Consider the following 56,471-nt stretch of genomic DNA (forward strand, 5'->3'; position numbering starts at 1 on the left):
GGAACATAAAGTGAACGGAATGACCACCACCGCCGTATGTTCCCCTCACCCTAACCCTCTCCCCAAAGGGGCGAGGGGACTGTTCAGTGCGGTAGCGCCACCGGGCTTTTTTCAGAAGCTGTAGCTCGCCCCGACCTGGAAGGTGCGGTCGCGGCCTATCCAGCAGTTGGTCGCGTCATAGCAGGTGAGCGTCTCTTTGTTGGTGACGTTCTGCGCGCTCGCTTTCAGCGCCAGCCCCTCCAGCGATGGCGCCAGTTCGCCCATGCGGTAAGATGCCGCCAGATCGTACTGCGTCGTACCGCCCAGCTTGCCTGCATCATTGGCTGGCGAGATCTCCATCGGCCCGGTGTAGCGTGCACCAGCCCCCAGCGTTAACCCTCTCAGCGGCGTGCTGTCAAAGGTGTAATCTCCCCACAGATTAAAGGCGTTCTCAGGGACCTGCGTCGGTCGTTTGCCCTGGTACTTGTCATCTTCGGTATTGATGGCGTGGGTGTAGGCATAATTGGCAATCAGCGTCAGGTTATCCGTTGGACGACTAATAGCGGAAAGCTCCGCGCCTTTCGATTCCACTTCCCCGGTCTGGCGGTAGTTGAGGAAGCCCGGATCGCTGGTCACCACATTTTTCTGACGAATGTTAAACACCGAGGCGGTGAAGGTAGTTGCATATTCCGCCAGCAGATATTTCACCCCACCCTCCACCTGCTTACTGGTGGTGGGCTTAACGTCTTTCGCGGTCAGCGTACCCTGCGGCGATACCGGTGCGAAACCTTCCGAATAGCTGATAAACGGCGAGAGACCATTTTCGAAGGCATAAAGCGCCCCCAGTCGTTTGGTGAGGCGATCCTGCGATACCCAGGCTTTGTCACCGTTTTGCAGATAGTTGGTGGTGACGGAACGGTAGTCGTCAAAGCGCAGGCTGGCCAGCACGTTAAGCCCGCCAAACGCAATCTGATCCTGAAGGTAATAGCCATTCTGCTGATAGCCGAGACGGTTTTTCTGCGCTGTTTCAAGCCCCAGCGCATCGTTATCGATCTGCGAGTGATCCGGATTGCGCATATCGATACCCGGTGTGGACGAGGCGTAACGATAATGGAAGTGAGAGTTCAGCTTCTGGTAGTCAAAGCCCGCCAGCAGATGATGTTGCCAGTCCCCCAGCGCGACGGTTCGGGTAACCTGGTTATCAATGTTGAAGCTCTGCAAATCTTCATCCGTGGTATAGGCGAAGCGGTTAAGCTGGAAGACCTCGCTGCCCGTCCCGGTGGAATAGGCGCTGCGCTGGTGGGTATCCACGTCAAAGTAGCGCGCTTTCTGGTTAAAGCCCCAGCCACTGTCAAACTCATGCTCAAAGCTGTAGCCCAGCATCCACTGGCGCTGTTTGAAGCCGCTCCACTCATCCCCGGCATAGTCACGACGATCGGCGTATTTAGACCGCAGATAGCTTAGCGGCATCGGATCAGACGGCGTCAGGCTCGGCGTATTTTGCGCCAGCGCGTCAATGGTCAGGCGCGTTTTGTCATCCGGCTGCCAGGTCACGGAGGGGGCCACCAGATAGTTTTCATAGCGCGTGGTGTGCGCCTGTTCGTCACTTTCCGTCGCTTTGCCCAGCAGACGATAGTTCCAGTCGCTGTTCGCGATCTGCCCCGTGGAATCCAGGTACCCCTCTTTCAGATTGCGGTTTCCGGTATTAAAGCCCAGTTCCGTTTTCGCCTCTTTCTGCGGCTTTTTACTCTGAATATTGACCAGCCCGCCCGGGGAGCCGCCGCCATACAGCACGGATGACGGCCCCTTCAGGATATCGACGCTCTCAATCAGCAGCGGATCGATTCGCGCTTTGGTGTTCCCGGTGACGTTATAGGGAAGTTGCAGGCCGTTGTAGAACTCCTGATCGACGTTGAACCCGCGGATTTTGTACTCGCTCATGTAAGAGGTGCTCCCGCGCACCTCCGTGGAAACGCCCGGCGCATAGCGCAGGATCTCGTTTACCGAACTGGCGTGCCGCTGCTCAATCTCTTTAGCGGCGATGGTGTTGATCACCTGCGGCGTTTTACTTTCCGCGACGGCTGATTTCGTGGCGCTATTGGTCCAGGCAGGGAGCGCGCTGCCCTGCTCTGTACCGGTTACCACGATGGTGGGTTCTTCTGCGAAAGCCTGTGTCTGCAATGCCAGCGTGACGGCGCCTGCCAACGCGCATAACGCAAAACGTGAGGTGCTCATAGTGTCGTCTTATTATTAGATGATATTGGGAACGACAATTATTATCATTTTTATTACCGAATCAATATCAGCGGAGAAAAACAGATCGTTTGTATTAAGTTTCATGCCAGCGTGCCGATAACCCAGAGACAGTCTGTCATCTATCGAGGAGCCATCTGGCGTGAGTAGCTACAGTGAGCAGTTCCTGAAACAAAATCCGCTGGCTGTATTAGGGGTGTTACGCGACCTGAAAAAGGGCGAGGTGCCGCTGCGCATCAACTGGTCAACCAGCCAGTTTATCAGCAAGATCCTGGACGTGACGGCAGAACACCTGATCGTGGATCTGGGTAGCCAGAGCGATGAAAACCGTGCCGCGCTACAGGCAGAAAACCTCTCGGTGATGGCCGAAACGCAGGGGGCTAAAGTCGAGTTTATACTGCCTCGCCTGACCACGATCGTGTACCAGGGTTTGCCTGCGTTTATCACCCCCCTGCCCGCTAATCTCTGGTTCGTGCAGCGCCGCGAGTATTTTCGCATCAGCGCCCCGCTTCACCCGGCCTACTTCTGTAAGGCGAAAATGCCGGACAAAAAAGAGATCCGCTTTCGTCTCTTCGACCTGTCGCTGGGCGGCATGGGAGCGTTGATGGATATGCCGAAGCCGGAAGGGCTGGTGGAAGGTATGCGTTTTAGTCAGATCGAGCTGGATATGGGCGGATGGGGACGCTTCTGGTTTGACGCCCAGCTGATTGCCATCAGCGAGCGCAAGGTGGTGGACGGCAAAAACGAAACCATTACCACGCCGCGACTGAGTTTTCGCTTTCTGAATGTCGGGCCAGGCGCCGAGCGCGAACTACAGCGCATCATTTTTTCACTGGAGCGTGAAGCGCGGGAACGCGCGAATAAAGTGCGCTGAAAGGCGTCGGGCAGCGTGCTGCCGCCCGACAAAGACGTTACATGGCGTCCATTGCTTTCTGTACTTTCCAGATATAACGTGGAGCCTGTGCTGACGGATGATTCTTCACAACGTGTTCGAAGAATTCATCTTTATCCATATCGTTAATTTCTTCTATCGCCTCTTTGCGATCGGATGAGAAGGTTCGGAGCAGCGCGCCAGCTCCGTTAACGTACGACACCACCAGCGCATATTGCATCACTTCCGGATCGTCAATCCCCTTCAGAATGCCATGCTCCAGAATGCTCAGGTAAGCGGTTCCCATAGAGATATTACGTTCCGGGTTTTTCAGCTCGCTGGTGGATGGCTGTCCCTTCCAGCCCATGTAGCGATAGACCTCTCTTCCCGCCGTAGAGGCTTTTAACTGCATCAGCCCCACCGCATTCGATTTACTCACCAGCGTCGGGTTCCCGCCGGACTCCACGGCGATGATCGCGGTGATCAGGCGCGGACTCACGCCCCAGGCCTTCCCGGCTTGTTCGCTGATCGGCATCCACTGCATGGCCCGCTTTACCGGGACTTCAGGATTCCAGGGGGGATTTTTATAATCATGTTTTGAACTACAGCCAGCGAGCAACACAATCAAAAAAGCAAACCATCTCAATTTCACGTCATCTATCCTTATAGCCGGTCATCGCGGTACGTCGCCCCTTGAAGCAGGCGGCGTATAAGCGGCATGATATAGACAATTAGATTCTCATTCAGCAAGGAATTGCCATGCCTCAGTTTCATCTCATCGCACCGTCGGGCTACTGCATCAACCAGGAGGCGGCACAGCGGGGCGTTCAGCGCCTGCTGGAAATGGGCCATCAGGTAGAAAATCAGACAATTATCCCCCGCCGCATGCAGCGTTTTGCCGGTACGGAGGCGCAGAGACTGAACGATATCAACAGCCTGGCGACGCTGGAAGGTGAAAACACTATTGTGCTGGCCGTGCGCGGCGGCTATGGCGCAAGCCGGCTGCTGGAGAGCATCGACTGGGCCGGGCTGGCCGCACGCCAGCAGCAGGATCCGCTGTTAATCTGCGGACACAGCGATTTCACGGCGATCCAGCTCGGCCTGCTGGCGTTGCATAACGTCATTACCTTTAGCGGTCCGATGCTGGCCGGCAACTTTGGTGCGCCGGAGCTGGATGCGTTTACGCAGGACCATTTCTGGCGCGCCCTGCAAAACCCGACGTTCACCGTCGAGTGGCAAGGCAACGGACCGCACTGGGAATGTGAAGGGCAGCTGTGGGGCGGAAACCTCGCGATGCTGGTATCGCTGATTGGGACACCGTGGCTGCCGCAGATCGAGGACGGCATTCTGGTGCTGGAAGATATCAACGAACACCCGTTCCGCGTCGAACGCATGCTGTTACAGCTTTATCACGCCGGGATCCTGGATCGGCAGTCGGCCATTGTGCTGGGCAGTTTCAGCGGGTCAGCCCCCAACGATTACGACGCGGGCTACACGCTGGAGACGATGGTCGATTTCATTCGTTCCCGGCTGGATATTCCGGTGATTGCCGGTCTGAATTTCGGCCATGAGCAGCAAACCGTTACCTTGCCACTGGGTGCCCGGGCGCACCTTGTACACGGTAATTCAGGCAGTCGGTTAACAATCAGCGATCATCCGGTCTTAAAGGCATAAAAAAGCCGTTATTCCCCCTCAATAAAACGCAGATACAGTTGTTAATATGTTAGGGTTTTAATAACAGCGTTCACATTGAGGTGGGAGTAAGACGACATTGAGTGCCACAGCGATAATCAGTCTTTTCATTCTGGGTTCCATCCTGGTAACCTTCAGCATTTTATTAAGTTCATTTTCATCGCGCCTTGGCATACCTATTCTTGTCATTTTCCTGGCTATCGGCATGCTGGCGGGGGTTGACGGAATCGGCGGTATCCCCTTCGATAATTACCCTTTCGCCTATATGGTAAGTAACCTCGCGCTGGCGGTGATCTTGCTGGACGGCGGCATGCGCACCCAGGCAAGTTCGTTTCGCGTTGCCTTAGGCCCGGCGCTGTCTCTGGCTACCGTCGGCGTGCTAATCACCTCCGGCCTGACCGGTATGATGGCAGCCTGGCTGTTTAACCTCGATATGATGGAAGGCCTGCTTATTGGCGCGATTGTCGGCTCTACCGATGCGGCGGCGGTGTTCTCGCTGCTCGGCGGCAAGGGGCTGAACGAGCGCGTTGGCTCCACGCTTGAGATTGAATCCGGCAGCAACGATCCGATGGCGGTGTTCCTGACCATCACCCTGATTGAGATGATCCAGCAGCACGAAACTGGCCTGAGCTGGATGTTCGCCTGGCACATCCTCCAGCAGTTTGGCCTCGGGATTATCATTGGTCTCGGCGGCGGTTACCTGTTACAGCAGACAATCAACCGTATTACGCTGCCTTCCGGCCTTTACCCGCTGCTGGCCCTGAGCGGCGGGATCCTGATCTTTGCCGTCACCACCGCGCTGGACGGCAGCGGTATTCTGGCGGTTTACCTCTGTGGATTCCTGCTGGGCAACCGACCGATTCGTAACCGTTATGCGATACTGCAAAACTTTGACGGGCTGGCCTGGCTGGCACAGATCGCCATGTTCCTGGTGCTGGGCCTGCTGGTGACGCCTTCCGACCTGCTGCCTATCGTCGTGCCAGCGCTGCTTTTGTCGGCCTGGATGATCTTCATCGCCCGTCCGCTGTCGGTGTTTGCCGGGCTGCTGCCGTTCCGCGGGTTTAACCTGCGTGAGCGGATATTTATCAGTTGGGTGGGGCTGCGCGGCGCGGTGCCGATTATCCTGGCGGTTTTCCCGATGATGGCCGGGCTGGACAACGCTCGTCTGTTCTTCAACGTCGCCTTCTTTGTGGTGCTGGTATCGCTGCTGTTCCAGGGGACGTCGCTGGGCTGGGCGGCGAAAAAAGCCAAAGTGGTGGTACCGCCCGTTGGCTGGCCGGTCTCCCGCGTGGGGCTGGATATTCACCCAGACAACCCGTGGGAACAGTTTGTCTATCAGCTAAGCGCCGATAAGTGGTGCGTGGGTGCTTCGCTACGCGATCTGCATATGCCCGCTGAAACGCGTATTGCCGCCCTGTTCCGGGATAACGCCCTGCTTCACCCGACCGGCAGCACGCGGCTGCGAGAGAACGATATCCTCTGCGTGATTGGCCGCGAGCGCGACCTGCCTGCCCTTGGCAAGCTGTTCAGCCAGTCGCCCCCGGTGGCGCTGGATCAGCGTTTCTTCGGCGATTTTATCCTCGAAGCCAGCGCCCGCTTTGCGGATGTGGCGCTGATTTATGGGCTGGAGGGAGGAATGGAGAATCGCGATAACCAGCAAACACTGGGCGAGATTATTCAGCAATTATTAGGGGCTGCACCGGTCGTCGGTGACCAGGTGGAGTTTGCCGGGATGGTCTGGACGGTGGCCGAGAAAGAGGATAACGCGGTGCGCAAAGTCGGCGTAAGGCCGATGGAGGAGGAGGCGGAGTAGCTGCTTTCTTGCCGGGTGGCGCTAACGCTTACCCGGCCTACGTTCGGGCTTTTGTAGGCCGGGTAAGGCGAAGCCGCCACCCGGCACACACACATGTTACACCGTCACAACCGGCACTCTTGACGCCAGCGCGCACATCAGTTCATACCCGACAGTGCCCGCCGCAGCGGCCACATCATCAATTTTAACCTCGTTGCCCCACAGCTCAACCGGTGAGCCGATCCCCGCCTGAGGACATGGCGTCAAATCAATAGCCAACATGTCCATTGAGACGGTGCCTACCGTGCCCGTACGCACGCCATCGACCCACACCGGCGTGCCGCTCGGGGCGATGCGCGGATAACCGTCTGCATAGCCCCCCGCCACGATACCGATACGCTGTTCGCCCGCTGCCCGATAGCGGCTGCCATAGCCCACCGTATCGCCCGCTTTCAGGGTTTGCACGCCGATAATTTCGCTTCGTAACGTCATCACCGGCTTCAGGCCGCTGTTGGCGATATCCTGCCACTGACCTGAGGGTGACGCGCCGTACAGAACGATCCCCGGGCGCACCCAGTTGTAATGCGCCTCGGGATGCCAGAGCGTTGCCGCTGAGTTCGACAGCGAGCGCGGACAGTCCAGCCCTTCTGCCGCCTGCTCAATGCGGACCATAGCATCGGCAATGCCGTCCGGCTTTTCCGCATCGGCAAAATGCGCCATCAGCGTCATCTCACCGACGTTTTTCAGCGCACGAAGCTGCTGCCAGACCGTGTGCACACGTTCAGGCTGGAAGCCCAGACGATTCATACCGCTGTTCACTTTGAGATAGATATCCAGCGGGGCATGCAGCTTCGCGTCCTGAATGGCCTTGATTTGCCAGTTACTGTGAACGCTGGTCGTCAGGCGGTACTTATCCAGCAGAGGCAGATCTTGCGCATGGAAGAATCCTTCCAGCAGCAGGATCGGTCCTTTCCAGCCGCGCTCACGCAGCAGGATGGCCTCTTCCAGATTCAGCAAGGCAAAACCGTCTGTGGCGCCGAGCGCACTCCAGATACGGTCGATACCATGACCGTAGGCGTTGGCTTTCACCACCGACCAGACACGAGAACCCGGCGCAGCACGACGAACAATTTGCAGGTTATCCTTCAGCGCCTGCAAATCCAGCTGGGCCAGAATGGGACGGGACATGACGACTCCTTAATTATGCGCGCCGTGCAGGTGTTGTGGACGCGAGGGGGTAAACCCTGATTGATAGCGTGCGGCGCTCAAATCGTCAAACGGAATTGCCGGCGTCCGCCCGGAAATCAGGTCGCTAAGCAGCTGGCCCGAACCGCAGGCCATGGTCCAGCCAAGCGTACCGTGGCCGGTATTTGTCCACAGATTTTTGTAAGGCGTACGGCCCACAATCGGCGTGCCGTCCGGGGTCATTGGACGCAGGCCGGTCCAGAACGTCGCCTGCTCAATGAAACCGCCGCGCGGGAAGAGATCGCCGACGACCATCTCCAGCGTTTCACGACGTGGTTTGAGCAGTTCGGTATTGAAGCCCACGATTTCCGCCATGCCGCCGACGCGGATCCGGTTATCGAAACGGGTGATGGCGATTTTGTAAGTTTCATCAAGAATGGTTGATACTGGCGCGCCGCTGTCCTCTTTCACGGGAATGGTCAGGGAGTAGCCTTTCAGCGGATAGACCGGGATATCCAGGATCCCTTTCAGCATCGCGGTAGAATAGGATCCGAACGCCATCACGTAAGCATCGGCTTTGATCACCTCTTCTCCACACTTCACGCCGTAAATCTTCTCCCCTTCCGACAGCAGCTTGTCGACAGAGGTGTTGAAGCGGAATTTCACCCCGGCCTGCTCACACATGCGCGCCAGACGCTGGGTGAAAAGCTGGCAGTCGCCGGTTTCATCGTTCGGTAAACGCAGGCCGCCCGTCAGCTTGTGCGCGACCTCGGCAAGTGCTGGCTCCACCTGGGCAAGTTGGCTGGCTTCCAGCAGCTGATAGGGTACGCCCGCATCTTCAAGCACGGCGATATCGCGGGTCGCGTTTTCGTACTGTTGCGCGGTACGGAACAGCTGAAGTGTGCCGCCCTGGCGCCCTTCATATTCGATCCCCGTTGAGGAACGCAGCGCTTTCAGGCAATCGCGGCTGTATTCTGCGAGGCGCACCATGCGCCCTTTGTTTTCCATGTAGTGGCGGGTGTCGCAGTTGCGCAGCATCTGCCACATCCACTTAAGCTGGAACTGTGTGCCGTCAAGGCTTATCGCCAGCGGCGCATGTCGCTGAAACATCCATTTGATCGCCTTCAGCGGAACGCCCGGGGCCGCCCACGGCGCAGCGTAGCCCGGGGAGATCTGCCCCGCATTCGCCGCACTGGTTTCCAGCGCCGGACCGGATTCGCGATCGATAACGGTAACCTCATGTCCCGCCTGACTTAAATACCAGGCGCTGGTTACGCCAACGACACCACTTCCCAGTATGACAACACGCATAGCCACTCCATTATGAGCAAAAGAACAATCATCTAATTACAGATTGATAACCTAGCTGAAAATATTATTCAACATATGACTTTTTTATGGTGACTCAACTCACATATCCCGCTGTATCAGGGGATGGCGCTTATTTGGGATCTCCTGCTGCGCGTTATTTTTAACCAGTAGAAAATTCTGCTAGCACCGCTTTTTTTGCCGTATCGAAAACGGGAAATCGCAAAGAAAAAATTTCTGCGCCCCGCGTATTTGAATGGGGTGATCTATGCTTGAAAGGAGGCTCTCCAGTCAGAGAGAGCGACCAACAACGAGGGCGCGCTAATGGCTACACTAGATTCCATGTCAAGGGACAGCACCCGTCTGAGCGATGGACCCGACTGGACCTTCGAGTTGCTGGATGTCTACCTGGCGGAGATCGACCGGGTGGCCAAACTCTATCGTCTGGACACCTATCCCCATCAGATTGAAGTCATCACCTCGGAACAGATGATGGACGCTTACTCCAGCGTCGGGATGCCGATTAACTATCCGCACTGGTCGTTTGGTAAAAAATTCATTGAAACGGAGCGACTGTATAAGCACGGACAGCAGGGGCTGGCGTATGAAATCGTTATTAACTCTAACCCGTGTATTGCCTATCTGATGGAGGAGAACACCATTACCATGCAGGCGCTGGTGATGGCGCACGCCTGCTATGGACATAACTCGTTCTTCAAAAATAACTATCTGTTCCGCAGCTGGACGGACGCCAGCTCCATCGTCGATTACCTTATCTTCGCCCGCAAATACATTACCGACTGCGAAGAGCGCTACGGCGTGGACGAGGTAGAGAAGCTGCTGGACTCCTGCCACGCGCTGATGAATTACGGCGTTGACCGCTATAAGCGTCCGCAGAAGATCTCATTGCAGGAAGAGAAAGCCCGGCAGAAGAGCCGCGAGGAGTATCTGCAAAGCCAGGTGAATATGCTGTGGCGCACCCTGCCGAAACGTGAGGAGGAGAAAACCGTCGCCGAGGCGCGTCGTTACCCTTCCGAGCCGCAGGAAAACCTGCTCTACTTTATGGAGAAGAACGCCCCACTGCTGGAGCCGTGGCAGCGTGAGATCTTGCGCATCGTGCGCAAGGTGAGCCAGTATTTCTATCCTCAGAAGCAGACCCAGGTGATGAACGAAGGCTGGGCGACCTTCTGGCACTACACCATTCTTAACCACCTGTATGACGAAGGAAAAGTCACCGAGCGGTTTATGATGGAGTTTCTGCACAGCCACACCAACGTGGTATTCCAGCCAGCGTATAACAGCCCGTGGTACAGCGGCATTAACCCGTACGCACTCGGCTTTGCCATGTTCCAGGATATCAAGCGTATCTGCCAGTCGCCCACCGAAGAGGACAAATACTGGTTCCCGGATATTGCCGGTTCTGACTGGCTGGAAACGCTGCACTTCGCGATGCGTGATTTTAAGGATGAGAGCTTTATCAGCCAGTTCATGTCGCCGAAAATCATGCGTGATTTCCGCTTCTTCACCGTACTGGATGATGACCGCAACAACTACCTGGAGATCTCTGCGATCCACAACGAAGAGGGCTATCGTGAGATCCGCTCGCGCCTGTCGTCTCAGTACAACCTGAGCAATCTTGAACCGAACATTCAGGTCTGGAATGTGGATCTGCGCGGTGACCGCTCTTTGACGCTGCGCTATATCCCTCACAACCGCGCGCCGCTGGATAAGGGGCGTAAGGAAGTGCTGAAGCATGTGCATCGCCTGTGGGGATTTGACGTGTCGCTGGAGCAGCAGAATGAAGATGGCAGCGTGGAGCTGCTGGAGCGGTGTCCGGCGCGGTTGAATACGTTGTAGTGAGTTTTAGCCGGGTGGCGGCTACGCCTTACCCGGCCTACGGGTTTTGTAGGCCCGGTAAGCGAAGCGCCACCGGGCGAAAAAAACCTCTCAATCGAGAGGTTTTTTATTTCAGCGACTCTGAATCGCTAAATCACCCGGCAGGGTTTTCTGCATTCGGTGCCAGATTTCACCGGAGTCGTGGCCATAACGACGCACCGTTTCATAGACCTGATCGTGCAGCCCTTCGGTGCAGAGCTTGCTCAGTTTATGGTAGAAGCCGAGCGCCAGGCTGCGGGCTTCAGGGTTGGCAAAGTAGTGACGACCAATGCGTGTATATAACCCTTTCATTCCATTCAGGATCAGACCGTAAACCGGATTGCCGGAAGCAAACGCCAGACCGCGGAACACGTTGTAGTCGAGGGTCGCAAAGGCGTCCGCGTGGTCTTCCACCTCATTGGCGGTGGCAAGCACCTTCAGCGCATCTTCAGGATGCTGACGAAACGCGGTGCGGATGAAAATGGTAGCGATGTTGGTGCGCACCGAAAGCAGATTGTCAATCAGCTGCGGTACGCTTTCGTGATCGAGACGCGCCAGCGTTTCCAGAATATTCAGCCCGGACGTTTCCCAGAAGTTATTCACCTTAGTGGGTTTGCCATGCTGTATCGTCAACCAGCCATCGCGCGCCAGACGCTGGAGCACTTCTCGCAGCGTGGTACGGGTGACGCCAATCAGTTCAGAGAGTTCGCGTTCAGCAGGTAGAATTGATCCCGCAGGGAAACGATTATTCCAGATGCTTTCAATGATGTACTCTTCCGCGAAACCCGCCGGGCTCTGCGCCTTAATGACCATAGTGAGATTTCCATTACACAGCTTTAGCAAATTGCACTCATCATACCAGAGGCGCGCAGAGGCAGATAGCGCAGCAGAGACAGAAAAGAGGGATCGCCGTTTCATTTTTATGAAATTTACAAAATGGCTTTATCCCCCTCTCCGCCGCCGTTTTTGCGTATACTGATGTCTTGTCTTATTTGACGGGGAAAGGACGTCTGTCGTGGAAATTTCATTTGGGCGCGCGCTGTGGCGCAACTTTTTAGGTCAGTCACCTGACTGGTACAAACTCACTCTACTGGTATTCCTGGTCGTTAATCCCGTTATCTTTTTGCTGGATCCCTTCGTTGCCGGGTGGATGTTGGTCGCCGAGTTTATCTTTACCCTGGCGATGGCATTGAAGTGCTATCCGCTGCTGCCCGGCGGGCTGCTGGCGCTGGAAGCCGTGGTCATTGGAATGACCAGCGCGGAGCATGTTAAAAACGAGATTGCGTCGAATCTTGAAGTCCTGCTACTGCTGATCTTCATGGTGGCGGGGATCTACTTTATGAAGCAGCTTCTGCTGTTTATCTTCACCCGTCTGCTGCTGAGCATTCCGTCGAAAACGCTGCTCTCGCTGGCGTTTTGCCTCGCCGCGGCTTTCCTCTCTGCCTTCCTGGATGCGCTGACGGTTGTGGCGGTGGTGATCAGCGTCGCCGTCGGCTTTTACGGTATTTACCACCGGGTCGCCTCGTCTCGTCCTGGCGATAACTTGCAGGACGACAGCCACGTTGAGGCGCACAACCGCGATGTGCTCGAGCAGTTCCGCGCGTTTCTGCGCAGCCTGATGATGCATGCGGGCGTGGGGACGGCGCTGGGCGGCGTGATGACAATGGTTGGAGAGCCGCAAAACCTGATTATCGCCAAAGCGGCTGAGTGGCATTTTGGCGAATTTTTCCTGCGCATGGCGCCGGTCAGCGTGCCCGTTTTGATCTGCGGCTTAGCGACCTGCGTGCTGGTCGAAAAATTCAACCTTTTTGGGTATGGCGCGAAGTTGCCCGATCAGGTCCGTCAGGAGCTGCATAAGTTTGACGAGCAGAGCCGCAAACAACGCACGCGCCAGGAGACGCTGCGCCTGATTGCACAGGGCATCATCGGCGTGTGGCTTATCGCTGCGCTGGCCTTCCACCTTGCCGAGGTGGGGCTGATTGGTCTGTCGGTAATTATTCTGGCAACCAGCCTGAGCGGCGTCACGGACGAACATGCTATCGGAAAAGCCTTTACCGAAGCGCTGCCGTTTACCGCCCTGCTGGCGGTGTTTTTCGCCGTCGTGGCGGTGATTATTGACCAACATCTGTTCGCGCCAATCATCGCGTTTGTGCTTCAGGCCACGCCAGATTCGCAGCTAACGCTGTTCTATTTGTTTAACGGTCTGTTGTCTTCTATATCCGATAACGTCTTTGTCGGGACGGTATACATCAATGAGGCCAAAGCCGCGATGGAGCAAGGGATTGTCAGCAGTGAACAGTTCGAGCTGCTGGCGGTGGCGATCAACACTGGAACCAACCTCCCCTCCGTGGCAACCCCGAACGGTCAGGCGGCCTTCCTCTTCCTGCTGACCTCGGCGCTGGCGCCACTCATACGACTTTCTTATGGAAGAATGGTCTGGATGGCGCTGCCGTACACGCTGGTGCTTACCCTTGTTGGTTTGCTGTGCATCAAAATTACTCTCGTTCCCTGTACGCAATGGTTGTTGCAAGCAGGTATACTTGCGGCGCATTAAAATTCGTTTACACTGCGCTGTCTAAGCATGTTCCAGGGAAATGATTATGTTGCGATTTTTGAACCAGTGCTCACGCGGTCGCGGAGCGTGGTTGTTGATGGCCCTGACCGCCTTTGCGCTGGAAATGGTCGCGCTGTGGTTTCAGCATGTGATGGGGCTGAAACCTTGCGTCCTGTGTATTTATGAGCGTTGTGCGCTGTTCGGCATTATGGGCGCAGGTCTGGTAGGTGCGATTGCACCTAAAACACCGTTACGCTATGCCGCAATTGCCATCTGGCTGTACAGCGCCGGGAAAGGGATTGCGCTTGCCTGGGAGCACACCCAGATGCAGCTTCACCCGTCGCCGTTTATGACCTGCGACTTTGCCGCCCGCTTCCCGAGCTGGCTGCCGCTGGATAAATGGCTGCCGCAGGTGTTTGTGGCCTCCGGTGACTGCTCTGTACGCCAGTGGGAGTTTCTGACGCTGGAGATGCCGCAGTGGCTGGTGGGCATTTTTGTCGCCTACTTCGTGGTAGCGCTGCTGGTGCTGATTGCCCAGCCGTTCAAGCCAAAGAAACGCGATCTTTTTGGAAGGTAAAAGCAAAACGGCAACGTCAGTTTTGTAGGTCGGGTAAGCGCAGCGCCACCCGACAAAATTGCGCACAATAAAAAACCCGCCTCGGCGGGTTTTTTATTATCACCGATTAGGGTGATTCATAATGTGGTCTTCCCAGTCCTGCACCTCGGACTCTTTCACCGCAATGTGGCGCACGGAAATACGCTCGCCGTGCATCGCCGCTTTCGACCCCGTCAACAGCGGATGCCATGTGGGCAGATCTTTACCTTCCGCCAGCAGGCGATACGCGCAGGTATGCGGCAGCCACTCAAAGGTCGGCAGATTTTCACGGGTTAACTTGATGCAGTCCGGCTCATAGTCGAAACGGCGCTCGTAGTTGCGGCACTGGCAGGTTTTGATGTTTAACTGCTTGCAGGCTACGTTGGTGAAATAGATCTCATCCGAATCTTCATCCATCAGCTTATGCAGGCAGCACTGCCCACAGCCGTCACACAACGATTCCCACTCCGCGTCGGTCATGTCGTCGAGAGTTTTGCTTTGCCAGAAAGGAATGTCGTTCATCGGGATGTCCACACGTCAAAATAGAGCGCACCTTATAACGAGTCTGGCACGTTGATGCAAGTTTTGCCGCCCTTTTCAGGCGGCAAGGTGCTTTTACAGCACGCGGGTTTTCAGCGACAGGCCGTTAAAACTGACGTCCAGCTCGTCGCCACTGTGCAGCGGCCCCACACCTTCCGGAGTGCCGGTAAGGATCACGTCGCCGGGTTTCAGGGTGAAGAAGCGGCTCATGTAGGCAATCAGCGGAACGATCTTATGGATCATGTCAGCGGTCGTCCCCTGCTGGCGGATCTCGCCGTTGACCTTCAGGCTGAGGGGCGTATTCTGCGGGTCGTCGGTAAATTCACTCACCGGAACGAAACCGGAAATCGGGCATGAATTGTCAAAGCCCTTGGCTTTTTCCCACGGCTGCCCCGCTTTCTTCATTTTGCTCTGGACGTCGCGCAGGGTCAGGTCGAGCGCGACAGCGTAACCCGCAATCGCTTTCTCTACATGCTCTTCGGTCGCCTGGCGCAGCGTCGCGCCGATCAGCACCGCCAGCTCCACTTCATGATGCACCGAGCCCAGCCCCTGCGGCAGAACCAGCGGCTGGCGAATATCGCACAGTGCGGTTTCTGGCTTAATAAACAGAACCGGCTCATCCGGCACGGCGCTGCCCATCTCCTGAATATGTTTTGCATAGTTGCTGCCCACGCAGATCACTTTGCTGACGGGATAATCCAGTAATGCACCTTGCCAGTTATGATGTTGATACATGGTCGACCCCTAATCGGTTGATGAGTTGTTCCCGGAGTGACCCGGGCTTATTTCTTTCCGCTCACCTCAAGATGCTGTTTTAATAAATTCTCCGGTGGCGGCGGAAGCTGTAAATAATAGCCCTGCTCGGTTAACGCCTTTTTGACTTTCTCCAGATCGGCGTTCACCAACTTCTTACGGCCGTCCAGCGGCAGCAGCATCGCCAGTTGCGGTCGGCCAAAGCTTTTCATTAATTCCTCAGGCACGCGGGAAAAATCGTCTTTCTTTTCGACATAAAGGTAGGTCTGGTCGCGGCTGGTACTTCTGTAGATCACACAAAACATGTTTTTACTCTGAATTAATGGGTGGTTGCTTGCCTCAATATACTCCTGACTATAACATGCCTGATACTCTTCGGAATATCGCGGCGATGTGTTGCGGTTAATAGCAAATTGAGTAAGGCCAGGATGTCAAATACGCCCATCGAGCTTAAAGGCAGTAGCTTCACCTTATCAGTGGTTCATTTGCATGATGCAAAACCCGAGGTTATTCGTCAGGCGTTAGAAGACAAAATCGCGCAGGCTCCCGCTTTTCTTAAGCATGCTCCTGTTGTCGTTAATGTAAGCGACCTTGAGGGGCCGGTTAACTGGAAGCGACTCCAGCAGGCCGTCGTCTCCACGGGGTTGCGCATCGTGGGTATTAGCGGCTGCAAAGACGCAGAGTTAAAAGCCGAAATTGAACGCGCGGGTTTGCCCTTGTTGAACGAGGGCAAAGAAAAAGCCCCGCGTGCAACGCCTGCAACCGTTCCCGCTCCCCCGCCTCCGGCGCAAAATGTAGCCCCAGTCACAAAAACGCGATTGATTGATCTGCCGGTTCGTTCCGGTCAGCGCATTTATGCGCCAAACTGTGATCTGATTGTTACAAGCCACGTCAGTGCGGGCGCAGAACTGATTGCAGACGGCAATATTCACGTTTACGGTATGATGCGTGGGCGTGCGCTTGCGGGCGCCAGCGGCGATCGAGAAGCACAAATTTTTTGTACTCACCTGACGGCAGAACTGGTGTCTATCGCAGGTGAATATTGGCTGAGCGATAAAATCCCAGCCGAATTTTATGGCAAAGCGGCTCGTCTGCAGCTGGCAGATAACGCTTTGACCGTTCAACCGTTAAATTGATCCCTTTTAACAAGGAATTTCTATGGCACGCATTATTGTTGTGACTTCGGGTAAAGGAGGCGTTGGCAAGACCACCTCCAGCGCGGCCATCGCTACTGGTTTGGCCCAGAAGGGAAAGAAAACCGTCGTAATCGACTTCGATATCGGTCTGCGTAACCTGGACCTGATCATGGGTTGCGAGCGTCGCGTGGTGTATGACTTCGTGAACGTCATTCAGGGCGATGCCACGCTTAACCAGGCGCTAATTAAAGATAAGCGTACCGAGAACCTCTACATTCTCCCGGCGTCCCAGACCCGTGATAAAGACGCGCTGACCCGTGAAGGCGTGGAAAAGGTGCTCGACGATCTGAAAAAGATGGAGTTCGACTTCGTGGTCTGCGACTCCCCGGCCGGCATCGAAACCGGCGCGCTGATGGCGCTCTACTTCGCGGATGAAGCCATCATCACTACTAACCCGGAAGTCTCGTCAGTACGTGACTCCGACCGTATTCTCGGCATTCTGGCCTCGAAATCTCGTCGCGCGGAAAATGGCCAGGAGCCGATCAAAGAGCACCTTCTGCTGACCCGCTACAACCCGGGTCGGGTGAACAAAGGTGACATGCTGAGCATGGAAGACGTGCTGGAGATCCTGCGCATCAAACTGGTTGGCGTGATCCCGGAAGATCAGTCCGTATTGCGCGCCTCTAACCAGGGCGAGCCCGTGATCCTGGATACACAGGCAGACGCGGGTAAAGCGTATGCGGATACCGTTGACCGTCTGCTGGGAGAAGAACGTCCTTTCCGCTTCATTGAAGAAGAGAAGAAAGGTTTCCTCAAACGCCTGTTCGGAGGATAAGTTATGGCATTACTGGACTTTTTTCTCTCGCGGAAAAAAAGCACCGCCAACATCGCAAAAGAACGTCTGCAAATCATTGTGGCGGAACGTCGTCGTAGCGACGCCGAACCGCACTACCTGCCGCAGCTGCGCAAAGACATTCTGGAAGTGATCTGCAAATACGTGCAGATTGACCCGGAAATGGTCACCGTTCAGTTGGAGCAAAAAGACGGGGATATTTCGATTCTGGAGCTGAACGTGACGCTTCCGGAAGCGGAAGAGTCACGTTAATCCGTTTGTGGTTTTGTAGGCCGGGCAAGCATCGTACCGCCCGGCAATTTCCCCGGTGGCGCGGCGCTTACCGGGGCTACAATTCTTTAGCGCGGATACCCTTCCAGCAGGGTGTTCAGGCGTTCAGCCATCAGTTCCCCCCGCCATCCGGCGACCAGTTCCGGTAAGCCATTTTGCGGTTTCAACTTCCAGTGCCAGTTCAGCAGCTGGTTAATCTGACGACGTGAAGCCAGCAGCTCGGCGCTCAGTTTGCTTTCCCCCGCCACCGTCTGCACCAGCGCTTTGATATCTTTGAACGCCTTGCGGTAGCCCGGCATATCCATCAGGTTAAGCAGTGGTTCTGGCAGTGCGTCCTCCGGCAGCTGCTGAGCTTTCTCTACCAGCGCGAGCAGCGTTTTACCGTGGAAACGGATCTCACTCCCGGAAAGGCCAATGCTGTCCAGTTCGCCAAGGCTACCCGGCATATAGCGCGCTACCGCCCACAGGTGTTCTTCACGCACCACGAAGTTAACCGCCAGATCGCGCTCACGTGCTTTACGCAGCCGCCAGTCAGCCAGCAGTTGCAGACAGGCCAGTTGACGGGTGCGCAGCTGCCAGGCGTTAGTGATGTCACGCCAGGCCTCTTTCGGATCAACCACTTCCTGACGACGCTGCTGCGTCATGCGGCACTCGTCCAGGGCGGCAGACAGCCAACCGGACGCCTCAGCCTCTTTCATAAGCTGGCCAGCAATCGGCAGCAGGTAGAATACATCTGCCGCGGCGTATTCAAGCTGACGCGCCGTCAGCGGGCGCGCGAGCCAGTCGGTACGCGATTCGCTCTTATCCAGCGTCAGACCGGTGTACTCTTCCACCATCGCCGCGAAGCCCCAGGAGAGCGGACGACCGCTGAACGCCGCGAGGATCTGGGTATCAATCAGCGGCTGCGGCATGATGCCAAAGGTGTTGAGAAAGACTTCCAGATCTTCACTGCCGGCGTGCAGATATTTGGTCACGGCGGTATCAAGCAACAGCTCGCGCATTGGCGCCCAGTCGGTAATGCCGAGGGGGTCAATCAACGACACGTGTTTGCCGTCATACATCTGGATCAGGCCCAGTTGCGGGTAGTACGTGCGGGTACGGACAAATTCCGTATCCAGGGCGATAGCGGGGAAATCACGCGTCACCTCGCACAGCGAAGCCAGCTCGTCGTTGGTAGTGATCATCTGGTAATTCAAATCGGACTCTCTTTTGTTTGCGCCCATAAAAAACGCCGGCTTAACCGGCGTCTGGGCGATTAACGTGAAGCTCAGGCCTTATTGTCCACTTTGGCACGGGCTTCGTCACGTAATTCTCGTCGTAATATCTTCCCGACGTTGGATTTCGGCAGCTCATCGCGGAATTCCACCAGCTTCGGCACTTTATAGCCCGTCAGCTGCCGGCGACAAAACGTTATCAGCGCTTCCTCGGTAAGAGAAGGATCTTTCTTGACCACAAATATCTTCACCGCTTCACCACTGCTGCCGGAAGGAACCCCCACCGCTGCCACCTCCAGCACGCCGCTGTGCTGCATCACCACGTCTTCGATTTCGTTCGGATAGACGTTGAAACCGGAAACGAGGATCATGTCTTTCTTGCGATCGACGATACGCAGAAAACCTTCGTCATCCATCACCGCGATGTCGCCGGTGTACAGCCAGCCGTCTTTGATGATCTCATCCGTGGCATCTGGGCGCTGCCAGTAGCCCAGCATCACCTGCGGCCCTCTGACGCACAGCTCGCCCGGTTCGCCGTGAGGCACTTCGTTACCCTCATCGTCCACCAGTTTAGCTTCCGTCGACGGGACCGGCAGACCGATACTGCCGCTGTGGTAGTCGATGTCATGCGGGTTGACGCTGACCAGCGGGGCGCACTCCGTCAGACCATAGCCTTCCAGCAGATACTGTCCGGTGAGTTTTACCCAGCGCTCGGCAACCGCCTGCTGAACCGGCATCCCGCCGCCCGCAGAAAGATGCAGCGTGGAGAAATCGAGCTGCTGGAACTCTTTATTGTTAAGCAGCGCGTTAAACAGGGTGTTCACGCCGGTCATGGCGGTGAACGGGTATTTCGCCAGCTCTTTAACCAGCCCCGGAATGTCGCGCGGGTTGGTGATCAATACGTTTTGACCGCCAAGCTCGATAAACAGCAGGCAGTTCATGGTCAGCGCAAAAATGTGATACAGCGGAAGCGCGGTGATCACAAGCTCCTTGCCCGGGTGCAGCAGTGGCCCGTAGGTGGCGTTCACCTGTTCAAGGTTCGCCAGCATATTACGATGGGTCAGCATCGCCCCTTTAGCCACGCCGGTGGTACCGCCGGTGTATTGCAGGAACGCCAGATCTTCTGACACGATCTCCGGCTTAACGTACTGCATCCGGTAGCCCGCATGCAGCGCGCGGCGGAAGGAGATGGCATCCGGCAGGTGGTATTTCGGCACCAGCCGCTTAACGTATTTCACGACAAAGTTGACCAGCGTACCTTTCGCGGTAGAGAGCTGGTCGCCCATGCGCGTCAGGATGACGTGCTTAACCTGGGTTCTTTCAGCGACTTTTTCCAGCGTGTGGGCAAAGTTGGAGACAATCACAATCGCCGCCGCACCGCTGTCATTCAACTGATGTTCCAGCTCGCGCGGGGTATAGAGCGGGTTAACGTTAACCACGATCATCCCCGCCCTGAGGATCCCGAACAGCGCCACCGGGTATTGCAGCAGGTTTGGCATCATCAGCGCGACGCGATCCCCTTTCTGCAAGCCCAACCCTTCCTGTAAATAGGCCGCAAACGCCCGGCTGCGCTCTTCCAGCTTACGGAAAGTCATCACTTCGCCCATATTCACAAATGCGGGCTGGTCAGCGTAGCGCCGTACCGAGTGTTCAAATAATTCAATCAGGGATTGATAACGGTCAGGATTGATCTCCGCAGGGACATCCGCGGGATAACGGTTAAGCCAAACCTTTTTCAATGCATCACCTCTGAAATGAGTGTTCGTCGTCATCACAGCCCCGATAATAAACAGTTTGTTAACATTATATTAACTCAGCGTACCAGTTTATTAATTGTTCAGATTGCAGGTTGCGAAGCGCGTCACTCTTTTTTTTCGTTTTATCCGTAAAAAAACAGAGACAGCGGCTGAGCCGCTGTCTCTTTCCTAACAATAACAGTAACTTACTCAGTTACAATTGTTTGAACCTGTGCAGGGCCTGGATTGTACCAACCCCAGCCACCGTAGCCGTAACGATACGGATGCGGACCCCACATCCACGGATCGATTGGCTGTGGCGGCATCACCACCTGCTGGGCGATACGCCAGCGTTTATAGCCGTTCACCTGCATGGTCATAAATTTGTATGGCGTATTGCCGATTTTCCCCGCCACCGAACCGGTAATCGGCCCGACGACGGTCACCAGCTGCCCGCGGAAATCTACCGGATCGAGGAAGCCGCTGACGTCAGCGTAGATCCGCCCGCGCGAGGCTTCACCCAGAACAGGCCGTGCGCCGCTGTCCAGTGGAACGGTGGCAATCTCCAGCCGGGTTTTCCCCTGCTGGTTTAGCACTTCAACCACCTTGCCGCCAAAGCGCGCTTCCTGCCCGACATACAGCTCCGGAGCATTCATCACGCGTACCAGATCCTGCTGTGGCGTCGGGCTGGTGCCCTTGATCGCATCAGGAACGGTGACGCACCCGCTCAGTGCTATGGCAACCGCGCCTGCCATAAAAAAGCGTACAACTTTAGTCTGAACCGCCATGATGCGACTCCTTTTTCTCAGTTCCTGTTACTGAGATTCACTCGCGGCCAGGAAGTTTCTTCCACGCGACGGTGTTTCGTAAATAAACCGGCTCGGCGTGTTCAACGGCCACGGTTTTTCCTGCGGCAAGCTGCTGACAGGCAACAGGCAACATATCTTCGGCGGCAGGCAGGAGCATGTTACCGTCCACCAGCGTAAGGCCGGTGTCCTTCGCCATCTCAGGCCATGCCGGCCAGCCGGTTCCGACCGTCGCCCACTCTCCGGTGAGCTGTTTCAGGCGCTCGGTGACGGCTTCAGGTTTAAGCACGGCTTCCGACTCTTCGCCGTGCCAGACGCCGTTTTCGTCACGGGTGTACTCCGCCCAGTAGACTTCACCCATGCGGGCATCAATCGCGGCCAGCACGCGGCTGGCGCCGGTCATGCGCCAGGCACCCTGAGCCATGGTCGCAAGCGTTGAAACGCCGATCATCGGCAGGTCAGCGCCCAGCGCCAGCCCCTGCGCAATGCCAATCCCGATACGTACGCCCGTAAAGCTGCCCGGGCCACGGCCGTAGGCCAGCGCGTCGAGGTCAGTCAGGGCGGTGTTGCCCTCGGTTAAAATGGTTTTTACCAGGGGCAGAATACGTTGGGTGTGTTCCCGTGGGCACTCTTCGAAATGAGCAAAAGTCGTACCGTCGTTCCACAGGGCAACGGAACAGGCCTCTGTCGCGGTATCAATAGCCAGAATTCGCATCAGTCGTCGCGCTCTCGCAATGGTCAGTCACAAAATGGCGCGCATCTTAACACACTCCGGGAAGAATTACTCCGCCGTCGGGTTCGCCAGGAAGCGGACCGCGCGTTTAATATCCCGTGTGCGCGGCGCAGGCGGCAGGCTGGCGAGGAAGGTGGCGCCGTAGGGGCGCATCACCAGGCGATTGTCGCAGATCACCAGCACTCCGCGGTCGGTGACGTCGCGTATCAGTCGCCCTACCCCCTGTTTAAGCGTGATAACCGCGTCCGGCAACTGGACGTCGTCGAACGGATCGCCCCCGCGCAGACGGCAGTCCTCCATGCGTGCTTTCAGGAGCGGATCGTCCGGCGATGTGAATGGCAGCTTATCGATAATCACCAGCGAGAGCGTATCGCCGCGCACGTCCACCCCTTCCCAGAAGCTGCTGGTCGCCACCAGCAGGGCATTACCGGCGCTGACAAACTGCTGGAGCAGCTGGCCTTTGCTGGTTTCCCCCTGCAACAGCACCGGCAACGTCATGGTCGCGCGGAACTGCTCGGCCAGATCGCGCATCATGGCGTGAGAGGTGCAGAGCATAAAGCAGCGTCCGTTGTTGGCCTCAATCATCGGCTTTAGCATGGCCGCCAGATGGCGCGCCGCCCCTGGCTGGTTAGGCAGCGGCAGATTGCGTGGCACGCACAGCAGCGCCTGTTTCTCATAGTCGAACGGGCTTGGGAGGAGTAAGGATTCAGCCTGCTCAATGCCGAGACGCTCGGTAAAGTGGTGCAGATCGTCGTTGACCGACAGCGTGGCCGAGGTAAAGACCCAGGTGCCGGGCTTTTGCGCCATCACCTCTTTGAATTTATCGGCAACGGTCAGCGGCGTGAGCGCCAGGGTAAAGTGGCGCGAGGTACATTCATACCAGTAGCTGTAGCCCGGCTGGTTGATCTCTTTCAGCCGCTTCAGCCGCCCACGGTAGAGCGTGGCCCGCTCGAAGGCGGCGTCCAGCAGCGCTGAACGTCCGAGGGACAGCTTCGCCACGTCGTAACAGAGTTCAAGGGCATCATCGAGCAGCAGCAGCGCGCGCTGGATATTTTTGTCCGCGAGCAGTTCGCGCAGGTTGCCGCGATAGCCCGGCTCGCCAAGCTGTAAGCGGAAATCCTGTGCGCATTGCGCCAGGCGGTCCGCGCACTTCTGCAACTGCTGGGTATCTTTGAGCTCGGTGCGATAGGCAATGGTAATATCTTTCGCCAGATCCTGAAGCTGACGGCTGGAGAGCGACTGGCCAAAATACTGGCTGGCGATGTCCGGTAGCTGATGGGCTTCATCGAAGATCATCACCTCCGCCTCGGGGATTAGCTCGCCGAAACCACTGTCCTTGACCACCATATCCGCAAGAAACAGGTGATGGTTCACCACCACCACGTCGGCTTCCATCGCCGTTTTACGCGCTTTCACCACAAAGCAGTCTTTATACAGCGGGCAGTCGCTGCCGAGGCAGTTGTCGTTGGTGCTGGTCACCAGCGGCCAGGCCGGGGAGTCTTCCGGCACGCTCGCGCAGGTGCTGATGTCCCCCTCCTCCGTCTGGTTGGCCCAGGCGCGCAGGACGATCACATCGCTGAGTGTTTGTACCGGCAGGTCACCGCCCGCCAGTGCCTGCTGTTCGAGACGCTCCAGACACAGATAGTTAGAACGCCCTTTCAGCAAGGCCAGACGACCTTTGTATTTCAGCGCTTTCGCCACCGTGGGTAAGTCGCGGCTGTAGAGCTGATCCTGGAGCGCTTTTGATCCCGTAGAGATGATCACCTTTTTTTTCGCCCGCAACGCAGGAGCGAGGTAAGCGTAGGTTTTCCCCGTACCGGTGCCGGCCTCCACAACCAGCGGCTGCGCCTTGTCGATGGCGTGCGCGACGGCATGCGCCATCTGACGTTGGGGTTCGCGCGGTTTAAAACCGGGAATTGCCTGTGCTAACTGACCTTCAGGGGAAAAATCGTCTGCCACGGTGTTCTCTCACTGTATTTTTGCACAGGGATTATGTCAGCCCCTTCTCTCCGGTGCCACCCCAAATAGTGACGACGGCGGAACAATATGGCAGTCTTGCCGCCTGACGATGAAAGATAACGAGGATACGTTTATGACAATTACGCGCATTGATGCCGAAGCCCGCTGGTCTGATGTGGTGATCCACAACCAGACGCTGTACTACACCGGTGTCCCTGCCAATCTGGACGCCGACGCCTTCGAGCAAACCGCTAACACCCTGGCGCAGATCGACGCCGTACTGGAAAAACAGGGCAGCAATAAATCCCGCATTCTGGACGCGACGATTTTCCTGGCGAATAAAGACGACTTCGCGGAGATGAATAAAGCCTGGGATGCGTGGGTAGTGGCGGGTCACGCGCCTGTACGCTGCACCGTACAGGCCACGCTGATGAAACCGGAGTATAAGGTGGAGATTAAGATTATCGCGGCAGTTTAAGCCCGGTTATTCATCTTCATCTTCAAATCGCGCCACTATCCGCTCGCCGGTATGACTGGCGCGAATTTCCTGAGCGACGACGGTGATCGCTTCTCCGCTGCTCATACCCTGGCCCATCAGTTCCTGAATCCGCTCTACCGCTTTCTGCTGTTGGTCATGACTGAGAGAAGGTAAACCTGCAAACATCGTTAACTCCTGCTAAATTATTCGCGCTAATTATTTCACGCTACCCGGTAGTATGCCATACATGAACATGCGCTTCCCCACTGTTATGACCTTACCCTGGCGTGCAGACGCCGCCGAGTTCTGGTTTGCCCGTCTGAACCACCTTCCTTTTGCCATGCTGCTGCACTCCGGGCATGCGGATCACCCCTACAGCCGCTTTGATATTCTGGTGGCCGACCCGGTTAAAACGCTGACGACCGATGCGCTGTCACCCATGGACGATCCGCTGATGCGGCTTCAGAACGAGATCCATGCTCTGGGCTTATCTGCCACACCGGATCCGGATCTGCCTTTCCAGGGGGGCGCGCTGGGCCTGTTTGGTTACGATCTGGGTCGCCGTTTCGAAAAGCTGCCCGAGCATGCGCAGGCGGATATTTCCCTGCCGGATATGGCGGTGGGGCTGTATGACTGGGCGCTAATCGTGGATCACCGTAAGCAGACGGTTTCCCTGCTTAGCCACCGAGACGTGCAGGCGCGTCTGGCCTGGCTTGAGGCGCAACGGCCCGCCACAGCGGAACACTTTATGCTGACCTCCGGCTGGCACTCGAACATGAGCGCGGCGGAATATGCGGAAAAATTCTCTCGCGTGCAGGCGTATCTTCACAGCGGCGACTGTTATCAGGTCAACCTTGCCCAGCGTTTCCAGGCGGCGTACCGGGGAGACGAATGGCAGGCATTTACCCGCCTCAATGCCAGCAATAAGGCCCCGTTTAGCGCATTTTTACGCCTTGAACACGGCGCCATCCTCAGCCTTTCGCCTGAGCGTTTTATTCATCTGGCTGACGGTATTATTCAGACCCGCCCGATCAAGGGCACCCTGCCGCGCCTTGCCGATGCTAACGCCGACCGCCAGCAGGCGGAGACGCTGGCGGCCTCGCCGAAAGATCGCGCTGAAAACCTGATGATTGTCGATCTGATGCGCAATGATATTGGCCGCGTCGCCGAGCCGGGCAGCGTGCGCGTGCCGGAGCTGTTCGTTGTGGAGCCTTTCCCGGCGGTACATCATCTGGTCAGTACTATCACTGCACGCCTGCCGGCCTCGCGGACCGCCTGCGATCTGCTCCGCGCCGCGTTTCCGGGCGGCTCCATCACCGGCGCGCCGAAGGTCCGCGCGATGGAGATCATCGACGAACTGGAACCGCATCGCCGCAACGCCTGGTGCGGCAGCATCGGCTATGTGAGCCTGTGCGGAACCATGGATACCAGCATCACTATTCGCACCCTGACGGCCTGCGACGGTAACCTTTACTGTTCCGCAGGCGGCGGCATTGTAGCCGACAGCCAGGCCGGGGCGGAATATCAGGAAACCTTTGATAAAGTGAATCGTATCCTGAAACAACTGGAGAACTCACGGTGAAGAAAGACAACCTGACGCTGGATGATTTTCTGTCGCGCTTTCAGCTTCTGCGGCCCCAGGTTAACCGCGCCGCGCTGAATCAACGTCAGGCGGCGGTACTGATCCCGCTCGTGCGTCGTGAACAGCCGGGTCTGTTGCTTACCCAGCGCTCACCGCATATGCGAAAACACGCCGGTCAGGTTGCGTTTCCGGGCGGCGCGGTGGACAGCACCGATGCTTCCCTGATTGCCGCCGCGCTGCGCGAAGCGCATGAGGAGGTGGCGATCCCCCCGGAGGCGGTCGAGGTAATTGGCGTGCTGCCGCCAGTGGACAGCGTAACCGGTTTTCAGGTCACGCCGGTCGTCGGCATTATTCCGCCCGATCTTCAGTATCACGCCAGCGTCGATGAAGTTTCAGCGGTGTTCGAAATGCCGCTTGAAGAGGCCCTTCGTCTGGGCCGCTATCATCCTCTGGATATTCACCGCCGCGGGCACGATCATCGGGTCTGGCTGTCGTGGTATCAGCATTATTTTGTCTGGGGCATGACGGCAGGCATCATTCGTGAGCTTGCGCTACAAATCGGCCTGAAGCCTTGACTATACTTTACATTCCACCCTTTTCTGGCAGGTTTGCGATCGGCGTCGCGCTATTAGCTAAACCATCGTTAACCATTAGTTTAATTCATGTGAATAGTTAAGCCGAGGTTAGTGTTCCCTCTTACACTATGCGCAGTTATAACATCGTTACTGGAACCCCAGTAACCCTGTCAGGAGTGTGAAAGTGATTAGTATATTCGACATGTTCAAAGTGGGGATTGGTCCATCTTCTTCCCACACTGTAGGGCCGATGAAGGCCGGTAAACAGTTCGTCGATGATCTGGTCGAAAAAGGATTACTGGAAAGCGTTACCCGTGTCGCCGTAGACGTTTACGGTTCACTGTCATTAACGGGTAAAGGCCACCACACCGATATCGCCATTATTATGGGTCTGGCGGGTAATATGCCGGACACAGTTGATATTGATGCCATTCCGGCATTTATCCGCGACGTGGAAACGCGCGGTCGTCTGCTGCTGGCTAACGGTCAGCACGAAGTGGACTTCCCGCAGGATGACGGGATGCGTTTTCGTAGCGACAACCTGCCGCTGCATGAAAACGGTATGACCATCCACGCCTGGAGCGGCGAAAAAGAGATCTACAGTAAAACCTACTACTCCATCGGCGGCGGCTTTATCGTTGACGAAGAACACTTTGGCAAAGAGAGCGCGGGCGATGTGAATGTGCCCTATCCGTTTAAATCTGCCACCGAGATGTTGGCCTATTGCAAAGAGACCGGTCTCTCCCTCTCCGGCATGGTGATGCAGAACGAACTGGCGCTGCACAGCAAGAAAGAGATCGAAGACTATTTTGCTAACGTGTGGCAAACCATGCGCGCCTGTATTGACCGCGGGATGAACACCGAGGGGGTTCTGCCTGGGCCACTGCGTGTGCCGCGTCGTGCCTCTGCGCTTCGCCGTATGCTGGTCACCACCGACAAGTTCTCCAATGACCCTATGAATGTGGTTGACTGGGTGAACATGTTTGCGCTGGCGGTTAACGAAGAGAACGCAGCGGGTGGTCGCGTGGTGACGGCGCCAACCAACGGCGCGTGCGGTATCGTTCCGGCGGTATTGGCCTACTACGATCACTTTATTGAGCCCGTGACACCGGAGATCTATATCCGTTATTTCCTCGCGGCAGGCGCTATCGGCGCGCTGTACAAGATGAATGCCTCCATCTCCGGTGCCGAAGTAGGCTGTCAGGGTGAAGTGGGCGTGGCCTGCTCTATGGCGGCGGCCGGTCTGGCGGAACTGCTGGGCGCAAGCCCTGAGCAGGTGTGCGTGGCGGCGGAAATCGGCATGGAGCACAACCTCGGTCTGACCTGTGACCCGGTTGCCGGCCAGGTGCAGGTACCGTGCATTGAGCGTAACGCCATCGCCTCCGTCAAAGCGATCAACGCCTCGCGTATGGCGATGCGCCGTACCAGCGAGCCACGCGTGTCACTGGATAAGGTTATTGAAACCATGTACGAAACCGGCAAGGACATGAACGCGAAGTACCGTGAGACTTCGCGCGGCGGTCTGGCCATTAAGGTGCAGTGCGACTAAACCTTCCTTTTCGCCCATCTGCAACAGATGGGCGAATTTTCCCACCGCCTCTCGTCGCTTCACGTTTTCCCCACTACACTGTCACTGTTGCGTCTGGCTTTTCCGGCCGGTGCTTATCAGGCGACCGTTCATGCAAACTGCACAAACGATCATTAAAGACTATCGCCGAAAACGCGTTATCGTCTGTGTTACGGTTGCGCTCGTTACGCTCGTCCTGACGCTGGGCATTCGCTTTATTTCACAGCGCAACATTAATCAGGATCGGATCCACGACTTTACTCACCACACCGTGCGTGCGCTTGATAAGGTGCTTCTTGCGTTAGAAACCCAGCGTGAAACTCTACGTTTTCTGGTTGATATGCCCTGCGCTGAAGCGAATCCGATTCTGCGAAAACAGGCGGCGATCCTCCAGACCGTGCGCTCCATCGCCCTCGTCAAAGACGGAATACTGTATTGCTCGAGCGTATTTGGCAGCCGAAATATGCCCGTCAGTGACATTGAGCCGATGCTTCCGTCCAGTGAACCCAGGCTGATCTTGTTGACCGATCGGTGGCTGTTAAAGGGCAGTCCGGTACTGATTCAGTGGTCACCCCTTGCGGGCGACGGCAGTGACGGGTTGATGGAGGTAGTGAATATCGATCTCATCACCAAAATGATTCTGGAGCCACAGCGGCCACAAATCACCGACGTGGTCCTGAGAGTAGGCGATAATTTTCTCCGCGACGGGCAGCAGGTGACGAATACGCCGACCTTCGATGAACACGCCTCCCTGCTGGAACAGTCTTCACAGCACTACCCTTTCAGCGTCACGGTCAGCGGCCCGGGGGCAGGCCAAATGGCATTGAAAAATCTGCCCACCCAGCTACCGCTGGCGTTGATGCTCAGTTTACTGATGGGCTATATCGCCTGGCTTGCCACGGCGCGACGCATAAGTTTCACCTGGGAAATTAATATGGGGATTGCTGCCCGGGAGTTTGAACTCTTCTGCCAGCCGCTGGTAAACGCCCGCACCCGGGAATGCGTTGGCGTCGAGATCCTCCTGCGCTGGAACAACCCGCATCAGGGCTGGATTTCTCCCGATGTCTTTATCCCCCTGGCTGAAGAACATAGCCTGATTGTTCCGCTTACCCGCTACGTCATCAGCGAAACGGTGCGGCAGATAGGCTTTTTCCCGGCCTCACGGGATTTCCATATTGGCATCAACGTGGCCGCCAGCCATTTTCGCCGCGCTGCGCTGATCCGGGATCTTAACCGCATCTGGTTTAAGGCGAACCCTGTTCAAAAGTTGATTGTAGAGTTAACCGAACGCGATGCGTTGCTCGATGTGGATTACCGCATCGTGCGGGAGCTGCATCGCAAAGGGGTGAAGCTTGCGATTGATGATTTTGGTACGGGCAATAGTTCTCTTTCGTGGCTTGAAAAACTTCACCCGGACGTGCTGAAAATTGATAAATCCTTCACCACCGCGATCGGCACCGACGCCGTGAACTCAACGGTAACGGATATTATTATTGCGCTGGGCCAGAGGTTGAATATTGAACTGGTTGCAGAAGGGGTTGAAACCGAGGAGCAGTCACGCTATTTGCGCCGCCACAGCGTACATATTTTGCAGGGGTACTTGTATGCGCGGCCGATGCCGCTGCGGGAGTTTCCGAAATGGCTGGCGGAAAGTAACCCTCCGCCAGCCCGTCACAACGGACACATCGTGCCTTTATTGCCGTTACGCTAGATAGCGTTACTCTTCTTCGTCGTGTACAGAGTGCTCTTTAACAATACGAACCATATCAACGCGATAGTCGTTGGCTTCAACGATGGTAATTTGCAGCGGCGGCAGCTCAAGCACATCACCGATACGCGGGATCTGCCCGTTAACGGCAATCACCAGCCCCGCTACCGTGGCGATGTCTTCATCGTCATTGACCACGTTTTCGACGCCCAGCGTGTGCGAGAGCGCATGCAGGTCGGTGGTGCCTTTCACCAGCCAGCCGTCACCGTCGGCAACGATTTCTGGCGTTTCATCCGCATCAGGGAATTCACCGGCAATGGCTTCCAGCACGTCCAGCGGCGTTACCAGACCTTGTACCACACCAAATTCGTTGGTGACGATAACAAAGCTCCCGCGAGCACGACGCAACACGCCCAGCAGGTTAATCGGATCCAGCGTCTCCGGCACCACGATGGCAGGCGACGCGGCCGCTACGGCCTCGACGTTGACGCCCTCTTCCAGCGCCACGAGCATCTCTTTCGCGCGCACCACACCGATGATCTCATCCAGCTCGCCCCGACAGACCGGGAACAGGCTGTGCGGCGAGGAGAGCAGCTGCTGGCGAATTTCGTCGACGCTCAGGTTGGCGTCCACCCAGCTGATTTCACCGCGCGGCGTCATAATGCCGCGCAGGGAGCGGGAGGCCAGCGAAAGCACGCCGTTGATCATGTAGCGTTCTTCTTCCACAAACGCGCCTTCCGGCACCGGAACCGGGTTACGGTTCTCGTTATCCGCCTGCACGTTCACCTGACGACGCCCGCCCATCAGGCGCAGGATCGCATCGGCGGTACGCGCGCGCAGCGGCTGATTCGACTGCTGCTTAATGAAGTTACGGCGCGCAATCTGGTTAAACAGCTCGATCAGAATCGAGAAGCCAATCGCGGCGTACAGGTAGCCTTTCGGTATATGGAAACCAAAACCTTCTGCCACCAGGCTCAGACCAATCATCAACAGGAAACTCAGACACAGCACGACGACCGTCGGATGTTGGTTGACGAAACGCGTCAGCGGTTTCGACGCCAGCAGCATTACCGCCATCGCAATCACAACCGCCGCCATCATCACTGGCAGATGGTTCACCATGCCAACCGCTGTAATCACCGCATCCAGTGAGAAGACCGCATCAAGCACCACAATCTGCAGGACCACCACCCAGAAGCTGGCATACCCCTTACCGTGACCATCATCATGCTGCCGGTTCTCCAGCCGTTCATGCAGCTCTGTTGTAGCTTTGAACAGCAGGAAAAGCCCCCCCACCAGCATGATTAAATCACGGCCGGAGAAGGTGAAATCCATGACGGTGAACAGAGGCTTAGTCAGCGTAACCATCCACGAGATCACGGACAGCAGGCCCAGTCGCATGATCAGCGCCAGCGAGAGGCCGATCAGACGGGCTTTATCACGCTGTTTCGGCGGCAGCTTATCCGCAAGGATGGCAATAAACACCAGGTTATCAATACCGAGAACGATCTCCAGCACGACCAGCGTAAGCAAGCCTACCCAGATTGACGGGTCCATTAAGAATTCCATGACACGCTCCTGCTAAAGGAATGACAAAACGGTGCCCCGCTAATTTCGGGCATTTCAAAGGGAATGGGGGTCGATGCGTGGCGAAGGTCGCCGGTGAATAAGGCGCGGGATGGCCTGGAAGATGACTGACGTCGGTGACGGTCCATATAGTGGGCTGTAGCCCTATACTCCTGAATAATTAAACGGACGCTAAACATATCAGAGACAATGGGTTTTTAGCAAAGATTTACGTTCCTTTGCAAACTTCTGTAACACACGTGGTTTATCTTACAGAAAAATCTGTAAGGCGTAGCTAAATTACGGATCTTCATCACATAAATTATTTTTTCACTATCTAAAATAATTCGCGGAAGTCTTGGTTTTTTAGAACTCTAACCCTTATCTGAATCGATTCGGTTCGCCAATACGATTCTCAGTACGCCTGCCTGGCAGACGTATAAATGATAATAATAGGAGGTAGCAAGTGACCATTGCTATTGTCATAGGCACACATGGTTGGGCTGCGGAGCAGTTACTCAAAACGGCAGAAATGCTGTTGGGCGAGCAGGAAAACGTCGGCTGGATCGATTTCGTTCCCGGTGAAAACGCCGAGACGCTGATTGAAAAGTACACTGCTCAGCTTGAGAAGCTGGATACCAGCAAAGGCGTGCTGTTTCTCGTGGATACATGGGGCGGCAGCCCGTTCAACGCTGCCAGCCGCATTGTCGTCGATAAAGAGCATTATGAAGTCGTCGCCGGGGTAAATATCCCAATGTTGGTGGAAACCTTCATGGCGCGTGACGACAACCCAGGCTTTGACGAGCTGGTGGCGCTGGCGGTGGAAACCGGTCGCGAAGGCGTGAAGGCGCTGAAAGCACAGCCGGTTGAAAAACCTGCCCCTGCCCCTGCTGCACCAAAAGCCGCGGCACCGGCGAAGCCAATGGGTCCGAACGATTACATGGTTATCGGCCTTGCGCGTATTGATGACCGTCTGATCCACGGCCAGGTGGCGACGCGCTGGACCAAAGAGACCAACGTACAACGCATCATCGTGGTCAGTGACGAAGTGGCCGCCGACACTGTCCGTAAAACCCTTCTTACCCAGGTTGCACCGCCGGGCGTCACCGCGCACGTCGTGGATGTCGCCAAAATGATCCGCGTTTACAACAACCCGAAATATGCGGGCGAACGCGTGATGCTTCTGTTCACCAACCCGACAGACGTTGAACGCATTGTTGAAGGCGGCGTGAAAATCACCTCCGTTAACATTGGCGGTATGGCTTTCCGTCAGGGCAAAACGCAGGTCAACAACGCGATTTCAGTGGATGCGAAAGATATCGAGGCCTTCAACAAGCTGAATGCACGCGGTATCGAGCTGGAAGCCCGTAAGGTTTCCACGGATCAGAAACTGAAAATGATGGATTTGATCGGCAAAGTGGGGAAATAAGCCCGGGCCGGTTTTTCATATAGAGCTTATGTAATAGGAGAAGTGCAATGGAGATTACTACTCTTCAGATTGTGCTGGTGTTCATCGTCGCGTGTATTGCGGGTATGGAGTCCGTACTTGATGAATTTCAGTTCCACCGCCCTCTGGTGGCCTGTACGTTGATTGGCGCCGTTCTCGGTGACATGAAAACCGGTATCATCATCGGTGGTACCCTGGAAATGATCGCCCTCGGCTGGATGAACATCGGTGCGGCAGTTGCGCCAGATGCCGCGCTGGCGTCCATTATTTCGACCGTTCTGGTCATCGCCGGTCATCAGAGTATCGGTGCCGGTATCGCGCTGGCCATTCCACTGGCCGCGGCAGGCCAGGTGCTGACCATCATTGTTCGTACCATCACCGTTGCCTTCCAGCACGCGGCGGATAAGGCGGCCGATAACGGCAACCTGACAGCGCTCTCCTGGATCCACGTCTCGTCCTTGTTCCTGCAGGCGATGCGTATCGCTATTCCGGCCGTTATCGTGGCGATTTCCGTTGGGACCAGTGAAGTTCAAAGTATGCTGAACGCCATACCAGAAGTGGTCACCGGCGGCCTGAATATCGCGGGCGGTATGATTGTGGTCGTAGGTTACGCGATGGTCATCAACATGATGCGCGCAGGCTATCTGATGCCGTTCTTCTACCTTGGCTTCGTTACCGCTGCATTCACCAACTTCAACCTGGTTGCGCTGGGTGTGATTGGTGCGGTGATGGCGATTCTTTATATCCAGCTCAGCCCGAAATACCACCGTGTCGCGGGTGCCCCTGCGCAGGCTGCTGGTAACAACGATCTCGATAACGAACTGGACTAACAGGTGAGCGAAATGGTTGATATGACAAAAACTACCACTGAGAAAAAACTCACTCCGGGTGATATTCGTGGCGTGTTCATCCGTTCTAACCTGTTTCAGGGTTCATGGAACTTCGAACGTATGCAGGCGCTCGGCTTCTGCTTCTCCATGGTGCCGGCAATCAAACGCCTGTATCCGGAAAACAACGAAGCACGCCGTCAGGCAATTAAGCGTCACCTGGAATTCTTCAACACTCACCCTTACGTAGCGGCGCCTGTTCTGGGCGTAACGCTGGCGATGGAAGAGCAGCGTGCAAACGGGGCTGAGATCGACGATGGTGCTATCAACGGTATTAAAGTCGGTCTGATGGGGCCGCTGGCAGGCGTGGGCGACCCGATCTTCTGGGGTACCGTGCGTCCGGTCTTTGCGGCACTGGGCGCCGGGATCGCCATGAGCGGCAGTCTGCTTGGTCCCCTGCTGTTCTTTATCCTGTTCAACGCGGTGCGTCTGCTGACCCGCTACTACGGCGTGGCATACGGTTACCGTAAAGGGGTGGATATCGTTAAGGATATGGGCGGCGGCTTCCTGCAAAAACTGACTGAGGGGGCGTCAATCCTCGGCCTGTTTGTAATGGGGGCTTTGGTTAACAAGTGGACGCACGTGAACATCCCGCTGGTGGTATCGACGATCACCGGTCAGGATGGTCAGACGCGCGTCACCACCGTGCAGACCATTCTGGACCAGCTGATGCCTGGCCTGGTACCGCTGCTGTTAACCTTCGCCTGTATGTGGCTGCTGCGTAAGAAAGTGAACCCGCTTTGGATCATCGTTGGCTTCTTCGTCATCGGTATCGCGGGCTACGCCGTCGGCCTGCTGGGTCTGTAATAAAATGCGTTACCGACCGGGGGCTTGCCCCCGGTCTTTTTATCTGGAGGATGAATGACTGTCACGGACACCGTACTGGTTTTATTTATTGTTGCCCTTCTGGCTTACGCGATCTATGACGAGTTCATTATGCCTCGCCGCCACGGCGAGACGCTGCTGACCCTTCCCCTCTTACGCCGTGGGCGCATTGATGCGTTTATCTTCGCCGGTCTGGTAGTCATCCTGATTTACAATAATGTGACCAGCCACGGCGCAATATTAACCACATGGTTATTATGTGCGCTGGCATTAATGGCGATTTACCTGTTCTGGATCCGCTCGCCAAAACTCATTTTTAAAAAACACGGATTCTTCTTCGCCAATGTCTGGATAGAATATAACCGCATTAAAGAGATGAATTTATCCGAAGACGGAGTTCTGGTGATGCAATTAGAACAACGCCGCCTGCTCATTCGGGTCAAAAATATTGACGACCTGGAAAAAATCTACAAATTACTCCTTAAAACTCAATGAATTAATTTTATAGCATCGGCTATGTATTGTATTATTCTCAAACCAGCAATATAGCCGATGCTATATCTCCCCTGCGAATTAACTTATATTTATTAACGATACTTTCACGCATAAACCTAAATGAAAATCGTTATCAATATAGTGGCTATATAAAGCCATCTTCGTTGTTGTTTTATATTCTCAAAATATGTTAAGGTTGCGCCCGTCGTTGGGGAGTAGCCGATTTCCTGCCTGCGGGAAATGTACGTGTCAACATACTCGTTGCAAAACGTGGCGCGTACGGATCGTTTTCAGCACACTTACTGTGCCAAAAGCGATCAGGCGAGACCATAGATACATCAACTGCTGTTTACTGGGGGCAGTGATGTGTCATATGGATATCCCCGGTCTGGACGCACTTATGAATATCTCCGCTACGATCCTTCTGGCTTTTGGCATGTCCATGGACGCATTTGCCGCCTCTATCGGTAAAGGTGCCACCCTCCATAAACCTAAATTTTCCGAAGCCCTGCGCACCGGTCTCATCTTTGGCGCAATCGAAACGCTGACGCCGCTTATTGGCTGGGGTCTGGGGATGCTCGCCAGCCAGTTTGTGCTGGAGTGGAACCACTGGATCGCCTTCGTGCTGCTGGTGTTCCTCGGCGGACGCATGGTAATTGAAGGTTTTCGTGGCAACAGCGATGAAGATGATGCGCCGCTGCAACGCCACGGCTTCTGGCTTCTGGTGACAACCGCTATCGCAACCAGCCTGGACGCAATGGCCGTCGGTGTCGGTCTGGCGTTTTTGCAGGTCAATATTATCGCCACCGCGCTGGCGATTGGCTGCGCCACGCTGATTATGTCAACGCTGGGGATGATGGTGGGGCGGTTCATTGGCCCGCTGTTAGGCAAACGCGCCGAAATTCTGGGCGGTATCGTGTTGATCGGAATTGGTGCCCAAATACTCTGGGCACACTTCGCGGGTTAATCTTCGCGCTGCCAGCAATGGATGCTGAAATCCGTCTGGCAGCGAAATTCTGTCTGTGCTGCCAGCGTTTCCCACACCTCTGGTTTTGCCCGCCACGCAAACGGCGTCATTTGCAGTAACGCCACCGCTTCACTTCCCTGCAACGTCATCTCATACGCCACTGACTGCGCCTGCTTTAACGCGAAGCCCGCCAGCTGTTCAGAGTGCGGCGCATGCAGGTGAACTTCATCATAGATCAGCCCTTTTAGCTCCAGCAGATGACGCGGTCCCGGCGTAACGGTGATAACCCACCCGCCGGGCTTAACGACGCGCGCCAGCTCCTCTGCCTTGCACGGGGCATAGATACGCACTACGGCGTCCATACTCGCTTCCTCAAACGGCAGGCGGTGGCTGGAGGCCACGCAGAACGTTACCGCTGAGTAGCGTTTTGCTGCTGCACGGATAGCCACTTTCGACACGTCCAGCCCGTAAGTTTCGGCGCCCTTCCCAGCCGCGACGTCAGCAAACGTGGCGGTGTAGTAGCCCTCACCGCAGCCGATATCCAGCATGGCGGATGCGCCTTCTGTCAGATATTGACGGAGTAAGTCGACAACGGCATCCCTGAGCGGTTGATAGTGTCCGGCGTCAAGAAACGCCCGGCGCGCCTGCATCATCTCCGCGCTGTCACCCGGATCCCGGGAGCGCTTGTGCTGTACCGGCAGAAGATTGACATAGCCCTCTTTAGCCCGGTCAAACTGATGTCCCAGTGGACAGATAAACGTTTTCTCCGCGCGCGTCAGCGGCGCGTGGCAAAGGGGACAACTGAAAGACATGACAGCTCCAGGGCGAAAACCAAAAGGCGAAGTGTACCGCTATTCGCCAGGGTTATAAACGGCTGGGTGACGCATCACGATCAGATGGTCAGAATCTGCTGGCAGCCCGTCTGGCTTCACGTTTTCCAGGCGCAAGACGTTACCCATAATTTCGCTGAACACGGGCGCGGAAACGGCCCCGCCGTAGTAGGCTCCGTTTTTCGGATCGTTGATCACCACCACCAGTGCAAAACGGGGATCGCTGGCGGGCGCAACGCCTGCTGTGTAGGCGACGTATTTATCCACATACTTACCGTGTTCATCGATTTTTTTGGCCGTCCCGGTTTTAATCGCCACACGATAGTTACGCACCGCCGCTTTGATCCCGCCACCGCCGGGTAACGCGACGCTCTCCATCATGTGTTCCACCTCGTGAACAATCTCCCCGGGCATCACCCGTTTGCCAATCACGGGGGGATCGATACGGGTGATGGACAGAGGCCGTTCAATGCCATAGCTACCGATGGTGGCATACACATGCGCCAGCTGGAGGGGGGTAACCATCAGGCCATACCCAAAGGCAAAGGTCGCCCTGTCTAACTGACTCCAGAATTTTCGCTGCGGCAGTAAACCTGAGCTTTCTCCCGTTAAGCCAAGCCCGGTACTCTCGCCAAAACCAAAGTTTTTATAGGTATCAAGTAACCGTTGCACGGGCATCGCGAGAGAAAGACGGGATACGCCCGTGTCGCTGGATTTTTGCAGGATCCCGGTCATGGTCAGCTCGGGGTAGTAACCCACATCGCGAATACGATGACCATCAATGGTGTAGGGATGCGTGTCTATCACGCTGTCAGGCTGCACCAGCCCCTGCTGTAGCGCCGTCATCAGCACCAGAGGCTTAACGGTCGAACCCGGTTCAAAGGTGTCGCTGATCGCGCGATTACGAAAGTCATCCAGCGTTGCCCCTTCCCGATTGTTGGGGTTGAAGTCAGGGAAGCTCGCCATCGCCAGAATTTCGCCCGTCTGGATATTAATCAGCACCGACGCGCCTGACTCGGCTTTATTCCACGCCACGGCATTATCCAGCGCGTCTTCGGTGATAGTTTGCAGGCGTTCATCGATACTAAGCTGGATATTATGTGCCGGTACGGGCGCCACCTCCGTGAGGTTCTCAACCACATGCCCGTATCGATCTTTCCTGACCAGCCGCACGCCTGCCTTCCCGGTGAGCTGCGTGTTAAAGCTTTTCTCGACGCCCTCAATACCCTGACCATCAATATTAGTGAAGCCAATCAGGTTTGCCGCCACGTGTCCGGCAGGATAAAAGCGACGGGACTCATCGCGTAGGTTGATACCGGGAAGACGCAGCTTATCAATCCACTTTGCCTGGGAGGGATCAACCTGACGAGCTAGATAAATGAATCGCCCGTGCGGATTGCTGTTTATTCGCGATGCGAGCGTGCTCAGAGAAAGGTGTAAAGCATTTGCCAGGGCCTGCCAGCGCGAATCAAAGCCGATCCCCCCTTTATCAAGCACAGTTTTGGGATCGGCCCAGACGGCCTGGACAGGTACGCTTACCGCAAGGGGACGCCCTTCACGGTCAACAATCATCCCACGTGGGGCGTCTATCGCCACTTCGCGCAGGGAACGCATATCCTCCTGCTTCACCAGATTATCCGGTTTGATAATTTGTAGCCATGCCACGCGGCCTAACAGAAAAGCAAGGCTACAAAAGATGGCGAGACACAGAAGTGCAAAACGTGCCGGTGTAAAGTTTCCGTTGGCCGTTATTGTCTTTTTTTTCACTTTAACCCCAGGGCTGTTAATCAACGCCCTGATTTAACGGGAAAAAGGGATAATAAGGCGGGAAAACAATGCTAATAATCTCGCGGGTTTGCAACAAGATAATAACAGAGGAGGAATACGTAACATTTTGAAAAATAAGTGAATAAAAAAGCCCCGCATCGGCGAGGCTTATGTCTGAGATCGAAGCGCCAAGCGCTTCAGTCAGCAGTGATTCGATCAGATAGCAGTTACGTTAACCGCAGCTGGGCCTTTCTGGCCGTCCTGAATTTCGAACTCAACGTTCTGGCCTTCAGCCAGAGTTTTGAAGCCGTTACCCTGGATTGCAGAGAAGTGTACGAACACGTCTTTGCTGCCGTCAGCAGGAGTAATGAAACCAAAACCTTTAGACTCGTTGAACCACTTAACTTGACCTTTAATCTTTGCCATTTGCAAAATTCCTTAGAGTGTTTTCTTAGCCCGCAGGCTTTAACATAGATAAAACTGAGACATTACTGCTTGAGGCACTAATATAAGGTTCGGCAGAGAAGCGGTATTCAACGACAACGTGTTTACTCAGGACTTCTTTACTGAAAATGCCACACATAAACAGAACTGTACCTCGTTTGACCCAAAACGTGTTATTACACACAACGTTTAATATGGCAAGCCATTTTTAAACGTGTCTCGATCCGCCGCACAAATTCAGGGGTTACTCCATAACAATCTGCACAGTTATGCGAATTGTCAAATGAAGCGCCACCTGACCTCACCGCCCACAGAGTGCGCTGACGCGCCCTGTAATCAAAGACTTTTTAAACATAGCTCAATCATTTCAAAGCGTCCATCCCAATCCCTGAATTTCTTTAAAGGAATGACTGAGTTAGAACATTTTGTGAAAAGTTATGCTGAAAACATCGCAATGCACCAGAGTGTGACAGTGAATAAACGATGTTAAATACATTTTGCTAACTGTATTAAAATCCACCATTTAATAAGCGTTATTCTGCACCAAAATAATGAAATTTTTATGACTCTGCCTCAAAACAAGGCAAGCAAAACGTTTCGATAAAAATAAAACACTTCAGGAAAGTTAAAGCTCACAATTTATTCAACGAAACGGTATGACTTGTATAAGGATAAATATTCGCCAGTTTTCAGTATACTGAAACAGTAGTTAACTGCTGCTTAATTATATGTTGGGATGTTATGGGTTACATTTGATAAGGGAGGAGATTTACGCCGTACGTCAGGCCACCTCCCCGTTCCGGGCAGACTATCGTTCGGCCACCAGGCGAATGAACTCTTCCTCGTCTTGTTTTTGAGCATCAGCTTCCTTCGGCACCGCTTTCTCCTCCGGCTCGTTGGCTTCGCACAGACGACGCAGCAACGCAGTCTGCCGTTTCTGCTGATCGAGCAATGCTTCCAGCAGCTCAATCTGCTCGTTTGTGCGGGAGCTGGCGCGATTAACGAAGAACCACAGCACCAGTCCAACAACCAGCACCACTAAAGACATTACCAGGGATGCAATGCTCAGCAGCCCCGAATTCATTAACTCACCCATTTCACCACCTCAGTAAAAACAGTCATTTTACCACTGCAGCCACGTAAGGACATCGCTCAGTGCAAAAATAGCCACTACCAGGGGATAAACTTATTGATTGAACAAATGCCGCTAAAGAACTGTACATCCTGATCGCACATCACATTGATAGTCTGCGTCCACAGCACCACGCATGCTATCAGCACTATAATCAGAATTACCCAGCGTATTTTTTTCACTCCACACTCCGTCTTATGACCTGATGTAGCCAGGTTATCACGGCTATCTTAAACAGGGGCTAACTGTACCTTCAACAGACGCTTTTCGGAATCGTGCACTTGTTTCACTGCGTAAACCCGTTACGCTTACTCCATGACAACAAAGAAAAAAGAGGCATCGATGCGTTTACTCGTTCGTACGATAATTGTACTGGCACTTGTGTGGATCGGCCTGCTGTTAAGTGGGTATGGCGTATTAATGGGAAGCAAAGAGAATGCCGCGGGTTTGGGTATTCAGTGTAAATATCTCACCGCCCAGGGGGTAAGCACGGCTCAGTACATCCATTCCGACAGCGGGATCATCGGGTTAACCAACTGTCCTGTGCTGCGTAAATCATCTGTTGTGGTGGATAACGGCTAATCAGAGCTAAATTTCGCTTACAAAAACGCCGCAAGAGTGCGGCGTTTTTATTGGAGGCATTGATCAGAACGGGTATTCGTTATAGCCCATCTGCTCTGAAATTTTGCGCGCTGCGGTATGCAGAATTGCCACATACTCATGAAGACGCTCTTCGGAGAAACGCAGCGTTGGGAAAGAGATGCTCAGTCCCGCAATGACAACGCCGAAGCGGTCAAACACCGGCACACCGATGCAGCGCAACCCTTCTTCCTGCTCTTCGTTATCTTCCCCATAACCCTGCTCACGCACTTTATCCAGCACGCTCAGCAGTTCATCCGTACTGGTAATCGTGCGATCGGTGCTGCGTTTGTATTCCACACCGTCAAGGATTTGCTTAACCTCTTCACGATCGCGCCAGGCCAGCAGGACTTTACCAATTGCGGTACTGTACAGCGGGTTACGACGACCGATGCGTGAATACATGCGCAGGTTGTACATGGAGTCAATTTTGTGGATGTAAACGATGCTGTCTTCATCCAGTGCGCCGAGGTGAATGGTCTCTTTCGTCAACCGCGAAAGTTCACGCATCTGAATGTCAGCGCTGCGGATCAGATCCACGTTCTGCAAGGCGCGGGCGCCCAATTCAAACAATTTCAGGGTCAGAGAATATTTTTCTGATTCTCCTTCCTGCGCGACATAACCCAATGATTTCATCGTCTGCAAAAAGCGATAAACGGTGCTTTTCGACATCATCACACGCTGCGACAACTCTGTAATACCAATTTCACGCTCTTCTCCGAGCGCCTGCAAGATGCCAAACACCTTCAGCACGGAAGAAACAGAATCTGGCTGCTTATCCAAATCTGCGATTGCCATTTATCACCTCATGGAGAGTGTTTTATAAAAATCAGAACCGGTTTTTATTATAAATTCGTGTGATGCGCGCTGCAATCTATCTGGGTTTACTTCGTTACAAATCTGCGACATAAAACCGAAATAACGATGCTAAAATAGTTACTCTGAAAATAATTTCACACTGAGTCATTCTTTTCCCATGCAAAAAAACGTTTCTGATGGCCTGCCCTTACCCCAGCGGTACGGGGCAATTGCCACTATTGTCATCGGCATTTCGATGGCTGTCCTTGACGGTGCGATTGCCAATGTGGCTCTTCCTACCATTGCCAAAGACCTTAATGCTTCTCCGGCAAGCTCCATCTGGATTGTGAACGCGTACCAGATAGCGATTGTGATTTCCCTTTTGTCACTCTCTTTCCTGGGCGATATGTTTGGTTATCGCCGGGTTTATCAGTGCGGGCTGGTGGTCTTTACTCTCACCTCGCTCTTCTGTGCCCTTTCCGATTCACTGCACACCCTTACGCTTGCACGTATCGCACAGGGTTTTGGCGGTGCGGCGCTAATGAGCGTGAACACGGCCCTGATACGGCTTATCTATCCTCATCGCCATCTGGGGCGCGGCATGGGCATTAACTCCTTTATTGTGGCCGTGTCGTCCGCCGCCGGGCCGACGATCGCCGCCGCCATTCTGTCCGTAGCCTCGTGGCAGTGGCTGTTTGCCATTAACGTGCCGCTGGGCATTGTGGCGATCTTCTTCGCCCTGCGCTATCTTCCGGAAAATGGTCCGAAAAACATCATGCCACGTTTTGACCTGCCCAGCGCTGTGATGAACGCGCTGACCTTTGGCCTGCTGATTACTGCGCTGAGCGGATTTGCGCAGGGACAGTCTTTGTCGCTCATTGCCGCAGAAATCGTTGCCCTGCTTATCATCGGCTTTTTCTTTGTACGACGCCAGCTGGCGCTGCCCGTGCCGTTACTGCCGGTCGATTTGCTGCGTATTCCGCTGTTTTCGCTATCAATTTGTACCTCCATTTGCTCGTTCTGCGCCCAGATGCTGGCGCTGGTTGCGCTGCCATTCTTTTTGCAGAGCGTGCTTGGCCGTTCGGAAGTGGAAACAGGCTTGCTGCTCACGCCCTGGCCTTTGGCAACCATGGTGATGGCCCCGCTGGCCGGGTACCTTATTGAGCGCGTTCATGCCGGACTGCTGGGGGCTATCGGGCTGATCGTCATGGCAGCAGGACTGTTTGCGCTGTCGCTCCTGCCCTCCTCGCCGGGGGATCTGGATATTATCTGGCGCATGATCCTGTGCGGGGCAGGTTTTGGTCTGTTCCAGTCACCTAACAACCACACAATTATCACCTCTGCCCCACGTCATCGCAGCGGTGGTGCCAGCGGGATGCTGGGTACGGCAAGACTGTTAGGGCAGAGCACCGGGGCCGCAATGGTGGCGTTGATGTTTAACCTTGCCGGGCAAAATGCGACACACGTTGCGCTGATTACCGCAGGGACACTGGCGACCCTCGCGGCTATCATTAGCGGCCTTCGTGTGACCCAGCCAAAGGCGCAGGCATAAAAAAACCGGGCGGAGATTGTCTCCTGCCCGGTTTTTTTCATCCGGCGGGATTACTTTAGGTATTCGCCGCTTCGCAGCGCTTCAATACGTTTATCCAGCGGCGGGTGTGACATAAACAGCTCGCTCAGCGACTTTGATTTACCATTGATGCAGAAGGCCATCATGCTGTTTGCTTCCTGCGGCTCGTAGCTGGTTTTCAGACGTTGCAGCGCAGCAATCATCTTCTCACGACCCACCAGTTTCGCAGAACCGGCATCCGCGTGGAACTCACGATGACGGGAGAACCACATGGTAATGATGCTTGCCAGGATACCGAACACCAGCTCCAGCACCATTGAAACAGCAAAATAGATCAGCGGGTTACCGTTGCTCTCTTCACCCTCATCACGGTTGCCACCCATAAATCCGGCAGCAATCTGCGCCAGAATACGGGAAATAAAGATAACGAAGGTGTTCACCACGCCCTGGATCAAGGTCATGGTGACCATATCGCCGTTAGCGATGTGGCTGATCTCGTGAGCAATAACCGCTTCCGCTTCGTCACGGCTCATGTTTTGCAGCAGACCGGTACTGACGGCCACCAGGGACGCGTCACGACGCGCACCGGTAGCAAACGCGTTGATATCCGGCGCGTGGTAGATCGCCACCTGCGGCATGGCTATGCCCGCCTGCTTTGACTGCTGAGCAACCGTGCTCATCAACCACTGTTCCATATCGTTACGCGGCTGCTCAATAACTTCACCGCCCACGGATTTCAGTGCCATCCACTTCGACATCAGCAGTGAAATGAAAGAGCCACCGAAACCAAACAGCAGCGCCATAATCAACAGACCCTGAACGCTGCTCGACTGAATTCCCGTCAGGCTTAGCACCAGCCCGAATACCACCATCACCGCCAGGTTGGTGAGCAGGAAGAGCGCGATTCGCATCATAATATTCTTTTAACCTCAGTTTAACAAAACGCACTATGCGATTACCCACATCGTATGGGTATTGCGGCTATTTTCAAGCATCCAGACGGCGTAAGTCACCAGAAAGACACAACTTTACACAATTGGAAATCTGCCTGACGGAAGGATGAGGAACAAAAAGAAACAGGCACAATTTCTTGTGCCTGTTGGGGGATTATTTTGTCGGAGCAGGTTGTACGGCAGGTTTCTCTTTTTCCAGCTTCGCGAGATCAAGCGCGATATGCACCGTCTCGTCCAGATACGGATCGGGCTCCTGGTAATCCTTAGGCAGATCGTCCAGTTTTTTGAGCAGAGGCTTGCCTTCACGTTTGAAGCGATCGTTGATACGCGCCAGACGTGTCGCGTCATCTTCATTATTCTCTTTCTCACGCTGGGCGTAGTTCAGAGAGACAATGCTCCGTTTCGCTTTCAGAGCGTTGAAACGCGCGATGTCCTTCATGATGTACTGGAATTCCGGATCCTTCCCGATGCGGTCGTTGTGATTTTTCAGCAGTTCCGGACCGAACTGTTTCATATCACCCGATTTCACGAATGTCGCGGCATCAATGCTATCCCACGGCAGCGCGTTATCTTCAAACTTCTCGCCCGTTTCCGTCTCTTCGGTACCTGTCGGCATCATGATGTCCGGCGTCACGCCTTTGCGCTGCGTACTGCCGCCGTTAACACGGTAAAACTTCTGAATGGTGTACTGTACTGAGCCCAGCGCCGGCCATTCAGGGCGCAGCATCTGGTCGTAAATACGGTTCAGAGAGCGGTACTGCTGAACGGTGCCCTTGCCAAACGTCGGTTCGCCGACGATTAACGCCCGGCCGTAATCCTGCATGGCAGCAGCGAAGATTTCCGATGCAGAGGCGCTGAAGCGATCGACCAGCACCACCAGCGGCCCCTTATAGTAGACCACGCCATCGGTATCGGCATCTTCACGCACTTTACCGTTGTTATCGCGCACCTGAACCACCGGGCCAGACGGGATAAACAGCCCGGAGAGCGAGACGGCCTCGGTCAATGCCCCGCCGCCGTTGCTGCGCAGGTCGATGATCACACTGCTGACATTCTGCTTTTCAAGCTTCTGGAGCTGCACTTTTACATCATCGGTCAGGCCAACGTAGAAGCCAGGGATATCCAGAACGCCAACCTTCTCTTTACCCACGGTTTTCACCGACATTTTCACCGCGCGATCTTCCAGACGGATACGCTCACGGGTCAGAGTAACGATACGGGTTTTGGTCCCCTTTCCGGCTGGCAGGATCTCCAGGCGAACTTTGCTGCCCTTCGGCCCTTTGATCAACGCAACTACGTCATCAAGTCGCCAGCCAATCACGTCCACCATGCTCTTTCCGGTTTGACCTACACCGACAATACGGTCGCCTACGCTGATCGCTTTGCTTTTCGACGCAGGGCCACCGGCCACCATGGAGTTGATAACGGTGTAGTCATCATCCATCTGAAGCACAGCACCGATACCTTCCAGAGACAGGCTCATTTCGGTATTGAACTGTTCGGTGTTACGTGGAGAGAGATAATTAGTGTGCGGATCAATTTCGTGCGCAAACGCGGTCATCGCCAGCGAGAAAACATCTTCACTGTTGGTCTGCGCCAGACGACGAATTGCGAATTTGTAGCGACGGTTTAACGTCTCACGGATCTCTTTCTCGTCTTTGCCTGTGAGCTTGAGGCTCAGTTCGTCATATTTGACTTTTCCGTCCCACAGCGCATTCAGTTCAGCCTCATCTTTCGGCCATGGCGCTTTGCTGCGGTCCAGATTAAAGGTGTCGTTGCCGGTGAAGTCCATCGGACGTTCCAGCACTTTCAGCGCGTATTGATAACGCTCAAAACGGCGCTTTTGCGATAAGTTGTACAGATCGTAGAAAAGATCCAGCTTTCCGGAGCGCAGCTCATCACCCACTTCGGATTTGCGTTTAGCGAACTGTTCGACATCGCTGGCCAGCAGTACGTTATGGCTGTAATCCAGCAAGTTCAGATAACGGTCAAAGATTTTGGCCGAAAAGGCCTGATCGAGATCGAACTGACGATAGTGCGAACGAGTAAAGCGCGACGTCACGCGCTCACTCACCGTCGCGTGCTGAGTTTCTTCCTTAAGAACCGGAATTTGATCAACACGCGTAATATCGTCCACAGCGAAAGCGTGGCCTGTTATAGCAAACAGGCCAGCCAGCGCGGTGAGCTTAAAAAAAGTGTTCATGCCAGGCTCGGCCTCCGTTTCAGAACAACAAGTGTTCTGCGCGTACAATCATTGACATACCAGAAGTCAGCTGTACACGAACGCCATCTTTGGTGATTTCCAGTACGGTGGCATCCATCGCATTGTTACCCGCTTTAACCTTCAGAGACTGACCTACGCTCAGGGCGTTGATGTCCGAAACTGGGGTGTGGCGCGGCTCTTCGCGCGGCGCACGTGGGGCTTTAGCTGCTGGTTTGTCAGCACGCGGTTTGCGATCGTTATTTTCAGTACGACGCGGTGCCGGACGCGGTTTACGCTCGCGACGAGGGGCGTCTTCCTGACCGTTTGCCGCTGCGGCTTCGCGTTTTTTGGCCTGCTGTTCAGCACGCTGTGCCTGAACGCGAGCTTTGGCTTCTTCAAGCTGCTTACGCGCATGTTCTACGTGCTGCTCGTCCAGCTCACCACACGGGTTGCCGTCAAGGTCGACACGGGTCGCACCCGGCTTGATACCGTACAGGTAACGCCAGCTCGAGGTATAAAGGCGCAAGGCAGAACGAAGCTGCGTTTTGCTGAGGTTCATCTCCCCCTCAACGCGCGCGACCAGATCCTGAAAGATACCGACTTTCAGAGGACGCGCTTCACCTTCAGCGCTGAAGCACTGCGGGAAACGCTCGGCCAGAAATGCGATAACTTCTTTACTGCTATTCAACTTAGGTTGATTTTCCATGAAATTTCCTGATTACAACGGACGTTGCCAACAAGCGCAGGCATGAACAGGCGACATTATAATGACGCTATCAGTAAATGCTACGTTATCCGTTGATTATCCTGCGACGCTCGCAAAGAATTTATGATAATCGGTCTCTGCCAGAACATTTTCCAGGTTTGCGGCCAACGCGCGCAGCCCCTGCTCATCCTCGGCAGTAAAGCGGCTGAAGACCGTGCTGTCGATATCCAGAACGCCAATAATCTGATTTTTAACCACCAGCGGCAGTACGATTTCAGAATTGCTGCTGGCATCGCAGGCAATGTGGCCGTCAAACGCATGTACATCTTCGACACGCTGAACCTGACGGGTCGCCACTGCGGTACCGCACACGCCGCGCCCTACCGGGATGCGTACGCAGGCGAGTTTCCCCTGGAAAGGCCCCAGCACCAGCGTGTCGCCTTCCAGCAGATAAAAGCCCGCCCAGTTCACGTCAGAAAGGCGTTCGAACAGTAACGCACTGGTATTTGCCAGAGTGGCTAAGAAACTGGTTTCCCCTGCCATTAATGCCTTAAAATCGCGATTCAGATCCGCGTAGAATTCTGTTTTGTTCATTATTCAATCACTTAGTTATCTTACATAATTACCGCATAGCCTATTAAAATAAGCATTAAATGCGCTCATGCTCAAGATGAATCCGTTCATGAGTTATTATAACTTTCAACAATACTTATCTGTGTGCGACTGATGGCCCTAAAAACACCCCAAATTACGCCGACAAGAAAGATCGTTGTCCGTACGGTAAGCCAGGCTCTGCCTCGTGCACATTATCAGCGTTGTCCCCAGTGCGATACGCTTTTTATGTTGCCGAAGATGAAATCGCACCAAAGTGCTTTTTGCCCTTGCTGCGATGCCAAAATTCGCGATGGCCGGGACTGGTCATTGACGCGTCTGGCGGCAATGGCGGTTACTATGCTGCTGCTGATGCCGTTCGCCTGGACCGAGCCGCTGTTAAAGCTCTACCTGCTTGGCGTGCGTATTGACGCTAACGTATTGCAGGGGATCTGGCAGATGACGCGCGAGGGCGATCCGCTCACCGGCGCTATGGTGCTGTTCTGCGTCGTCGGCGCACCGCTGGTGCTGGTCGCGGCAATTGCCTACCTGTGGTTTGGCAACATTCTGGGGATGAACCTGCGCCCTGTCCTGCTCATGCTGGAAAAGCTCAAGGAGTGGGTGATGCTGGACATCTATCTGGTGGGCGTCGGCGTGGCCTCCATTAAGGTGCAGGATTATGCGTTTTTACAACCCGGCATTGGCCTTTTTGCGTTTATTTCACTGGTCCTGCTGAGTATTTTGACCCTGATTCATCTGAATGTTGAACAGCTTTGGGAGCGATTTTACCCTCAGCGTCCCGCGACCCGGCCTGATGAAAACCTGCGCGTCTGCCTGGGGTGCCATTACACCGGTTTTCCGGATAAACGCGGGAGGTGTCCTCGCTGCCACATTCCGTTAAGATTGCGGCGCAACAACAGCCTGCAAAAATGCTGGGCGGCGCTTATCGCCTCACTGATATTTTTATTCCCGGCCAATATGCTGCCGATCTCCGTAATTTATGTGAACGGCGCCCGACAGGAAGATACTATCCTTTCGGGGATTATCTCTCTGGCGCACAGTAACGTGGGGGTTGCCGCCATTGTGTTCATCGCCAGTATTCTGGTGCCCTTTACCAAAGTGGTGGTGATGTTTACGCTACTTATCAGCATTCACTTTAAATGCGAACAAGGACTACGCACCCGCATCCTGCTTCTGCGATTCGTGACCTGGATTGGTCGCTGGTCGATGTTGGATCTGTTCGTGATTTCGCTGATGATGTCGCTCATCAATCGCGATCAGTTACTTGCTTTTACCATGGGACCCGCAGCTTTTTATTTCGGCTCTGCGGTGATATTGACTATTCTTGCAGTGGAATGGCTGGACAGCCGCTTACTTTGGGACGCACATGAGTCAGGAAACGCCCGCTTCGCCGACTGAAGCGAGAATTAAAACAAAACGCCGCATTTCGCCATTCTGGTTGCTGCCTGTCATCGCGCTGATGATCGCAGGCTGGCTTATCTGGACGAGCTATGAAGATCGCGGAAGTACCATCACGATTGATTTCCAGTCTGCGGACGGCATTGTCGCCGGACGTACCCCCGTTCGCTTCCAGGGGGTGGAAGTGGGTACCGTGCAGGATATTTCCCTCGGCAAAGGGCTGAACAAAATCCAGGTCCGGGCGAGCATTAAGTCTGACATGCAGGATGCCCTGCGCGCCGAAACGCAGTTCTGGCTGGTCACGCCTAAAGCCTCCCTGGCCGGCGTTTCCGGGCTGGATGCGCTTGTGGGCGGTAACTATATCGGCATGATGCCTGGCAAAGGTGAGCCACAGGATCACTTTGTTGCGCTGGATAACCAGCCGAAATATCGGCTGAATAACGGCGATCTGATGATCCACCTCCGCGCGCCGGATTTGGGCTCGCTGAACAGTGGTTCTCTGGTCTATTTCCGCAAAATTCCGGTTGGCCGCGTTTACGACTACGCCATTAACCCGAACAAAGATGGCGTGACCATTGATGTACTGATCGATCGCCGTTTTACCAACCTGGTAAAAAAAGGCAGCCGCTTCTGGAACGTCTCCGGCGTCGATGCTGACCTGAGCTTAAGCGGTGCGAAAGTGAAGCTTGAGAGCCTGGCGGCGCTGGTGAATGGCGCTATCGCCTTCGACTCACCTGCTGACTCCAGCCCTGCCGCCGCAGAGGATACCTTTGGTCTGTACGCCGACCTGGCACACAGCCAGCGCGGTGTCATCGTCAAGTTGACCTTGCCGGATGCCAAAGGCCTGAAAGCCGGTTCGACCCCGCTGATGTACCAGGGTTTAGAGGTCGGGCAACTGACAAAATTAACCCTCAACGCGGGCGGCTCCGTTACCGGCGAAATGACGGTGGATCCGAGCGTTGTGGACCTCCTGCGGGAAAAAACACGCATCGAGCTGCGTAATCCGAAGCTCTCCCTCAGCGACGCCAGCATCAGTTCCCTGCTGACGGGAAGCACCTTTGAGCTGATCCCCGGTGAAGGTGCGCCGAATAAAAACTTTGTCATCGCGCCGGCGGATAAAGCTCTGCTGCAAAAACCGGGCGTGTTGACGGTTAAGCTGAATGCGCCGGAAAGCTATGGTATCGAAGCCGGTCAACCGCTAATCCTGCACGGTGTGCAGGTGGGTCAGGTTCTGGAACGAAAGCTGACGGAAAAAGGGGTCTCCTTCTCCGCCGCCATCGATCCGCAGTACGGCAACCTTGTGCACGGCGACAGTAAATTTGTGGTGAACAGCCGGGTCGACGTGAAGGTGGGTCTGGACGGCGTTGAGTTCCTCGGCGCCAGCGCCAGCGAGTGGGTTAACGGCGGGATCCGCATTCTGCCGGGCAGCAAAGGCGCGCTGCGTGAGAGCTATCCACTGTTCGCCAATCTGGACAAAGCCATTGAAAACAGCCTCGGCGACCTGCCGACCACCACGCTGACCTTAAGCGCTGAAACGCTGCCGGATGTCCAGGCAGGCTCCGTCGTGCTTTATCGTAAGTTTGAGGTCGGAGAAGTGATCACCGTTCGTCCTCGTGCGGACGCGTTTGATATCGAACTGCATATCAAGCCGGAGTATCGCAAGCTGCTCACGCCAAACAGCGTGTTCTGGGCTGAAGGCGGCGCGAAAGTGCAGCTCAATGGCAACGGGCTGACCGTACAGGCGTCTCCCCTCTCCCGTGCCCTGCGCGGTGCGATCAGCTTCGATAACCTGAGCGGCGCGGGCGGCAACATGCGTAAAGGTGACAAGCGGATCCTCTTCCCGTCTGAAACCGCGGCGCGCGCCGTCGGGGGACAGATTACCCTGCACACCTTTGATGCCGGTAAACTGGCAGAAGGCATGCCTATCCGCTATCTCGGAATTGATATCGGGCAGGTTCAGAAGCTGACGCTGATCACCGCGCGCAATGAAGTTCAGGCTACCGCCGTGCTTTATCCGGAATATGTACAGACGTTCGCCCGGGCAGGCTCGCGCTTCTCGGTGGTTACGCCGCAAATTTCTGCCGCAGGGGTTGAGCATCTCGACACCATACTTCAGCCGTACATTAACGTTGAACCGGGTCGGGGCAACGCGCGTCGTGAGTTTGAGTTGCAGGAGGCGACCATCACCGATTCCCGTTATCTGGACGGTCTGAGCATTGTGGTTGAAGTACCGGAAGCCGGTTCGCTGGGCATCGGTACGCCGGTCCTGTTCCGCGGTATTGAAGTGGGGACAGTAACAAGCCTGACGCTGGGTAATCTGTCCGACCGCGTGATGGTCGGCCTGCGCATCAGCCAGCGTTATCAGCATCTGGTTCGCAACAACTCAGTGTTCTGGCTCGCTTCAGGCTACTCGCTGGACTTCGGCCTGACCGGTGGCGTGGTCAAAACGGGGACCTTTAACCAGTTCATTCGCGGCGGCATTGCCTTCGCGACGCCGCCTGGCACGCCTCTGGCGCCTAAGGCGCAGGCAGGAAAACACTTCCTGCTGCTGGAAAGTGAACCGAAAGAGTGGCGCGAATGGGGAACGGCACTGCCGCGTTAATCTCGCAGGCTCCGGTGTCAACGCGCCGGAGCCTTTATGTTACACTGCGCGCCTGAATGTTTCCCTGTGGTGTGCCCGTGGCTCAAAACTCCGTATTTCTTCCTGAACAATTCCTCGCACAGATGCGCGAGGCGCTTCCTGCTCATCTCTCTTTCGACGATTTCGTCGCCGCCTGCCAGCGCCCTTTGCGTCGAAGTATTCGCGTCAATACGCTGAAAATCAGCGTCGGAGCGTTTCTGGATCTCGTCTCCTCCTACGGCTGGCAGCTGACGCCGGTGCCGTGGTGTGAGGAAGGGTTCTGGATCGAGCGGGATGACGAGGAGAGCCTGCCGCTCGGCAGCACCGCCGAGCACCTGAGCGGGCTGTTTTATATTCAGGAAGCCAGCTCCATGCTGCCGGTTGCCGCGCTGTTTGCCGACGGAAACCAGCCTGAGCGGGTGATGGATGTCGCGGCGGCGCCGGGCTCCAAAACCACGCAAATTGCCGCCCGGATGAACAACCGCGGCGCGATCCTCGCCAACGAATTTTCCGCCAGCCGCGTCAAAGTCCTGCACGCCAATATCAGCCGCTGCGGGATCCACAACGTCGCGTTAACACACTTCGACGGTCGCGTGTTTGGCGCTGCCTTGCCGGAAGCTTTTGATGCCATCCTGCTTGACGCGCCCTGCTCCGGCGAAGGCGTAGTGCGTAAAGATCCTGATGCGTTAAAAAACTGGTCCGTTGAAAGCAACCTGGAGATCGCCGCCACGCAGCGTGAACTGATCGACAGTGCGTTTCATGCCCTGCGCCCCGGTGGAACGCTGGTTTACTCCACCTGCACGCTGAATCGTGATGAAAACGAGGACGTCTGCCTGTGGCTCAGGCAACGCTATGCGGATGCCGTCGAGTTTCTGCCGCTGGACACCCTCTTCGATTCGGCCAGTCACGCGGCCACCCCTGAAGGCTTCCTGCACGTCTTCCCGCAGATTTACGATTGCGAGGGGTTCTTTGTCGCACGACTGCGTAAAACCCGCGCCGTCGATCCGCTGCCTGTCCCTAAGTTTAAGGTCGGCAACTTCCCGTTCGCACCGGTCAAAGGCCGTGAGGCGACACAGGCGCAAGCGGCTGCCAGCAAAGTGGGACTGCACTGGGATGAGAGCCTGCGCCTCTGGATGCGGGACAAAGAGCTGTGGCTGTTCCCGGTCAACATCGAACCGCTGATTGGTAAGGTGCGTTTCTCCCGCCTCGGTATTCGCCTGGCGGAGATCCACAACAAAGGCTATCGCTGGCAGCACGAAGCGGTCATTGCGCTGGCCGGCAATGAGAACTCCTTCGCCCTGACGCATCATGAAGCGGAAGAGTGGTATCGCGGTCGTGACGTTTACCCGGAAGACGGCCCGTCACAGGATGAAGTCATCGTGACGTATCAGGGCTATCCGCTCGGGCTGGCGAAAAAAGTCGGCTCGCGGCTGAAAAACAGCTATCCGCGTGAACTGGTACGCGATGGTCGCCTGTTTACCGGTAACAGCCGCACTGACTGAAAAAACGCATTTTTTTACTGGCGATTTCGCTCTCCTTGACTAGGATCAAAAATGGATGACTGCACTGGTCATACCAGATTTTGGGCAACAAACCGGAGAGCATTATGACGAAAACCAGCGTACGCATTGGCGCTTTTGAAATCGACGACGCTGAATTGCGCGGCGAAGCACAAGGCGAACGAACGTTAAGTATTCCCTGCAAATCCGATCCGGATTTGTGCATGCAACTGGACGCCTGGGATGCAGATACCAGCGTCCCGGCGATCCTTGATGGGGAACATTCCGTTCTGTACCGTGAACATTACGACAGTAAAACCGATGCCTGGGTCTTGCGTCTTGCATAACCCAAAGAGAACCCGCCCGAAGGCGGGTTATTTATTACTGAAGCTGCGTCAGCGTCAGAAAGCCCCCGAACACCGCTCCCGTATCAATGTAGTGCAGATTGTTGAAATCGTAGCGCTTGTCCACAGGCGTATGTCCGAACCAGAAGTGATCCGCACCGCTAATGCCCTGCCCTCTACCCACCATAAAGCCCATTAACCGGTCGCGATCCCACAGCACCCGCTGGGCATCTACCGGCTTATGCCAGGCATATTCGGCGGCGGGATAATCCGCATGAGCAATCACGTTCAGACCGTTTTTGCAGGTTATTTCAATAATGTGCGGTAAGTCCCGACACGCGTCGAGTAAATCCTTCGCCTGCTTTTGTTGAGCGACCGTAAGCCCGGTAAACCAGTTACCGCCATTTATCTTCCAGAGACTAAAATCATTATTTTCAAGCGCATCTAACGCCATTTGCTCGTGATTACCGCGTACCGCATAAAACCACTTTTCCTGCATCAGCTGTAAACATTTCACGCTGTCGGGACCGCGGTCGATAATATCCCCCACCGAGATAAGCAGATCCGAAGCAGGATTAAAATGCCGTCGTTTCAGCTCATCCATAAGCCACTGATAGCAACCATGAATATCGCTGACAACCCAGACATGACGCCAGTGTTCTCCCTCTATTTTCTGATACATAACGCCTCCTGTAAGAAGTATAGCTGCCACAGAAAATGTCATGAGCCGACGTTGGATATCGCGAATCCAAACAAACCATAAACCAGCCGGAAATAAAGATCGCTGCGCTATTAATCCCTTATTCCCTGGCCTTTAAAATAGTGCGGAATAAAAAGAGGGATTTTCACGTGTCAAACATACACCTGCAAAACGATGTTTTTTATCCGCATCGCACAAATATTATTTCGGAACTGGTGAGAGGGAAACGCGTTCCCGGCCCAATCTGGCACAAACGTGATTACCGGTTAAAGTTCCTTCTGCGCTCGCTTTTATTCTGGTCCTCCACCCATCGCATGCTGGAGGCGCTATCCGGGCGCGATGATTTCGACAGGCTGCTCACCTCTCAAATTACCTTGCCGAGCAAAACTCACCGCCAGTATCTGATGCGTGGCCTGAACTCAAACGACCGGGCCGATGCTATCGTCAGCCACTATCAGTGGATTGATAGTCTGACAAATACCGCCCTCGCCCACGCGCTGACCAATCCGCAAGAGGTGCCGGTTGTCCGGTTCGAGGCAAAAAACGGCGAAATCTATACCGTCCACGCCTCGTCCGCAGGTAAGGCTGAACGTGAAGGCGAAAGCACGCTTTGGCTGCATGACAATGACAACACGCTGCTTGCCAGCCTGACGTTCTGTGTCGCACGCAGTAACGGCCGTATGGTGCTGGTGATCGGCGGCCTCCAGGGTCCACGTCGTCATGTTTCACGGGAGGTGATTAAGCAGGCAACCCGTGCCTGCCATGGGCTTTTCCCGAAACGCGTGCTGATGGAGGTGATCTTCCAGCTTGCCTCACGCTCGAACATCAGCGCGATTTTTGCCGTCAGCGATGAAGGCCATGTTTTCCGCGCGTTGCGCTACCGTCTGAGCAAAGGGCGTCATTTTCACGCCAGCTACGACGAGTTCTGGGAAGGCCTGAACGGAAAGAAACTCTCCCCCTTCTGCTGGCAGTTGCCGCTCCAGATGGAGCGTAAAGCACTGGAGGAGATTGCCAGCAAAAAACGCGCCGAATACCGTCGCCGCTTTGCGTTACTTGATGATATTGCGGCTTCCGTACATGCGCGCATTAATCCCGCAGTCGTCTCAGGCAAAATACAAACAAAAATTTAACAAAACAGCCAAAAAGGACTGGACTTACGCCTGCCGGGTTGTGGTATGTTTGAAGCAGGCGCACAGGAAGTGAACCTTCTGCTGAGACGAAAACCGGATTTTATCGTTTATTTTCATGCAGATAAAAAGAGACCGAATACGATTCCTGTATTCGGTCCAGGGAAATGGCTCTTGGGAGAGAGCCGTGCGCTAAAAGTTGGCATTAATGCAGGCTCAATCGCCTTGCCCTTTAAGAATAGATGACGACGTCAGGTTTTCCAGTCCACAGTAAAAGTGGTCTGAAAAAAAGCGTCAGAACATCACTAAATGTGAAAAACCGCAGAGCTTTTACAAGCACCTGCGGTTTTTTTTTACTGGAAACCTGACGGCTAGCAGAGCTTTTTAGCGCGCTCAATAAACGGTGCCAGACTCTTCTTCTGCCCGGGGTTTGCCGGGTCATCCACCTGGATCACGCTGACAGGCTGTCCGTTACTTTTCCCGCTGGCAACCTGCTGCTCCGCTACGTCATTTAACGGATACTGCACGAGCGTACTGGGATTGATGACATACAGCGCGTTACCGGGACGGCAGGTGAGCATGACCTCTTCACGATTAAATGCCCAGTTGTCCTTACCCACTTCAAACCGGCTGACGGTGATGACCTGCGGCGCGGCCAGCGCACTGCTGGCACAGGTGAGAAGTAAAAGAGAAAGCAGTGTCTTTTTCATAAGTTATTAAACCTTGTCAGAAGGGTTCCCAGGTCGCGAACAGGCTGACGGCCGCCAGTACCAGCGCGCCCAGCACCACTTCTGCCTGTGTCATCCTGATAAAAATCTGTTGTTCCCGCCCGGCATCAGGACGAAAGCGTGGCACAAGAAAATACCGATTCGCCAGCGCAATTGCCACCATCATGATGACCAGCGCACATTTGAACAACAACAGCCGT

At 55.1% G+C, this 56,471-nt stretch carries 54 protein-coding genes and 2 pseudogenes (1 of these 56 running past the window's edge); 27 read left to right on the forward strand and 29 right to left on the reverse strand.

What is annotated here, in order from left to right:
• Positions 1-111: 111 nt before the first annotated feature.
• A complete protein-coding gene (locus ACQG11_RS25170; RefSeq protein WP_426728921.1) occupies positions 112-2,214 on the reverse strand; it encodes a TonB-dependent siderophore receptor in 2,103 nt (700 codons plus the stop codon).
• Between the two features lie 160 nt (positions 2,215-2,374).
• Here ACQG11_RS25170 and ycgR point away from each other — a divergent pair, with 160 nt between their 5' ends.
• Complete coding sequence (ycgR, locus tag ACQG11_RS25175; protein WP_022648423.1) at positions 2,375-3,106, forward strand: flagellar brake protein YcgR; 732 nt, start codon at positions 2,375-2,377, stop codon at positions 3,104-3,106.
• Positions 3,107-3,143: 37 nt separating this feature from the next.
• Here ycgR and emtA read toward each other — a convergent pair whose 3' ends face one another.
• Entirely contained in the window at positions 3,144-3,755 is a 612-nt protein-coding gene (gene emtA, locus ACQG11_RS25180) for a membrane-bound lytic murein transglycosylase EmtA (protein WP_022648424.1), read from the reverse strand.
• 107 nt (positions 3,756-3,862) lie between these two features.
• Here emtA and ldcA point away from each other — a divergent pair, with 107 nt between their 5' ends.
• On the forward strand, positions 3,863-4,777 hold the full coding sequence (ldcA, locus tag ACQG11_RS25185) for a muramoyltetrapeptide carboxypeptidase (RefSeq protein WP_423397661.1): 915 nt from the start codon (positions 3,863-3,865) through the stop codon (positions 4,775-4,777).
• Between the two features lie 97 nt (positions 4,778-4,874).
• Positions 4,875-6,542, forward strand: a pseudogene (locus tag ACQG11_RS25190) (potassium/proton antiporter); the annotation flags it as partial.
• A 162-nt stretch (positions 6,543-6,704) separates the two neighbouring features.
• On the opposite strand, the gene dadX reads toward ACQG11_RS25190, so the two are convergent.
• Together dadX and ACQG11_RS25200 are read right to left on the reverse strand one after the other, a co-directional pair.
• Entirely contained in the window at positions 6,705-7,775 is a 1,071-nt protein-coding gene (gene dadX / locus ACQG11_RS25195; protein ID WP_022648427.1) for a catabolic alanine racemase DadX, read from the reverse strand.
• Positions 7,776-7,784: 9 nt separating this feature from the next.
• Positions 7,785-9,083: a D-amino acid dehydrogenase gene (locus tag ACQG11_RS25200; protein WP_022648428.1), complete on the reverse strand. Its 1,299-nt coding sequence runs from the start codon at positions 9,081-9,083 to the stop codon at positions 7,785-7,787.
• 321 nt (positions 9,084-9,404) lie between these two features.
• On the opposite strand from ACQG11_RS25200, the gene ACQG11_RS25205 reads away from it, so the two are divergent.
• Complete coding sequence (locus tag ACQG11_RS25205) at positions 9,405-10,937, forward strand: SpoVR family protein (protein WP_022648429.1); 1,533 nt, start codon at positions 9,405-9,407, stop codon at positions 10,935-10,937.
• A gap of 111 nt (positions 10,938-11,048) precedes the next feature.
• Here the strand turns inward: ACQG11_RS25205 and fadR are convergent, their stop codons facing one another.
• A complete protein-coding gene (gene fadR / locus ACQG11_RS25210; RefSeq protein ID WP_015570315.1) occupies positions 11,049-11,768 on the reverse strand; it encodes a fatty acid metabolism transcriptional regulator FadR in 720 nt (239 codons plus the stop codon).
• A gap of 202 nt (positions 11,769-11,970) precedes the next feature.
• On the opposite strand from fadR, the gene nhaB reads away from it, so the two are divergent.
• Positions 11,971-13,509 carry a Na(+)/H(+) antiporter NhaB gene (nhaB, locus tag ACQG11_RS25215; RefSeq protein WP_045308313.1) on the forward strand — a complete coding sequence of 513 codons (1,539 nt, stop codon included), beginning with the start codon at positions 11,971-11,973 and terminating at the stop codon, positions 13,507-13,509.
• Between the two features lie 46 nt (positions 13,510-13,555).
• Positions 13,556-14,086, forward strand: coding sequence for a disulfide bond formation protein DsbB (gene dsbB / locus ACQG11_RS25220; RefSeq protein WP_032622423.1), 531 nt, complete (start codon positions 13,556-13,558; stop codon positions 14,084-14,086).
• A 99-nt stretch (positions 14,087-14,185) separates the two neighbouring features.
• Here dsbB and ACQG11_RS25225 read toward each other — a convergent pair whose 3' ends face one another.
• From ACQG11_RS25225 to ACQG11_RS25235, 3 genes are all read right to left on the reverse strand, one after another.
• Positions 14,186-14,626 carry a YcgN family cysteine cluster protein gene (locus ACQG11_RS25225; RefSeq protein WP_022648432.1) on the reverse strand — a complete coding sequence of 147 codons (441 nt, stop codon included), beginning with the start codon at positions 14,624-14,626 and terminating at the stop codon, positions 14,186-14,188.
• A gap of 93 nt (positions 14,627-14,719) precedes the next feature.
• Positions 14,720-15,379 carry a fumarylacetoacetate hydrolase family protein gene (locus ACQG11_RS25230; RefSeq protein WP_423397660.1) on the reverse strand — a complete coding sequence of 220 codons (660 nt, stop codon included), beginning with the start codon at positions 15,377-15,379 and terminating at the stop codon, positions 14,720-14,722.
• 47 nt (positions 15,380-15,426) lie between these two features.
• A complete protein-coding gene (locus ACQG11_RS25235; RefSeq protein WP_006810982.1) occupies positions 15,427-15,702 on the reverse strand; it encodes a YcgL domain-containing protein in 276 nt (91 codons plus the stop codon).
• Positions 15,703-15,825: 123 nt separating this feature from the next.
• Here ACQG11_RS25235 and minC point away from each other — a divergent pair, with 123 nt between their 5' ends.
• The 3 genes from minC to minE are packed head-to-tail and all read left to right on the forward strand — an operon-like array spanning position 15,826 to position 17,638.
• Positions 15,826-16,533 (forward strand): septum site-determining protein MinC, encoded by a 708-nt coding sequence (gene minC / locus ACQG11_RS25240; protein WP_015570311.1) that lies wholly within the window; start codon positions 15,826-15,828, stop codon positions 16,531-16,533.
• A gap of 22 nt (positions 16,534-16,555) precedes the next feature.
• Positions 16,556-17,368, forward strand: coding sequence for a septum site-determining protein MinD (gene minD, locus ACQG11_RS25245; RefSeq protein WP_003859938.1), 813 nt, complete (start codon positions 16,556-16,558; stop codon positions 17,366-17,368).
• A 3-nt stretch (positions 17,369-17,371) separates the two neighbouring features.
• On the forward strand, positions 17,372-17,638 hold the full coding sequence (minE, locus tag ACQG11_RS25250; protein WP_003859937.1) for a cell division topological specificity factor MinE: 267 nt from the start codon (positions 17,372-17,374) through the stop codon (positions 17,636-17,638).
• An 86-nt stretch (positions 17,639-17,724) separates the two neighbouring features.
• Here minE and rnd read toward each other — a convergent pair whose 3' ends face one another.
• The 5 genes from rnd to ACQG11_RS25275 form a co-directional block, all read right to left on the reverse strand.
• Positions 17,725-18,840, reverse strand: coding sequence for a ribonuclease D (rnd, locus tag ACQG11_RS25255; protein WP_123059168.1), 1,116 nt, complete (start codon positions 18,838-18,840; stop codon positions 17,725-17,727).
• An 83-nt stretch (positions 18,841-18,923) separates the two neighbouring features.
• On the reverse strand, positions 18,924-20,609 hold the full coding sequence (gene fadD / locus ACQG11_RS25260; protein WP_074132809.1) for a long-chain-fatty-acid--CoA ligase FadD: 1,686 nt from the start codon (positions 20,607-20,609) through the stop codon (positions 18,924-18,926).
• Between the two features lie 203 nt (positions 20,610-20,812).
• A complete protein-coding gene (locus ACQG11_RS25265) occupies positions 20,813-21,394 on the reverse strand; it encodes a Slp family lipoprotein (protein ID WP_023300347.1) in 582 nt (193 codons plus the stop codon).
• 37 nt (positions 21,395-21,431) lie between these two features.
• Positions 21,432-22,127 carry a tRNA (adenosine(37)-N6)-threonylcarbamoyltransferase complex dimerization subunit type 1 TsaB gene (tsaB, locus tag ACQG11_RS25270; RefSeq protein ID WP_023300348.1) on the reverse strand — a complete coding sequence of 232 codons (696 nt, stop codon included), beginning with the start codon at positions 22,125-22,127 and terminating at the stop codon, positions 21,432-21,434.
• A 66-nt stretch (positions 22,128-22,193) separates the two neighbouring features.
• Complete coding sequence (locus tag ACQG11_RS25275) at positions 22,194-24,104, reverse strand: ATP-dependent DNA helicase (protein WP_023300349.1); 1,911 nt, start codon at positions 24,102-24,104, stop codon at positions 22,194-22,196.
• 133 nt (positions 24,105-24,237) lie between these two features.
• Here ACQG11_RS25275 and ACQG11_RS25280 point away from each other — a divergent pair, with 133 nt between their 5' ends.
• Positions 24,238-24,582 carry a RidA family protein gene (locus tag ACQG11_RS25280; protein WP_023300350.1) on the forward strand — a complete coding sequence of 115 codons (345 nt, stop codon included), beginning with the start codon at positions 24,238-24,240 and terminating at the stop codon, positions 24,580-24,582.
• 6 nt (positions 24,583-24,588) lie between these two features.
• On the opposite strand, the gene ACQG11_RS25285 is transcribed toward ACQG11_RS25280, so the two are convergent.
• The gene (locus tag ACQG11_RS25285) at positions 24,589-24,768 is read right to left on the reverse strand and encodes a YoaH family protein (protein ID WP_022648441.1); all 180 of its coding nucleotides are present in this window, start codon (positions 24,766-24,768) and stop codon (positions 24,589-24,591) included.
• A gap of 61 nt (positions 24,769-24,829) precedes the next feature.
• On the opposite strand from ACQG11_RS25285, the gene pabB reads away from it, so the two are divergent.
• From pabB to ACQG11_RS25305, 4 genes are all read left to right on the forward strand, one after another.
• Entirely contained in the window at positions 24,830-26,164 is a 1,335-nt protein-coding gene (pabB, locus tag ACQG11_RS25290; protein ID WP_045308315.1) for an aminodeoxychorismate synthase component 1, read from the forward strand.
• Positions 26,161-26,739 carry a CoA pyrophosphatase gene (locus ACQG11_RS25295; protein ID WP_426728922.1) on the forward strand — a complete coding sequence of 193 codons (579 nt, stop codon included), beginning with the start codon at positions 26,161-26,163 and terminating at the stop codon, positions 26,737-26,739. The genes pabB and ACQG11_RS25295 overlap by 4 nt, the downstream gene beginning before the upstream one ends.
• A 184-nt stretch (positions 26,740-26,923) precedes the next feature.
• A complete protein-coding gene (sdaA, locus tag ACQG11_RS25300) occupies positions 26,924-28,288 on the forward strand; it encodes an L-serine ammonia-lyase (RefSeq protein WP_022648444.1) in 1,365 nt (454 codons plus the stop codon).
• A 130-nt stretch (positions 28,289-28,418) separates the two neighbouring features.
• On the forward strand, positions 28,419-30,017 hold the full coding sequence (locus ACQG11_RS25305) for an EAL domain-containing protein (RefSeq protein ID WP_426728923.1): 1,599 nt from the start codon (positions 28,419-28,421) through the stop codon (positions 30,015-30,017).
• Between the two features lie 6 nt (positions 30,018-30,023).
• Here ACQG11_RS25305 and yoaE read toward each other — a convergent pair whose 3' ends face one another.
• The gene (yoaE, locus tag ACQG11_RS25310) at positions 30,024-31,583 is read right to left on the reverse strand and encodes a CNNM family cation transport protein YoaE (RefSeq protein ID WP_023300354.1); all 1,560 of its coding nucleotides are present in this window, start codon (positions 31,581-31,583) and stop codon (positions 30,024-30,026) included.
• Positions 31,584-32,046: 463 nt separating this feature from the next.
• Here yoaE and manX point away from each other — a divergent pair, with 463 nt between their 5' ends.
• The 5 genes from manX to mntP all read left to right on the forward strand — a co-directional run bounded on the left by manX (position 32,047) and on the right by mntP (position 36,201).
• The gene (gene manX / locus ACQG11_RS25315; RefSeq protein ID WP_022651434.1) at positions 32,047-33,009 is read left to right on the forward strand and encodes a PTS mannose transporter subunit IIAB; all 963 of its coding nucleotides are present in this window, start codon (positions 32,047-32,049) and stop codon (positions 33,007-33,009) included.
• Positions 33,010-33,056: 47 nt separating this feature from the next.
• Positions 33,057-33,857: a PTS mannose transporter subunit IIC gene (gene manY / locus ACQG11_RS25320; protein WP_426728924.1), complete on the forward strand. Its 801-nt coding sequence runs from the start codon at positions 33,057-33,059 to the stop codon at positions 33,855-33,857.
• A gap of 12 nt (positions 33,858-33,869) precedes the next feature.
• Complete coding sequence (locus tag ACQG11_RS25325; RefSeq protein ID WP_006810994.1) at positions 33,870-34,721, forward strand: PTS mannose transporter subunit IID; 852 nt, start codon at positions 33,870-33,872, stop codon at positions 34,719-34,721.
• 54 nt (positions 34,722-34,775) lie between these two features.
• Positions 34,776-35,234, forward strand: a complete 459-nt coding sequence (locus ACQG11_RS25330) for a DUF986 family protein (RefSeq protein ID WP_022648449.1) — start codon at positions 34,776-34,778, stop codon at positions 35,232-35,234.
• A gap of 400 nt (positions 35,235-35,634) precedes the next feature.
• Positions 35,635-36,201: a manganese efflux pump MntP gene (mntP, locus tag ACQG11_RS25335; RefSeq protein WP_032622454.1), complete on the forward strand. Its 567-nt coding sequence runs from the start codon at positions 35,635-35,637 to the stop codon at positions 36,199-36,201.
• Here the strand turns inward: mntP and rlmA are convergent.
• The 6 genes and pseudogenes from rlmA to mgrB all read right to left on the reverse strand — a co-directional run bounded on the left by rlmA (position 36,198) and on the right by mgrB (position 40,556).
• On the reverse strand, positions 36,198-37,013 hold the full coding sequence (gene rlmA, locus ACQG11_RS25340) for a 23S rRNA (guanine(745)-N(1))-methyltransferase (RefSeq protein WP_023306472.1): 816 nt from the start codon (positions 37,011-37,013) through the stop codon (positions 36,198-36,200). The two genes, mntP and rlmA, sit on opposite strands and share 4 nt — an antisense overlap.
• Positions 37,014-37,052: 39 nt before the next feature.
• Entirely contained in the window at positions 37,053-38,798 is a 1,746-nt protein-coding gene (ftsI, locus tag ACQG11_RS25345) for a peptidoglycan glycosyltransferase FtsI (RefSeq protein ID WP_023300357.1), read from the reverse strand.
• A 216-nt stretch (positions 38,799-39,014) separates the two neighbouring features.
• Positions 39,015-39,224 carry a transcription antiterminator/RNA stability regulator CspE gene (gene cspE / locus ACQG11_RS25350; RefSeq protein ID WP_001062678.1) on the reverse strand — a complete coding sequence of 70 codons (210 nt, stop codon included), beginning with the start codon at positions 39,222-39,224 and terminating at the stop codon, positions 39,015-39,017.
• A gap of 12 nt (positions 39,225-39,236) precedes the next feature.
• Positions 39,237-39,381: pseudogene (locus ACQG11_RS25355) on the reverse strand (DUF2627 domain-containing protein).
• A 669-nt stretch (positions 39,382-40,050) separates the two neighbouring features.
• On the reverse strand, positions 40,051-40,338 hold the full coding sequence (locus ACQG11_RS25360; RefSeq protein ID WP_023300358.1) for a YebO family protein: 288 nt from the start codon (positions 40,336-40,338) through the stop codon (positions 40,051-40,053).
• Positions 40,339-40,412: 74 nt separating this feature from the next.
• Positions 40,413-40,556, reverse strand: coding sequence for a PhoP/PhoQ regulator MgrB (gene mgrB / locus ACQG11_RS25365; protein WP_003859906.1), 144 nt, complete (start codon positions 40,554-40,556; stop codon positions 40,413-40,415).
• A 160-nt stretch (positions 40,557-40,716) separates the two neighbouring features.
• Here mgrB and ACQG11_RS25370 point away from each other — a divergent pair, with 160 nt between their 5' ends.
• Entirely contained in the window at positions 40,717-40,956 is a 240-nt protein-coding gene (locus tag ACQG11_RS25370; RefSeq protein ID WP_022648454.1) for a YobH family protein, read from the forward strand.
• Positions 40,957-41,019: 63 nt separating this feature from the next.
• On the opposite strand, the gene kdgR is transcribed toward ACQG11_RS25370, so the two are convergent.
• A complete protein-coding gene (gene kdgR, locus ACQG11_RS25375; RefSeq protein ID WP_022648455.1) occupies positions 41,020-41,811 on the reverse strand; it encodes a DNA-binding transcriptional regulator KdgR in 792 nt (263 codons plus the stop codon).
• 178 nt (positions 41,812-41,989) lie between these two features.
• On the opposite strand from kdgR, the gene ACQG11_RS25380 reads away from it, so the two are divergent.
• Complete coding sequence (locus ACQG11_RS25380; RefSeq protein WP_426728925.1) at positions 41,990-43,363, forward strand: MFS transporter; 1,374 nt, start codon at positions 41,990-41,992, stop codon at positions 43,361-43,363.
• Positions 43,364-43,413: 50 nt separating this feature from the next.
• Here ACQG11_RS25380 and htpX read toward each other — a convergent pair whose 3' ends face one another.
• From htpX to ACQG11_RS25400, 4 genes are all read right to left on the reverse strand, one after another.
• Positions 43,414-44,295, reverse strand: a complete 882-nt coding sequence (htpX, locus tag ACQG11_RS25385; protein ID WP_003859899.1) for a protease HtpX — start codon at positions 44,293-44,295, stop codon at positions 43,414-43,416.
• 193 nt (positions 44,296-44,488) lie between these two features.
• On the reverse strand, positions 44,489-46,537 hold the full coding sequence (gene prc, locus ACQG11_RS25390; protein WP_426728926.1) for a carboxy terminal-processing peptidase: 2,049 nt from the start codon (positions 46,535-46,537) through the stop codon (positions 44,489-44,491).
• Positions 46,538-46,556: 19 nt separating this feature from the next.
• Positions 46,557-47,243 carry an RNA chaperone ProQ gene (gene proQ / locus ACQG11_RS25395; RefSeq protein ID WP_003859895.1) on the reverse strand — a complete coding sequence of 229 codons (687 nt, stop codon included), beginning with the start codon at positions 47,241-47,243 and terminating at the stop codon, positions 46,557-46,559.
• A 96-nt stretch (positions 47,244-47,339) separates the two neighbouring features.
• Positions 47,340-47,837, reverse strand: a complete 498-nt coding sequence (locus ACQG11_RS25400) for a GAF domain-containing protein (RefSeq protein ID WP_006811006.1) — start codon at positions 47,835-47,837, stop codon at positions 47,340-47,342.
• 132 nt (positions 47,838-47,969) lie between these two features.
• Here ACQG11_RS25400 and yebS point away from each other — a divergent pair, with 132 nt between their 5' ends.
• From yebS to ACQG11_RS25420, 4 genes are all read left to right on the forward strand, one after another.
• Positions 47,970-49,253, forward strand: coding sequence for a membrane integrity lipid transport subunit YebS (gene yebS / locus ACQG11_RS25405; protein ID WP_022648459.1), 1,284 nt, complete (start codon positions 47,970-47,972; stop codon positions 49,251-49,253).
• Complete coding sequence (locus ACQG11_RS25410) at positions 49,222-51,855, forward strand: MlaD family protein (protein ID WP_426728927.1); 2,634 nt, start codon at positions 49,222-49,224, stop codon at positions 51,853-51,855. The genes yebS and ACQG11_RS25410 overlap by 32 nt, the downstream gene beginning before the upstream one ends.
• A 56-nt stretch (positions 51,856-51,911) precedes the next feature.
• Positions 51,912-53,375, forward strand: a complete 1,464-nt coding sequence (gene rsmF, locus ACQG11_RS25415; protein WP_426728928.1) for a 16S rRNA (cytosine(1407)-C(5))-methyltransferase RsmF — start codon at positions 51,912-51,914, stop codon at positions 53,373-53,375.
• 104 nt (positions 53,376-53,479) lie between these two features.
• Positions 53,480-53,719, forward strand: a complete 240-nt coding sequence (locus ACQG11_RS25420; protein WP_006811010.1) for a YebV family protein — start codon at positions 53,480-53,482, stop codon at positions 53,717-53,719.
• A 34-nt stretch (positions 53,720-53,753) separates the two neighbouring features.
• Here ACQG11_RS25420 and pphA read toward each other — a convergent pair whose 3' ends face one another.
• Positions 53,754-54,398 carry a protein-serine/threonine phosphatase gene (pphA, locus tag ACQG11_RS25425; protein WP_193131900.1) on the reverse strand — a complete coding sequence of 215 codons (645 nt, stop codon included), beginning with the start codon at positions 54,396-54,398 and terminating at the stop codon, positions 53,754-53,756.
• 167 nt (positions 54,399-54,565) lie between these two features.
• On the opposite strand from pphA, the gene ACQG11_RS25430 reads away from it, so the two are divergent.
• Both ACQG11_RS25430 and ACQG11_RS25435 read left to right on the forward strand, forming a co-directional pair.
• On the forward strand, positions 54,566-55,546 hold the full coding sequence (locus tag ACQG11_RS25430; protein WP_023300363.1) for a VirK/YbjX family protein: 981 nt from the start codon (positions 54,566-54,568) through the stop codon (positions 55,544-55,546).
• Positions 55,547-55,591: 45 nt separating this feature from the next.
• The gene (locus ACQG11_RS25435; protein WP_032609507.1) at positions 55,592-55,789 is read left to right on the forward strand and encodes a hypothetical protein; all 198 of its coding nucleotides are present in this window, start codon (positions 55,592-55,594) and stop codon (positions 55,787-55,789) included.
• Positions 55,790-55,914: 125 nt separating this feature from the next.
• Here the strand turns inward: ACQG11_RS25435 and ACQG11_RS25440 are convergent, their stop codons facing one another.
• Entirely contained in the window at positions 55,915-56,253 is a 339-nt protein-coding gene (locus tag ACQG11_RS25440) for a YebY family protein (RefSeq protein WP_022648464.1), read from the reverse strand.
• Between the two features lie 16 nt (positions 56,254-56,269).
• On the reverse strand, positions 56,270-56,471 hold the end of the coding sequence (gene copD, locus ACQG11_RS25445; RefSeq protein WP_023300432.1) for a copper homeostasis membrane protein CopD. It continues 668 nt past the right edge of the window; the window shows 202 of its 870 coding nt (coding positions 669-870); its start codon lies off the right edge, out of view; the stop codon is at positions 56,270-56,272.

It is taken from the genome of Enterobacter cloacae complex sp. 372C4, from assembly GCF_050030615.1.
Lineage (GTDB): Bacteria > Pseudomonadota > Gammaproteobacteria > Enterobacterales > Enterobacteriaceae > Enterobacter > Enterobacter intestinihominis.

What these genes read in the sequence shown, in the direction of transcription:
- ACQG11_RS25170 (WP_426728921.1), bottom strand. Translation starts at nt 2,214, where the DNA reads ATGAGCACCTCACGTTTTGCGTTATGCGCGTTGGCAGGCGCCGTCACG.
- ldcA (WP_423397661.1), top strand. Translation starts at nt 3,863, where the DNA reads ATGCCTCAGTTTCATCTCATCGCACCGTCGGGCTACTGCATCAACCAG.
- dadX (WP_022648427.1), bottom strand. Translation starts at nt 7,775, where the DNA reads ATGTCCCGTCCCATTCTGGCCCAGCTGGATTTGCAGGCGCTGAAGGAT.
- ACQG11_RS25200 (WP_022648428.1), bottom strand. Translation starts at nt 9,083, where the DNA reads ATGCGTGTTGTCATACTGGGAAGTGGTGTCGTTGGCGTAACCAGCGCC.
- ACQG11_RS25205 (WP_022648429.1), top strand. Translation starts at nt 9,405, where the DNA reads ATGGCTACACTAGATTCCATGTCAAGGGACAGCACCCGTCTGAGCGAT.
- fadR (WP_015570315.1), bottom strand. Translation starts at nt 11,768, where the DNA reads ATGGTCATTAAGGCGCAGAGCCCGGCGGGTTTCGCGGAAGAGTACATC.
- dsbB (WP_032622423.1), top strand. Translation starts at nt 13,556, where the DNA reads ATGTTGCGATTTTTGAACCAGTGCTCACGCGGTCGCGGAGCGTGGTTG.
- ACQG11_RS25225 (WP_022648432.1), bottom strand. Translation starts at nt 14,626, where the DNA reads ATGAACGACATTCCTTTCTGGCAAAGCAAAACTCTCGACGACATGACC.
- ACQG11_RS25230 (WP_423397660.1), bottom strand. Translation starts at nt 15,379, where the DNA reads ATGTATCAACATCATAACTGGCAAGGTGCATTACTGGATTATCCCGTC.
- ACQG11_RS25235 (WP_006810982.1), bottom strand. Translation starts at nt 15,702, where the DNA reads ATGTTTTGTGTGATCTACAGAAGTACCAGCCGCGACCAGACCTACCTT.
- minC (WP_015570311.1), top strand. Translation starts at nt 15,826, where the DNA reads ATGTCAAATACGCCCATCGAGCTTAAAGGCAGTAGCTTCACCTTATCA.
- minD (WP_003859938.1), top strand. Translation starts at nt 16,556, where the DNA reads ATGGCACGCATTATTGTTGTGACTTCGGGTAAAGGAGGCGTTGGCAAG.
- minE (WP_003859937.1), top strand. Translation starts at nt 17,372, where the DNA reads ATGGCATTACTGGACTTTTTTCTCTCGCGGAAAAAAAGCACCGCCAAC.
- rnd (WP_123059168.1), bottom strand. Translation starts at nt 18,840, where the DNA reads ATGATCACTACCAACGACGAGCTGGCTTCGCTGTGCGAGGTGACGCGT.
- ACQG11_RS25265 (WP_023300347.1), bottom strand. Translation starts at nt 21,394, where the DNA reads ATGGCGGTTCAGACTAAAGTTGTACGCTTTTTTATGGCAGGCGCGGTT.
- tsaB (WP_023300348.1), bottom strand. Translation starts at nt 22,127, where the DNA reads ATGCGAATTCTGGCTATTGATACCGCGACAGAGGCCTGTTCCGTTGCC.
- ACQG11_RS25280 (WP_023300350.1), top strand. Translation starts at nt 24,238, where the DNA reads ATGACAATTACGCGCATTGATGCCGAAGCCCGCTGGTCTGATGTGGTG.
- ACQG11_RS25285 (WP_022648441.1), bottom strand. Translation starts at nt 24,768, where the DNA reads ATGTTTGCAGGTTTACCTTCTCTCAGTCATGACCAACAGCAGAAAGCG.
- pabB (WP_045308315.1), top strand. Translation starts at nt 24,830, where the DNA reads ATGAACATGCGCTTCCCCACTGTTATGACCTTACCCTGGCGTGCAGAC.
- ACQG11_RS25305 (WP_426728923.1), top strand. Translation starts at nt 28,419, where the DNA reads ATGCAAACTGCACAAACGATCATTAAAGACTATCGCCGAAAACGCGTT.
- yoaE (WP_023300354.1), bottom strand. Translation starts at nt 31,583, where the DNA reads ATGGAATTCTTAATGGACCCGTCAATCTGGGTAGGCTTGCTTACGCTG.
- manY (WP_426728924.1), top strand. Translation starts at nt 33,057, where the DNA reads ATGGAGATTACTACTCTTCAGATTGTGCTGGTGTTCATCGTCGCGTGT.
- ACQG11_RS25325 (WP_006810994.1), top strand. Translation starts at nt 33,870, where the DNA reads ATGGTTGATATGACAAAAACTACCACTGAGAAAAAACTCACTCCGGGT.
- ACQG11_RS25330 (WP_022648449.1), top strand. Translation starts at nt 34,776, where the DNA reads ATGACTGTCACGGACACCGTACTGGTTTTATTTATTGTTGCCCTTCTG.
- mntP (WP_032622454.1), top strand. Translation starts at nt 35,635, where the DNA reads ATGAATATCTCCGCTACGATCCTTCTGGCTTTTGGCATGTCCATGGAC.
- rlmA (WP_023306472.1), bottom strand. Translation starts at nt 37,013, where the DNA reads ATGTCTTTCAGTTGTCCCCTTTGCCACGCGCCGCTGACGCGCGCGGAG.
- cspE (WP_001062678.1), bottom strand. Translation starts at nt 39,224, where the DNA reads ATGGCAAAGATTAAAGGTCAAGTTAAGTGGTTCAACGAGTCTAAAGGT.
- ACQG11_RS25360 (WP_023300358.1), bottom strand. Translation starts at nt 40,338, where the DNA reads ATGGGTGAGTTAATGAATTCGGGGCTGCTGAGCATTGCATCCCTGGTA.
- ACQG11_RS25370 (WP_022648454.1), top strand. Translation starts at nt 40,717, where the DNA reads ATGCGTTTACTCGTTCGTACGATAATTGTACTGGCACTTGTGTGGATC.
- kdgR (WP_022648455.1), bottom strand. Translation starts at nt 41,811, where the DNA reads ATGGCAATCGCAGATTTGGATAAGCAGCCAGATTCTGTTTCTTCCGTG.
- ACQG11_RS25380 (WP_426728925.1), top strand. Translation starts at nt 41,990, where the DNA reads ATGCAAAAAAACGTTTCTGATGGCCTGCCCTTACCCCAGCGGTACGGG.
- htpX (WP_003859899.1), bottom strand. Translation starts at nt 44,295, where the DNA reads ATGATGCGAATCGCGCTCTTCCTGCTCACCAACCTGGCGGTGATGGTG.
- prc (WP_426728926.1), bottom strand. Translation starts at nt 46,537, where the DNA reads ATGAACACTTTTTTTAAGCTCACCGCGCTGGCTGGCCTGTTTGCTATA.
- proQ (WP_003859895.1), bottom strand. Translation starts at nt 47,243, where the DNA reads ATGGAAAATCAACCTAAGTTGAATAGCAGTAAAGAAGTTATCGCATTT.
- ACQG11_RS25400 (WP_006811006.1), bottom strand. Translation starts at nt 47,837, where the DNA reads ATGAACAAAACAGAATTCTACGCGGATCTGAATCGCGATTTTAAGGCA.
- yebS (WP_022648459.1), top strand. Translation starts at nt 47,970, where the DNA reads ATGGCCCTAAAAACACCCCAAATTACGCCGACAAGAAAGATCGTTGTC.
- ACQG11_RS25410 (WP_426728927.1), top strand. Translation starts at nt 49,222, where the DNA reads ATGAGTCAGGAAACGCCCGCTTCGCCGACTGAAGCGAGAATTAAAACA.
- rsmF (WP_426728928.1), top strand. Translation starts at nt 51,912, where the DNA reads ATGTTTCCCTGTGGTGTGCCCGTGGCTCAAAACTCCGTATTTCTTCCT.
- ACQG11_RS25420 (WP_006811010.1), top strand. Translation starts at nt 53,480, where the DNA reads ATGACGAAAACCAGCGTACGCATTGGCGCTTTTGAAATCGACGACGCT.
- pphA (WP_193131900.1), bottom strand. Translation starts at nt 54,398, where the DNA reads ATGTATCAGAAAATAGAGGGAGAACACTGGCGTCATGTCTGGGTTGTC.
- ACQG11_RS25435 (WP_032609507.1), top strand. Translation starts at nt 55,592, where the DNA reads ATGTTTGAAGCAGGCGCACAGGAAGTGAACCTTCTGCTGAGACGAAAA.
- ACQG11_RS25440 (WP_022648464.1), bottom strand. Translation starts at nt 56,253, where the DNA reads ATGAAAAAGACACTGCTTTCTCTTTTACTTCTCACCTGTGCCAGCAGT.